51 protein-coding genes and 1 tRNA gene (1 of these 52 only partly in view) are annotated in these 57,671 nt (G+C 55.4%); 19 read left to right on the top strand and 33 right to left on the bottom strand.

Features of this window, described 5'->3' with window-relative positions; genetic code table 11:
- Positions 1-284 precede the first annotated feature (284 nt).
- On the top strand, positions 285-4,856 hold the full coding sequence (locus tag VPK24_RS01685) for a PAS domain S-box protein (protein ID WP_393010124.1): 4,572 nt from the start codon (positions 285-287) through the stop codon (positions 4,854-4,856).
- A gap of 227 nt (positions 4,857-5,083) precedes the next feature.
- On the opposite strand, the gene cysE is transcribed toward VPK24_RS01685, so the two are convergent.
- A complete protein-coding gene (cysE, locus tag VPK24_RS01680; protein ID WP_393010122.1) occupies positions 5,084-5,935 on the bottom strand; it encodes a serine O-acetyltransferase in 852 nt (283 codons plus the stop codon).
- Between the two features lie 670 nt (positions 5,936-6,605).
- Here cysE and VPK24_RS01675 point away from each other — a divergent pair.
- A complete protein-coding gene (locus VPK24_RS01675; RefSeq protein ID WP_393010120.1) occupies positions 6,606-8,597 on the top strand; it encodes a sensor histidine kinase in 1,992 nt (663 codons plus the stop codon).
- On the opposite strand, the gene adhE is transcribed toward VPK24_RS01675, so the two are convergent.
- The 4 genes from adhE to fabD all read right to left on the bottom strand — a co-directional run bounded on the left by adhE (position 8,594) and on the right by fabD (position 13,169).
- Complete coding sequence (gene adhE, locus VPK24_RS01670; protein WP_393010118.1) at positions 8,594-11,227, bottom strand: bifunctional acetaldehyde-CoA/alcohol dehydrogenase; 2,634 nt, start codon at positions 11,225-11,227, stop codon at positions 8,594-8,596. The genes VPK24_RS01675 and adhE overlap by 4 nt on opposite strands.
- A gap of 180 nt (positions 11,228-11,407) precedes the next feature.
- Positions 11,408-11,755 carry a hypothetical protein gene (locus tag VPK24_RS01665; protein WP_393010116.1) on the bottom strand — a complete coding sequence of 116 codons (348 nt, stop codon included), beginning with the start codon at positions 11,753-11,755 and terminating at the stop codon, positions 11,408-11,410.
- A 10-nt stretch (positions 11,756-11,765) separates the two neighbouring features.
- Positions 11,766-12,047 (bottom strand): hypothetical protein, encoded by a 282-nt coding sequence (locus tag VPK24_RS01660; RefSeq protein WP_393010114.1) that lies wholly within the window; start codon positions 12,045-12,047, stop codon positions 11,766-11,768.
- 243 nt (positions 12,048-12,290) lie between these two features.
- A complete protein-coding gene (fabD, locus tag VPK24_RS01655) occupies positions 12,291-13,169 on the bottom strand; it encodes an ACP S-malonyltransferase (RefSeq protein WP_393010112.1) in 879 nt (292 codons plus the stop codon).
- Positions 13,170-13,424: 255 nt separating this feature from the next.
- Between fabD and VPK24_RS01650 the strand changes: the two genes are divergently transcribed.
- From VPK24_RS01650 to VPK24_RS01635, 4 genes are all read left to right on the top strand, one after another.
- Positions 13,425-14,771 carry an efflux RND transporter periplasmic adaptor subunit gene (locus tag VPK24_RS01650; RefSeq protein WP_393010110.1) on the top strand — a complete coding sequence of 449 codons (1,347 nt, stop codon included), beginning with the start codon at positions 13,425-13,427 and terminating at the stop codon, positions 14,769-14,771.
- Positions 14,771-15,976 carry an ABC transporter permease gene (locus VPK24_RS01645; protein WP_393010108.1) on the top strand — a complete coding sequence of 402 codons (1,206 nt, stop codon included), beginning with the start codon at positions 14,771-14,773 and terminating at the stop codon, positions 15,974-15,976. Before VPK24_RS01650 ends, VPK24_RS01645 begins: the two co-directional genes overlap by 1 nt.
- A 386-nt stretch (positions 15,977-16,362) precedes the next feature.
- Positions 16,363-17,583 carry a sensor histidine kinase gene (locus VPK24_RS01640; RefSeq protein WP_393010106.1) on the top strand — a complete coding sequence of 407 codons (1,221 nt, stop codon included), beginning with the start codon at positions 16,363-16,365 and terminating at the stop codon, positions 17,581-17,583.
- 6 nt (positions 17,584-17,589) lie between these two features.
- Entirely contained in the window at positions 17,590-18,228 is a 639-nt protein-coding gene (locus tag VPK24_RS01635) for a response regulator (RefSeq protein ID WP_393010104.1), read from the top strand.
- Between the two features lie 57 nt (positions 18,229-18,285).
- Here VPK24_RS01635 and VPK24_RS01630 read toward each other — a convergent pair whose 3' ends face one another.
- The 4 genes from VPK24_RS01630 to psb29 form a co-directional block, all read right to left on the bottom strand.
- Positions 18,286-19,164: a class I SAM-dependent methyltransferase gene (locus VPK24_RS01630; RefSeq protein ID WP_393010102.1), complete on the bottom strand. Its 879-nt coding sequence runs from the start codon at positions 19,162-19,164 to the stop codon at positions 18,286-18,288.
- A gap of 104 nt (positions 19,165-19,268) precedes the next feature.
- Positions 19,269-19,922 (bottom strand): type I restriction endonuclease subunit R, encoded by a 654-nt coding sequence (locus VPK24_RS01625; RefSeq protein ID WP_393010100.1) that lies wholly within the window; start codon positions 19,920-19,922, stop codon positions 19,269-19,271.
- A gap of 12 nt (positions 19,923-19,934) precedes the next feature.
- On the bottom strand, positions 19,935-20,123 hold the full coding sequence (locus tag VPK24_RS01620; RefSeq protein WP_099531633.1) for a hypothetical protein: 189 nt from the start codon (positions 20,121-20,123) through the stop codon (positions 19,935-19,937).
- A gap of 187 nt (positions 20,124-20,310) precedes the next feature.
- The gene (gene psb29 / locus VPK24_RS01615; protein ID WP_393010098.1) at positions 20,311-21,057 is read right to left on the bottom strand and encodes a photosystem II biogenesis protein Psp29; all 747 of its coding nucleotides are present in this window, start codon (positions 21,055-21,057) and stop codon (positions 20,311-20,313) included.
- On the opposite strand from psb29, the gene VPK24_RS01610 reads away from it, so the two are divergent.
- Complete coding sequence (locus VPK24_RS01610; RefSeq protein ID WP_158234311.1) at positions 21,041-21,181, top strand: hypothetical protein; 141 nt, start codon at positions 21,041-21,043, stop codon at positions 21,179-21,181. The genes psb29 and VPK24_RS01610 overlap by 17 nt on opposite strands.
- 58 nt (positions 21,182-21,239) lie before the next feature.
- On the opposite strand, the gene VPK24_RS01605 is transcribed toward VPK24_RS01610, so the two are convergent.
- Positions 21,240-21,935: a hypothetical protein gene (locus tag VPK24_RS01605; protein ID WP_393010096.1), complete on the bottom strand. Its 696-nt coding sequence runs from the start codon at positions 21,933-21,935 to the stop codon at positions 21,240-21,242.
- 118 nt (positions 21,936-22,053) lie between these two features.
- Here VPK24_RS01605 and VPK24_RS01600 point away from each other — a divergent pair, with 118 nt between their 5' ends.
- Entirely contained in the window at positions 22,054-22,551 is a 498-nt protein-coding gene (locus VPK24_RS01600) for an HNH endonuclease (protein WP_099531636.1), read from the top strand.
- On the opposite strand, the gene sbcD is transcribed toward VPK24_RS01600, so the two are convergent.
- From sbcD to psbH, 5 genes are all read right to left on the bottom strand, one after another.
- Complete coding sequence (gene sbcD / locus VPK24_RS01595; RefSeq protein WP_393010094.1) at positions 22,548-24,005, bottom strand: exonuclease subunit SbcD; 1,458 nt, start codon at positions 24,003-24,005, stop codon at positions 22,548-22,550. The genes VPK24_RS01600 and sbcD overlap by 4 nt on opposite strands.
- A gap of 84 nt (positions 24,006-24,089) precedes the next feature.
- Positions 24,090-24,359, bottom strand: coding sequence for a DUF3146 family protein (locus VPK24_RS01590; protein ID WP_099531638.1), 270 nt, complete (start codon positions 24,357-24,359; stop codon positions 24,090-24,092).
- Positions 24,360-24,465: 106 nt separating this feature from the next.
- The gene (gene pth / locus VPK24_RS01585) at positions 24,466-25,167 is read right to left on the bottom strand and encodes an aminoacyl-tRNA hydrolase (protein WP_393010092.1); all 702 of its coding nucleotides are present in this window, start codon (positions 25,165-25,167) and stop codon (positions 24,466-24,468) included.
- A gap of 127 nt (positions 25,168-25,294) precedes the next feature.
- Positions 25,295-25,627: a TatA/E family twin arginine-targeting protein translocase gene (locus VPK24_RS01580; protein ID WP_393010090.1), complete on the bottom strand. Its 333-nt coding sequence runs from the start codon at positions 25,625-25,627 to the stop codon at positions 25,295-25,297.
- A gap of 490 nt (positions 25,628-26,117) precedes the next feature.
- The gene (gene psbH, locus VPK24_RS01575; RefSeq protein WP_099531676.1) at positions 26,118-26,321 is read right to left on the bottom strand and encodes a photosystem II reaction center phosphoprotein PsbH; all 204 of its coding nucleotides are present in this window, start codon (positions 26,319-26,321) and stop codon (positions 26,118-26,120) included.
- A 332-nt stretch (positions 26,322-26,653) separates the two neighbouring features.
- Between psbH and psbN the strand changes: the two genes are divergently transcribed.
- Complete coding sequence (gene psbN, locus VPK24_RS01570; RefSeq protein ID WP_099531641.1) at positions 26,654-26,794, top strand: photosystem II reaction center protein PsbN; 141 nt, start codon at positions 26,654-26,656, stop codon at positions 26,792-26,794.
- An 87-nt stretch (positions 26,795-26,881) separates the two neighbouring features.
- Here psbN and VPK24_RS01565 read toward each other — a convergent pair whose 3' ends face one another.
- Both VPK24_RS01565 and VPK24_RS01560 read right to left on the bottom strand, forming a co-directional pair.
- Positions 26,882-28,639 carry an alpha/beta hydrolase gene (locus tag VPK24_RS01565; RefSeq protein WP_393010088.1) on the bottom strand — a complete coding sequence of 586 codons (1,758 nt, stop codon included), beginning with the start codon at positions 28,637-28,639 and terminating at the stop codon, positions 26,882-26,884.
- 304 nt (positions 28,640-28,943) lie between these two features.
- On the bottom strand, positions 28,944-30,512 hold the full coding sequence (locus VPK24_RS01560) for a DASH family cryptochrome (protein WP_393010086.1): 1,569 nt from the start codon (positions 30,510-30,512) through the stop codon (positions 28,944-28,946).
- 152 nt (positions 30,513-30,664) lie between these two features.
- On the opposite strand from VPK24_RS01560, the gene VPK24_RS01555 reads away from it, so the two are divergent.
- Positions 30,665-31,261, top strand: a complete 597-nt coding sequence (locus VPK24_RS01555; protein WP_393010084.1) for a pyridoxamine 5'-phosphate oxidase family protein — start codon at positions 30,665-30,667, stop codon at positions 31,259-31,261.
- A 55-nt stretch (positions 31,262-31,316) separates the two neighbouring features.
- Here the strand turns inward: VPK24_RS01555 and VPK24_RS01550 are convergent, their stop codons facing one another.
- Positions 31,317-32,009, bottom strand: a complete 693-nt coding sequence (locus VPK24_RS01550) for an HAD-IA family hydrolase (RefSeq protein WP_190526854.1) — start codon at positions 32,007-32,009, stop codon at positions 31,317-31,319.
- Between the two features lie 152 nt (positions 32,010-32,161).
- Positions 32,162-32,506, bottom strand: a complete 345-nt coding sequence (locus VPK24_RS01545) for an ArsR/SmtB family transcription factor (protein ID WP_099531646.1) — start codon at positions 32,504-32,506, stop codon at positions 32,162-32,164.
- Between the two features lie 442 nt (positions 32,507-32,948).
- On the opposite strand from VPK24_RS01545, the gene VPK24_RS01540 reads away from it, so the two are divergent.
- From VPK24_RS01540 to VPK24_RS01530, 3 genes are all read left to right on the top strand, one after another.
- Positions 32,949-33,644 carry an MBL fold metallo-hydrolase gene (locus tag VPK24_RS01540; protein ID WP_393010082.1) on the top strand — a complete coding sequence of 232 codons (696 nt, stop codon included), beginning with the start codon at positions 32,949-32,951 and terminating at the stop codon, positions 33,642-33,644.
- 144 nt (positions 33,645-33,788) lie between these two features.
- Complete coding sequence (locus tag VPK24_RS01535) at positions 33,789-34,364, top strand: rhodanese-like domain-containing protein (RefSeq protein ID WP_393010080.1); 576 nt, start codon at positions 33,789-33,791, stop codon at positions 34,362-34,364.
- Positions 34,365-34,739: 375 nt separating this feature from the next.
- Positions 34,740-35,654 (top strand): sulfite exporter TauE/SafE family protein, encoded by a 915-nt coding sequence (locus tag VPK24_RS01530; protein ID WP_393010141.1) that lies wholly within the window; start codon positions 34,740-34,742, stop codon positions 35,652-35,654.
- A gap of 61 nt (positions 35,655-35,715) precedes the next feature.
- Here VPK24_RS01530 and VPK24_RS01525 read toward each other — a convergent pair whose 3' ends face one another.
- Positions 35,716-36,531: a HEAT repeat domain-containing protein gene (locus VPK24_RS01525; RefSeq protein ID WP_393010139.1), complete on the bottom strand. Its 816-nt coding sequence runs from the start codon at positions 36,529-36,531 to the stop codon at positions 35,716-35,718.
- 330 nt (positions 36,532-36,861) lie between these two features.
- Here VPK24_RS01525 and VPK24_RS01520 point away from each other — a divergent pair, with 330 nt between their 5' ends.
- Both VPK24_RS01520 and VPK24_RS01515 read left to right on the top strand, forming a co-directional pair.
- Positions 36,862-37,005 (top strand): chlorophyll a/b-binding protein, encoded by a 144-nt coding sequence (locus tag VPK24_RS01520; RefSeq protein WP_099531648.1) that lies wholly within the window; start codon positions 36,862-36,864, stop codon positions 37,003-37,005.
- 628 nt (positions 37,006-37,633) lie between these two features.
- Positions 37,634-38,692: an N-acetylmuramoyl-L-alanine amidase gene (locus VPK24_RS01515; RefSeq protein ID WP_242026216.1), complete on the top strand. Its 1,059-nt coding sequence runs from the start codon at positions 37,634-37,636 to the stop codon at positions 38,690-38,692.
- A 184-nt stretch (positions 38,693-38,876) separates the two neighbouring features.
- Here the strand turns inward: VPK24_RS01515 and VPK24_RS01510 are convergent.
- Positions 38,877-38,949, bottom strand: a tRNA-His gene (locus VPK24_RS01510).
- A 145-nt stretch (positions 38,950-39,094) separates the two neighbouring features.
- Between VPK24_RS01510 and VPK24_RS01505 the strand changes: the two genes are divergently transcribed.
- Positions 39,095-39,550 (top strand): DUF4359 domain-containing protein, encoded by a 456-nt coding sequence (locus VPK24_RS01505; RefSeq protein ID WP_393010078.1) that lies wholly within the window; start codon positions 39,095-39,097, stop codon positions 39,548-39,550.
- A 91-nt stretch (positions 39,551-39,641) separates the two neighbouring features.
- Here VPK24_RS01505 and cobS read toward each other — a convergent pair whose 3' ends face one another.
- On the bottom strand, positions 39,642-40,562 hold the full coding sequence (gene cobS / locus VPK24_RS01500) for an adenosylcobinamide-GDP ribazoletransferase (RefSeq protein ID WP_190526867.1): 921 nt from the start codon (positions 40,560-40,562) through the stop codon (positions 39,642-39,644).
- A gap of 542 nt (positions 40,563-41,104) precedes the next feature.
- Here cobS and VPK24_RS01495 point away from each other — a divergent pair.
- Positions 41,105-41,557: a hypothetical protein gene (locus tag VPK24_RS01495; RefSeq protein WP_099531653.1), complete on the top strand. Its 453-nt coding sequence runs from the start codon at positions 41,105-41,107 to the stop codon at positions 41,555-41,557.
- Between the two features lie 308 nt (positions 41,558-41,865).
- Here VPK24_RS01495 and rppA read toward each other — a convergent pair whose 3' ends face one another.
- The 8 genes from rppA to VPK24_RS01455 all read right to left on the bottom strand — a co-directional run bounded on the left by rppA (position 41,866) and on the right by VPK24_RS01455 (position 51,444).
- The gene (gene rppA / locus VPK24_RS01490; protein WP_393010075.1) at positions 41,866-42,636 is read right to left on the bottom strand and encodes a two-component system response regulator RppA; all 771 of its coding nucleotides are present in this window, start codon (positions 42,634-42,636) and stop codon (positions 41,866-41,868) included.
- 662 nt (positions 42,637-43,298) lie between these two features.
- Complete coding sequence (locus VPK24_RS01485) at positions 43,299-44,201, bottom strand: Tab2/Atab2 family RNA-binding protein (RefSeq protein ID WP_393010136.1); 903 nt, start codon at positions 44,199-44,201, stop codon at positions 43,299-43,301.
- A 223-nt stretch (positions 44,202-44,424) separates the two neighbouring features.
- Complete coding sequence (locus VPK24_RS01480; RefSeq protein ID WP_370567673.1) at positions 44,425-45,189, bottom strand: carbohydrate ABC transporter permease; 765 nt, start codon at positions 45,187-45,189, stop codon at positions 44,425-44,427.
- A 115-nt stretch (positions 45,190-45,304) separates the two neighbouring features.
- Entirely contained in the window at positions 45,305-46,156 is an 852-nt protein-coding gene (gene ccmA, locus VPK24_RS01475) for a heme ABC exporter ATP-binding protein CcmA (RefSeq protein ID WP_190355889.1), read from the bottom strand.
- 131 nt (positions 46,157-46,287) lie between these two features.
- Complete coding sequence (locus VPK24_RS01470) at positions 46,288-46,692, bottom strand: cupin domain-containing protein (protein ID WP_393010134.1); 405 nt, start codon at positions 46,690-46,692, stop codon at positions 46,288-46,290.
- 287 nt (positions 46,693-46,979) lie between these two features.
- Positions 46,980-48,503, bottom strand: coding sequence for a glycosyltransferase family 39 protein (locus VPK24_RS01465; protein WP_393010073.1), 1,524 nt, complete (start codon positions 48,501-48,503; stop codon positions 46,980-46,982).
- A 325-nt stretch (positions 48,504-48,828) separates the two neighbouring features.
- Entirely contained in the window at positions 48,829-50,505 is a 1,677-nt protein-coding gene (locus VPK24_RS01460; RefSeq protein WP_393010071.1) for a glycosyltransferase family 39 protein, read from the bottom strand.
- Positions 50,506-50,607: 102 nt separating this feature from the next.
- Positions 50,608-51,444: a hypothetical protein gene (locus VPK24_RS01455; protein WP_393010069.1), complete on the bottom strand. Its 837-nt coding sequence runs from the start codon at positions 51,442-51,444 to the stop codon at positions 50,608-50,610.
- Between the two features lie 492 nt (positions 51,445-51,936).
- Here VPK24_RS01455 and VPK24_RS01450 point away from each other — a divergent pair, with 492 nt between their 5' ends.
- Positions 51,937-54,348: a ribonuclease R family protein gene (locus VPK24_RS01450; RefSeq protein WP_393010067.1), complete on the top strand. Its 2,412-nt coding sequence runs from the start codon at positions 51,937-51,939 to the stop codon at positions 54,346-54,348.
- A 35-nt stretch (positions 54,349-54,383) separates the two neighbouring features.
- The gene (locus VPK24_RS01445; protein ID WP_393010065.1) at positions 54,384-55,283 is read left to right on the top strand and encodes a carbonic anhydrase; all 900 of its coding nucleotides are present in this window, start codon (positions 54,384-54,386) and stop codon (positions 55,281-55,283) included.
- A gap of 10 nt (positions 55,284-55,293) precedes the next feature.
- Here VPK24_RS01445 and VPK24_RS01440 read toward each other — a convergent pair whose 3' ends face one another.
- From VPK24_RS01440 to VPK24_RS01430, 3 genes are all read right to left on the bottom strand, one after another.
- Entirely contained in the window at positions 55,294-56,715 is a 1,422-nt protein-coding gene (locus VPK24_RS01440) for a PAS domain-containing sensor histidine kinase (RefSeq protein WP_393010063.1), read from the bottom strand.
- Between the two features lie 133 nt (positions 56,716-56,848).
- On the bottom strand, positions 56,849-57,451 hold the full coding sequence (locus VPK24_RS01435) for a cysteine hydrolase family protein (protein ID WP_393010061.1): 603 nt from the start codon (positions 57,449-57,451) through the stop codon (positions 56,849-56,851).
- 179 nt (positions 57,452-57,630) lie between these two features.
- Positions 57,631-57,671: the end of an AI-2E family transporter gene (locus VPK24_RS01430; protein ID WP_393010059.1), read on the bottom strand. 1,147 nt of this gene lie beyond the right edge of the window; 41 of the gene's 1,188 nt are visible here — the last part of the coding sequence; its start codon lies off the right edge, out of view — the gene reads right to left on this strand; its stop codon occupies positions 57,631-57,633.

The following is a 57,671-nucleotide window of genomic DNA, read 5'->3' as shown; positions in this document are numbered from 1 at the left end:
TGTTCAAGACGTGAGAAAATTCTGTTGACTGAAAAATTTAGTATCCTCGATCAACAGACCGCCCAGCTAGCCAGATCAGTCAATACTGAAGGATCAGTCAAGCACTCATGGGGCCAATTTCGATCATTTTGTGATGATCAAGTCATGGTTCTCAGTCATTATCCAAGCCTGATGTTCAAACCCTTTTAGGTATCTTGCAAATTGGCGTTCTGGGTTCTGGATCAACGCTCGGCCGATGGTGATTCAGTGTTTAAGGGAATGGATCCCCGCGTTCTTTACATCCAATGACCAACGTTGCTGCGGCTAATGCATCACCCTTTTTGGGCCAATTATTGGTCTTGGAACCTGATGAAACGGATCAGTTAAAATTTGCTCACTGTTTTCAGCGCTGGCCCTGGCTGGGTGAAGGGCATGTGGTGGCTTCCATACAAGCGGCGATCGCCCATTTGCGTCGGCAACCGGTGGAGATGGTGCTGCTAAATGGCTGTGCGATTCCCCCGATCGAGGCGGTCTTGGAACCGTCGGCAGGAGTTGAAAGCCGTCCCGCCAACAAGCCTGAGGACTTTTTTGATCGCAGCCACCAGCCCAGCGATCGCCCCGTAACCCCGATCGCACAGGATCAACCCGACCTCCTCGACCAAGCCGCGCCCAGCTTTCGGGAACTCTTGCAGCTCCTGGAAGCCCAGGCGGTTCTCTGGCTGGTGATGGTTCCAGCGGATGCCGCAGATTTGGCCCTGGCGCTGGTGCAACAGGGCGCGGCCGATTATGTGGTGAAAGATGCCGCCGGAGCCTATCTCAAACTATTGCCCATCACCTTGCAAAAAAGCTGGCAAACCTATCAGCAACAACGCCAATTACAGTGGCTAAATCATACGGTTCAAAGTTTGCCCGATGGTGTCTATGTGGCTGATTCCAGTGGTCAATTACTGTTTACGAATGATGCGCTGAAGGCCATTTGCGCGATCGAGCAGCAAAACCTGCAAGGGCAACCCATCACCACCCTGGGTCAGCCCGCTTTGACCCGCTGGGTGCAACAACAAGCCCCGATCGCTTCCGATCTTCAGCAACCCTATCACCGCCGGGATGTGGAATTAGCCATCCAACAGCCCGATCGGTCAGCCCTCAGCATGTTGCTCTCGGAAACGTTCATTGATGATGGTTGCCAGGCCATTCGGGTGGGCGTGCTGAAAAATGTACATTTCTTGAAGGAAGTGCAGTCTTCCATTCACAATGTTCAAAACAGCTTAAATAGCATTATTCAATCTCGAACGAACCAGCTTCAGGAGGCGATCGGGGAGCTACATCGCGAAAACCAAGAACGTATTAAATCAAAAATTTCCCTACGCCTTAGTCGTGATTTTATTAATCGTCAACAGGTTTTTTTACGATCCGTCATTGACAACAATCCCAATTTGATCTTCGTCAAAGATTGGGAGGGTCGGTATGTGCTCGCCAATCAAGCCATGGCGGACTATTACGGAACCACCGTTGATGAACTGCTGAATAAAACTGACGAAGAACTACTAGGGCCATCGGAAGCCACTGCTCGGTTCTTGAGCGAGAATCGCTTCGTGATTGAAAATCGCCAAGAACTCTTCTTGCCCGAGGAAATGGTGGTTCGCCGCAAAATTGCTCAACCAGGCTCGATCGCCTCAGTGGAACAGGACGATGCCCTCCTCGATGCTTCCCCAGAAACTGACTTAGGAACCAACGTCTTAGAAACTGTCTTGGAAATCACTTTACCGGGGGCTGCTGGTTCTTCTGGGGCAGATTCTTGCAACGGCCAAGTTGATGATCCATCTGAAACAAATTCAGATATTCAATGGCTGCAATGGCACAAGTCACCGATTTTTCTGCCCGCCAAGGGTGAATATGGCGTTTTGGGCGTAGGGGTTGATATTACGGCTCGTAAACAGGTGGAACTGGCCCTAGCAGAACAGGAAAAAAGTCTTTCGACCCTGGTGGCCAATTTGCCCGGCTATGTTTATCGGGTGGCTAATAATCCTGAATACACCGCGCTTTTTGTTAGCGATGGGGTAACGGCCATTACGGGCTATGAAACTCGTGAATATTTGGTCGATCGCACCACCAGTTGCGGTCAAGAAATTCATCCCGAAGATACCGATCGCGTTTGGCAAACCGTCCAGGCTGCCATCCAAAAACAGGAACCCTATGAATGCGAATATCGCATCCTTACCAAATCCGCGCAAGAAAAGTGGGTTTGGGAGCGGGGTAGCGGTGTTTATTCCGATGAAGGAAAATTGCTGTTTTTAGAGGGATTCGTCACGGATATCAGCGATCGCAAGGCCGCGGAACAGAACCTGCGCCAACTGAGCGATCGCCTGCAAGAGTCCCAGCGGATTGCCAAGCTCGGCAATTGGCAAATAGATTTACGAAGCAACAAGCTCTATTGGTCTGATCAAGTTTTTGAGATTTTTGAAGTGGATGCACAACAATTTGATGCATCCTATGAAGCCTTCATGGCCACCATCCATCCTGACGATCGGGAAATGGTCGATCAAGCCTATGAACGCCATTTAGCTGACCACGAACCCTATTCCATCACTCATCGGTTACTGTTGACAGATGGACGGATTAAATATGTTCATGAACAATGCGAAACAATCTATGCCGAGGATGGAAAGCCCCTTTATTCCCAAGGAACAGTGCAGGATATTACCGATCAACATTTGGCAGAAATGGCCCGAGAACAGGCCGAAAAAGCTTTGCATCAAGTAATTGAAGGCACAGCCACGGTGACTGGAGCACAGTTTTTCCCCAACTTGGTGCGGCATATTGCGGAAGCCCTGGATGTGGATTATGTGGTGGCCACGGAGTTACGGGGCGATCGATTACAAACCCTCGGTGTTTGGGTTGATGGTCAACTGGGCGATGATTTCGATTTGGACTTGGAAAACACACCCTGTTTCTACATTTTGGAGTATGGCGAACTCTATTGTGAAACTGACGGACAGTCCTGTTTTTTCATTTCCCGTTCCCTCTTTCCTGGAGCAGTGAATGGGCTGTTGGGCGTTGCCTTACAGGATGATCAAGGACGGGCGATCGGCAGTCTTTGCATCCTCGATCAACAACCCTTTTCTGAAGAAAAACGCCAACAAGCCATGGGCCTTTTGCGGGTGTTGGCCTCCCGGGCAGGGGCCGAACTTCAGCGCAAACAGGCCAACGATGCCTTGGAGCAACTGAACCAAGACTTGGAAGCGAGGGTATTGCAGCGCACCTTGGAACTGCAAGCTCAAGAAGCACAACTGAGGGATTTGTTCGACAATGCAACGGATTTAATTCAACGAATTGATCCCCAAGGGCAAATTTTATTGGTCAACCGGGTTTGGAAAGAAACCTTGGGCTATGGCGATGAAGATTTAAGCGATCTATCGATCTTTCAGGTTGTCCATCCTGCGGACTTAGAAGACTACCGCCAATATTTAGATCGCCTTTGCGCCGGGGAAGCTTCTTTAGACATTGAAACTCGCTTCCTCAGCAAAGATGGCCAGGAAATTTTGTTGGAAGGAAATGCCAATTGCGATTTTCAAGGGGGAAAACCGATCGCCATTCGCAGCATGTTTCGGAATGTGACTGAGGGCAAACAAACCCGCAAAGCGCTTCAGGAATCGCAGCAATTTTTGCAAACGGTTTTGAACACATTTCCGCTCTTTGTGTTTTGGAAAGATCGCAATTCGGTTTACCTGGGGTGCAACCAAAACTTTGCGGCGGCGGCGGGGCTGCCTTCACCGGAGGCGATCGTGGGCAAGACGGATTACGACTTGCCCTGGGGAGTCAGCGAAGCCGAGCTATACCGAGCAAACGATCGGGAAGTGATTGAGTCTGGTGTGGCCAAACTCCATTTCATCGAATCCCAAAAGCAATTGGATGGCTCCACAATCCAGGCTGAAACCAACAAGGTTCCGCTCCGGGATTCGTCAGGAACGGTGATTGGGGTTTTGGGCATCTATCAAGACATTACCGATCGCCAAGCGGCGGAATTACAGTTGCAGCGAACAAATCAACAACTGTTGCGAGCAACGCGCTTAAAAGATGAGTTCATGGCCAATATGAGCCACGAATTGCGCACACCGCTGAATGCCATTTTGGGGATGGCCGAAAGCCTGCAAGAGGAAATTTTTGGGCCAATTACACCCCAGCAAGACTATGCGCTCAGGACGATCGACCAAAGCGGCACACACCTGCTGGAACTCATTAACGACATTTTGGACATGGCCAAGATTGAGTCCGGCCAAATGGAGTTGGATTGGTCAATTACGGACTTGGTGCCCATGTGTCGATCGAGCCTGGTTTTCATTCAACAGCAGGCCACGAAAAAGCGGATTGAACTGAACCTCAACAGCCCGGAAGACTTGCCAAATCTTTGGGCCGATGAACGACGACTGCGCCAGGTGTTGATTAATTTGCTGAGCAATGCGGTGAAGTTCACGCCGGAAGGGGGCAAAATTACCCTTTCGATCGCCGTGACCAGCGAATCATTAACCACCGCCTCGGAATTAGTGCGATCGCGCTTTTCGTCCAAAATGCATCTCCACGGCCTGGTGAAACAGCCCCCAGCCCCCACCGCACCCGCCAACCAACCCACAACCTTCGTGCGCATTGCCGTAGCCGACACCGGGATTGGCATTGCCGCCGAAAATTTACCCAAGCTCTTTCAACCCTTCATCCAAGTGGACGGGGCCCTGAATCGCCAATATGACGGCACGGGATTGGGTTTGGCACTGGTGAAGCAAATTGTGGAACTGCACCAGGGCTGTGTGGATGTGGTCAGCGAAGTGGGAGTGGGCAGTTGCTTCACGATCGAACTTCCCCTGCTAACCCCGCCGCCCCACTAGATCTCCTAAGCAAGGCGCAAATCAGCAAGGCGCAAATCAGCAAGGCGCAAATCAGCAAGGCGCAAATCAGCAAGGCGCAAGACCACCAGCCAGACGGCATTCGGCCCCGGCGCGATGAACATCAGCCCAGTAACTAGCCCAGTCTTGTAGGTTGGGTTGAGGTACGAAACCCAACAACAGCAAGATTCCTGGTGATCTAGCCCAATGATTCAGACTGATGATCAGCCCTAAATCCCAGCCCCATCAAAGAACTCTTCCAAGGCCCGATCGCTCAACCGGCAGCGCTTTCCCGCCGGGTCATCACCACTCACAAGATTGAGTTGGCCCAGTTGGCGTTGGGCCGCCGTCACCTCCGCGGCCACCTTGGCAATCCGTTCCCAATCGCAAAGGGTCAAGTCTTCGCAAGGGCGCTCCGGCGCACCCACGGCCACCGGCACTTGGGCCCGTTCCGCTTCCATTTCCTCAATCCGCCGCTCCAGGGTTTCGATGCGATCGAGCAGGGCCCGAATCGCCTGGGCTTCCGAGTCCGGCAGCTTGCCATGCTCCAGTGGATCCACCCGCACACCCGATCGATAGACCACACGACCAGGCACACCCACCACCGTGCAATCGGCAGGCACATCCCGCAAAACCACGGAACCAGCCCCAATGCGCACGTTTTCGCCAATATTCAGGTTGCCGAGCACCTTGGCCCCAGCTCCCACCACCACGTTGTCACCCAAGGTGGGGTGGCGCTTGCCGCTTTCCTTGCCCGTGCCCCCCAAGGTCACGCCTTGGTAAATCAAGCAATAGTCGCCCACAATCGCCGTTTCACCAATCACAACGCCCATGCCGTGATCGATAAACACACCTTGCCCGATCGTTGCGCCCGGGTGAATTTCAATCCCGGTCAGTAGTCGTCCAATGTGGGAAATCAGCCGAGGCACAAAGGGTAATTGGTGCTGTTGCAGCCAATGGGCCAGCCGATGGAGCATCAACGCTTGCAACCCCGGATAGCAAAAAAGCACCTCTAGCCAATTGCGGGCGGCGGGGTCACGATCGAAGATGATGCGAAAGTCAGCAATGAGAGCGTTTAGCACGGTTGGGCGGCCTGAAAGCTTCAAGGTTGTATTGCATCGATTACAAAATCATTTTTAATCCTACTGCCTACCGACCGAGACGCGGGGGGGTGGGGCCACCGAACCCCAACCGAAGCGAAGCTTTTTCACTCAGTCCACAGACTCCACCCAGCGCCATGCCCCCCGAGAATCGAAAAGAGAGCCGGGTGATCAGGACGGGACATTTCGGTTGCGGTGGCAACAACCCACTCAAGGTCACCAGAGTTGCGGTTTTCAGGGTCGAAATTTGGTAAAATTTGCGACTTTTAAAACATTCAAATACGGACATTTGTATATCGATCAAGTCGTTGATCGCACTTGCTCAGAAAGTCAACTCACGGATTATCTTGTTGATTCCTGATTGCATTTCTTAATGCCATTTCAAGGGAGCACCTGATAAATTGGGATCGACTTTGACGGCTGCCTTGGCCTTTTAAAATGACACAAAAAAGATAGTGAATTCACGTTTCATCCCTCATGAATCGTTAAATTTATCCATCTTTCAGGGTTTGCATCAATCCATTGAGGTTACAAGCAAACATAATCAGCCCACGGCGTAGGGCTGTTGCGGTTGGAGCTGCCCTAAAATTCACAATCAATGAATTTTCCACTGCCCTCTCCTCACTCGACGGCAGCGATGTCCCACTCCACGATGAAGATCAAGATCAAGGGGCGATCGCGCTGGATCGGCTATTGGCAACAACGCATCAGCAATTGGCACTTCAGCCAAAAGATTGCGTTGGGCTATGTTTTGGCGATCGCCACGGGGGTCGTTGGCTCCTTGGCAGGCATCGCCCTGGCGGATCATTTCCAAGGGCGCGGGGTAGCTCAACTGCACGACGCAACCACACAAGTTCAATTACTCAGTGATTTACGCAGCAACTTGCAGGCAGCTCGCCTCGCCATTGATGAAGCGGGGGATGATGAAATTCCCGCAGCACAACGGCAACTGTTTCAGCAGGACGCGATCGCGGCCATCCAAGCAGCCCGCGACTTAGCCAACGAGCTAACCGCCTATCTCAAGCAAAATCCCCAATGGCTGGCCGATCGCCCCGATCGCCTGTTGCACCTGGCCAATCAAAGCGTGGCGGATCTTCAGGAATATGCCAATCAGCAAGTGCTGATGCAGCAGGCGAACGAGGCCAACCAATCGGCCGCCCAAAAGGAAGCCAAAGAGGCAGCGGAGGCCCTGGAGTGGAAAGCGCTGGCCGGGGCCGATCGCACCCTGGCCCGGCTGGTGACGACGGCCCATGGCCAAGCGGAACAGGCGGAAGTTTTGCTCGAAGAGGCCCAAGGTCTGGAAAAGGGCATTGTGATCCTGAGCCTGTTGCTGTCGGCGGCGGTGGCGGGGGTGATTGCAATGCGGGTCACGCGGGCGATCGTCAATCCCCTGGTGCGGGCGGCCACGGTGGCCCAAGGGGTGGCGGAAACCGGCGACTTCAGCCAACGGGTGGGCATCACCAGCCAAGACGAAGTGGGATCCTTGGCCCAAGCCCTCGATACGTTGATTGAGCGGGTGGCCGAGCGCAATCAGGAGTTGGCGGACGCGGCGGATTTGGCCAGTTCCCAAGCCCGCACCCTTTACAGAACTCTGATGGATTTGCGCCGCACCCAAGCGCAACTGATCCAAACAGAAAAAATGTCGCTCTTGGGGCAAGTGGTGGCAGGGGTAGCCCACGAAATCAATAACCCCACCAGTTTTATCTATGGCAACCTAATCCACGTCACGGAGGGCGTGAGCCATCTGCTGGAGTTGCTGACGCTGTATGAGGCGGGTCATGGCCCCCACAGTCCAGAGATTCGATCGCTCGTGGAACAGTTGGATTTGGAGTTTGTGCGGGAAGATTTGCCGCAACTGATGGCTTCCATGCGATCGGGCGCGGAACGCATCCGGGCGATCGTTCTGTCGTTGCGGTTGTTTGCCCGTTTAGATGAGGCGGAGGTGAAGGCGATCAACTTGCCCCAAAGCCTGGACAGCGTGCTCACCATTTTGGGGTCGCGCCTCTGTGCCCAAGCTCACCGCCCTGCCATTGTGGTGCAGTTGGACTACGGGCCTTTGCCCCCGATCGAGTGCTATGCGGGCCAGCTCAATCAGGTATTAATGCACATTTTGACGAACGCGATCGATGCGATCGATGAGGCCTTCCGCCAACGACCCGATCGGCCCCTGACCCTGAAGCTCGCCACTCGCACCCTTGACCCGGATTGGGTCAGTTTGGCGATCACCGACAGCGGCTTGGGCATTCCCGTCAGTGAGCAATCGCGGATTTTTGAGTTGTTTTACACAACCAAACCCGTGGGCAAAGGCTCGGGCATGGGTCTGGCGATCGCCCAGCAGGTGATTGTGGAAAAGCACGGCGGCACGATCGATTGTGAATCGGGCAATTGGGGAACGACGTTTACGCTGAAGTTACCGGTTCGACTCGCGATCGCCGATCCAGCCCAACCGCAAGCAACCCATGTGGCAGTGCTGGGGGATCGGCAACCCAATCAACCTGTCGAGGACTTTGCTGATCAGGGGACTGGTGATCAGAAGACTGATGGCCGCCAAGACATGAATCACCCCAAAACGGCCGAAGCGTTCGATCGGGACGATCAAGCCCCGATCGAACCACTCGCGAGCGACGGCTTAACCAGGCCCTAGGGAGTCGTCACCGGTTCCGGCGCTTCCGGAGCCGACAACAGCGGCGAATCTCCGTGATAGGCCCGCAACAACAGCGTTTTCAGCTCGCTGATCATCGGGTAACGGGGATTGGACACCGTGCATTGATCGTCAAAGGCGCGATCGGCCACATCGTCCAACTTCGCCAAAAACTCCGCCTCGCTAATTGACGTGGCTTCCCGAATCGATCCGGGAATTCCCACCTGCTGCTTCAGTGCCTCGATCGCCCCAATCAGCCGATCGATCTTCTCGTCCTCCGTCGTCCCCCCCAAATTCAAATAGTCCGCAATCCGGGCATAGCGCCACTTCGCATTCGGATACTTGTATTGCGGGAACGCCGCCTGCTTAAAGGGCGCATCCGTCGCGTTGTAGCGAATCACGTGGGAAATCAACAGCGCATTGGCTAGACCGTGGGGAATGTGGAACGCGCCGCCAATTTGGTGGGCGATCGAGTGGCAAATGCCCAAAAAGCCATTGGCAAAGGCCATCCCCGCCATCGTCGCCGCGTAGTGCATCTTTTCCCGCGCCTTCGGATCCGCCGCCCCATGCTCATAGGCCGAGGGCAGATATTTGAAAATCAGCCGAATTGCCTCCAGGGCCTCACCGTTCGTGAACTCCGAAGCCAACACCGACACGTAGGACTCCAGGGCGTGGGTCAAGGCATCAACGCCCCCAAAAGCCGTCAGGGACTTGGGCATATCCAGCACCAATTGCGGATCGCAAATGGCCATGGTCGGCGTGAGGGCGTAGTCCGCCAGGGGGTACTTGATCCCCGTGCGCTCGTCCGTCACCACCGCAAAGGGCGTGACCTCCGACCCCGTGCCCGAGGTGGTGGGAATCGCCACTAGGATTGCCTTCTGGCCCAAAGGCGGCAGCTCATACACCCGCTTGCGGATGTCCATGAACCGCATCGACAGCCCCTCAAACTCAATTTCGGGATGCTCGTACAGCAACCAGGCAATCTTGGCCGCGTCCATCGGGGAACCGCCCCCGATCGCGATGATCGTGTCCGGGTTGAACGATCGCATCTGTTCCAAAATCCGGTTCACCGTTCCCAGGCAAGGATCCGGCTCCACATCGTAAAAGGTGTCGTACTTCAGTCCAACATCATCCAGGACGCTTTCCAGACCCGCCGTGATCCCCAGGTTGTAAAGGGGTTTGTCGGTGATGATGAACGCCCGATCGCGCCCGGCCAACTCCCGCAGCGCCACCGGCAGCGAGCCGTATTTAAAGTAAATTTTTGGCGGAATCCGGAACCAGAGCATATTTTCCCGTCGTTCCGCCACGGTTTTGATGTTCAGCAGGTGGCGCGGCTCCACGTTCTCGCTGATCGAGTTGCCGCCCCAAGTGCCGCAACCGAGAGTGAGGGACGGATCCAGCCGGAAATTATAGATATCCCCGATCGCCCCTTGAGACGAGGGCGTGTTAATCAGCACCCGCGCCGTTTGCACCTGATCCTCAAATCGTTTGATCCGATCGCGGTTGTCTGGCGACGTGTAGAGCACCGCCGTGTGGCCCCGCCCGGCAAACATCACCAACGACTCACTCAGTTCCACCGCCTGGGCAAAATCCGCCGCCCGATACATGGCCAGCACCGGCGACAGCTTCTCGTAGGAGAACGGTTCCTCTGGCCCCACCACGCTCGCTTCCCCGACGATCAGGCGCGTGCCCGGCGGCAGTTGAATCTCCGCCATCGCCGCGATCTGTTCCACCGATTGGCCCACGATGTTCGGGTTCAACCGCCCATCAATTAGGATTTGCGCGCCCATGCGGACTTTCTCTTCGGGATCCAGGAAATAGGCTCCCCGATCGCGAAACTCCTGCTTCACCTGCTCGTAGACCGCATCCACCACCACCACCGATTGCTCGCTGGCGCAGATCATGCCGTTGTCAAAGGTTTTGCTGAGAATAATCGACGACACGGCCATTTTTAGGTGCGCCGTTTCGTCAATTAGGGCCGGCGTGTTCCCCGCGCCCACACCTAAGGAGGGATGACCGGACGAGTAGGCCGCCCGCACCATGCCCGGCCCGCCCGTGGCCAAAATCAGATTCACATCCGGGTGCTGCATCAACTGCTGCGACAGGGGCACGGTGGGCTGATCAATCCAGCCGATGATGTCCGGCGGGGCCCCGGCTTCCACGGCCGCTTGCAAAATCACCCGCGCCGCCTCGATCGTGCAGTCCTTGGCCCGGGGGTGGGGCGAAAAGATAATCGCATTGCGGGTTTTCAGGGCAATCAAGGCCTTAAAAATCGCCGTCGAAGTGGGATTCGTGGTGGGCACAATTCCCGCCAAAATCCCCACGGGTTCGGCAATTCGCTGAATGCCAAAGGCCTTGTCCTCTTCGATCACCCCGCAGGTTTTATCGGCTTTGTATTTGTTGTAGATGAATTCCGAGGCGAAGTGATTTTTGATCACTTTGTCCTCGATCGTTCCCATTCTCGTTTCGGTTACCGCCAGCTTGGCCAGGGGGATGCGGGCCGCGTTGGCCGCCAAGGCTGCTTTTTTGAAGATCAGATCCACCTGCTCTTGACTGAAGGTGGCATAGGTGCGCTGTGCGGCTTTGACCCGCGCAATTAGGGCTTCGAGTTCGCGATCGTTGGTAACGGTCATAACGCACCTCGCAGGAATGGCGTTCTGCCTTTACGCTAGGTTGATCCCCTTATTTTGGTTAGATTTGTTGACAAGTTTTTAGGTTTTGCTGGCCCGAGTTGCAACGAACCTTTACGAAGTCTCACGGAACGCTCGGCCGCCGATCGCTCAAAACCATCGTTCAGCTTGGTGACCATTCCCCTAGTCCAACAGGCCCGATCGCTCCAAAATCCATTGACTCCACAGGCTCGATCGCTCCAACACAACCTGACGGCGATCGGCATTTGGCCACAGCACCGGCCAATCGGCTAACCACTGAACAATCTGCCGCTGAATTGCCACCAGCTCGATCGGCACCGGTAAATCGGTCTCGTGGGCTGCCCATTCAATAAACCAACCACTTTCCCGCAGCAAACTAGAAATAAGCTGCCCATGATCAGGGTTTTTACCAAAGGATTTGACCCGCGCCAAATTTGCCGCAATGCCACCTAAACGCACCGCCAAACTATCACGCATATACCGCTCTCGTCGCCTTAGAAAATCATTCATGAATCTCAGCTTATGACTCGGGCTGTTCTAGACCCAGGCGATCGTAAGCATCCGCCAAACTCAAGCGCGATCGATCCGTCTTGCGCTCTTGCAACAGGGCCATCAGTTCTGGATTTTGAGTAATTTGCTGAACCTCCGTGGTCAAATCCTCGGCCGAATTTTGCAGTCGCTCAACGGAGGTCAACACAAATTCGCGACCATCGGACAGCTTCAAAAGCAGAACATCATCTTGAGCTTGGGCAAAGAGATTCAGAAGAAACTGAATAACATGGGTTAGATAAATTACTTTCATCAGTTGTAGAGCTTTTACAGTTTTTACCTAAAACGGTTAGTACGCCGTATTGCAGATGCTATGAAGCAATTATTAGGTGGACAGTGCCCACCCTACAGGCTGTTGTAGAACTTCTTTTAAATAAAGCGTTGATGATGAACTTTTTCACTGGATTAATACCCATTTTGATGGAATCGATCGCCAGTTGCCATTGATTGTTATGAATAACTAGCGATCACTCCATCACGTCACCAGCAAGCAGATTTAAGCGATGTCGGCGAGGGCGGCAATGTTGACCAGGGCGGTGTTGGGGCAGGCACGCTTCAGCAAACCCGTCAGCACCTTGCCCGGCCCCACCTCGATCGCCTCCGTGCAGGCCACCTGGTTCAACATCACCATCGTTTCCCGCCAGCGCACCGAACCGGTCATCTGCTTCGAGAGCCGTTCTTTCAAAGCCGCGCCGCTGGTTTCCGGGGTGGGGTCAGTGTTGGAGAGCACCCCGATCGCCGTGTCCGCAAAATCCGTGGCCGCCAAAATTTCGTTAAATTCCGCCGATGCTTCCGCCATGTAGGGCGAGTGGAACGCGCCGGACACGGCCAAGGGCACAGCCCGCTTGGCTTTGACGCTGCCCAGGATCGCATCCACCGCCTCGGGCGTTCCGGAAATTACCACTTGGGCATCGCTGTTGTCGTTGGCCAGCACCACACCCTCGGTAGCGGCGATCGCCTCGGTTAGGGCCGGACGGTTGAACCCAATCATGGCCGCCATTTTGCCGCCGGAAGCCGCTTGCATCAACTCCGCCCGCCGCTTCACCAACTTCAGACCCGTTTCAAAGCTGAAGGCCCCGGCCGCGTAGAGGGCCACGTATTCCCCCAGACTGTGACCTGCCACCCAATCAGGCATCTGACCGGCGGCTTTCAGCGCATCAACCAAGATCGCCTCGATCGCGTATAGGCAAGGCTGGGTGTATTGGGTTTGGGAGAGTTGCGCCTCGTCACCGTTGCAGACCTCCGCCACCGACCAACCCAAAATTTCATCCGCGATCGCCAACTTCGCTTGGGCGGCCGGCGAGTCGAGCAGGTCGGCAGTCATGCCAACGGCTTGGGAGCCTTGGCCCGGGAACATCCAGAGGGTTTTTGCCATTGTGTTTGCTGTGATTCACATCGGTATAGACAAGGTGCTTATACCAAGCGGCCGGCCCGTTGCGCTAGCGGGGAATTTCCGGCAATCCTCCCCTGACAGCAGCCGGTGGGAAATACGACAACCGGTGGGAAATACGGCAACCGGTGGGAAATCGTGACTCTAGTCATGGGCACTGATGACCGGCGGCAGTCGTCGCCGTGGGAGCGATTTTTTAGAGTGATGGGGTGGCATTTGATCCCGGTTTGGGCAACGTCGATGCAACCTGCAATTCGGTTCAAGCTTCAGCAATGGCGGCTATGGGCTGGGGGCCTCGGTGCTCTGGGCCTTTTGGGCGCGATCGCCCTGGTGATCCCTCACCCAGCACCTGCCCCCAAGGTGGATCTTACCCAGGACACGACCCTGGTTCGGCGGCAAGATTTGGTGGTGCAAGTCCAGGCCAATGGGGTGGTGCAGCCCCTGCGTAAGGTCAACTTGGCCCCCAAGGAGGCCGGCAAGGTGGCGGCCTTGTTTGTGCGCGAGGGCGATCGAGTGCGGCCCGGGCAAGTGGTGGCCCAAATGGACAGCGAGCAACTACAAGCGCAGGTCAAACAATCTCAAGCGGGCCTGGCGCGATCGCAGGCGGAACTGCAACTGAAATTAGCGGGAAATCGCCCTGAAGACATCACCAAGGCCCAAGCTGAGGTGCAACGGCAGCAAGCCCAGTTGCAAGAGGCCGAAGGAAAGTGGCAATTAGCCACCCAAAAACTGCAGCGCCGCCAACTTTTGGCCACCGAAGGCGTACTGAGTCAAGATGCCTTGGATGAGACTTTGACGGAAGCCCGCAACGCCCGCGCCACCGTTGAACAGGCTAAAGCCAGCTTGGCCACCGCCGAGCAGGAATTCCACAAGCAGCGCCAAGGGTTTCGCACCGAGGAAATTGCCCAAGCCCGCGCGCAGGTGGCTGAGGCGCGATCGCAACTGCAAGTCGTGCGAATCCAGCTACAAAACACGCTGATTCGATCGCCCTTTGAAGGAGTCATCACTCGCCGATTTGCCGATGTGGGGGATTTTGTGGCACCCACCACCACCGCATCCAGCAGTGACGGGGCCACCTCCGCCGCCATTGCCGAACTCTTCAGTGGTTTAGAAGTCGAAGCCAAAATTCCCGAAACCACCATCGGCCAAATTCGCCAGGGCCAAGCCGTCGAAATTCGTAGCGACAGCTATCCCGATCGCACGTTTCAGGGGCGGGTCAATCGCATTGCACCCCGGGCTGTGCCGGAGAACAACGTCACCACCTTTCGCATCAAAGTTTCCTTGCAAACGGGACTGGACATCTTAAAAGCCGGCATGAACGTCAAGTTAGGGTTTTTGGGCCAGCCGATTCGGAATGCGTTGGTGGTGCCGCTCGCGGCCCTTGTCACCCAAAAGGATGGCCGCAAGGGCGTATGGCGGGTGGTGCCGAACCAGGAAGCACGCTTCCAAACCGTGGAAATTGGCGCAGAAAGTGGCAGCCAAGCCCAGGTGCGATCGGGTCTGCAAGCGGGCGATCGCGTCCTGCTGAGTCCTCCGATCAACCAAGTAATTCCGGGTGTTGATAATCCCGAAGGAAGCGGCTTCTAATGAACCCTCTAGACACCTTCAACATGGCGATCGGCACCTTGGTCAGCCATCGAATGCGGAGCCTGCTGACCATGCTGGGCATCGTGATTGGTAATGCTTCGGTGGTGGCCACTGCGGGGCTGGGTCGGGGGGCCCAACATTTCACGGCCGCCCAGGTGGAATCCTTGGGTGCGAACTCCCTATACGTTTTTTTGAGTGAGCAACAAAGCAAGGAACTGACCGGTGAAGTGCCGCGCTTGCTGTTGTCCGAAGCTGACTTGATCGCCACCCAAGCGCCCGCTGTCCAATGGGTGTCACCGACGATTTCGAGTTCCTTGGTGATCGGCCATCGCAGTCGCACCGTGACGGCAACGGTGCAGGGAGTCACTCCCGCCTTTCTCAAGGTGCGGAATATTCGCATGGCCCAGGGGATTTTTTGGGACGAGGCCGCCCAACGTCAGGATCGCAAGGTGGCGGTGTTGGGCGGAGAGCTGGCCCGGAAACTGTTCGATCGCACCAACCCGATCGGCCAAGAAATTCAAATTAACAATCAGAGCTTTCAGATCATTGGCATCATCCAAAGAAAAGGTGCATTTCTCGGTGTGAATCCCGATGCCAATGCCTTTATTCCAATCACAACCATGGCCCATCAAGTCGTGGGACGACGAGTCCCCCAAGGCCTGCTGATCGATGAAATTGAGATCACCGCCCGCGACCAAGCCCAGATTCGATCGGCTGCTTTTCAAGTCACGAATCTATTGACGCGCTTACATGGCAAACAGGATTTCTTAGTGGTGGCGAATAAATCCATTCAGGACTTGTTGGGGCAAATTACTAGCGCGTTGGGAACAATGCTCACCTTGATTGCGGGGATTTCCTTGTTGGTGGGCGGCATTGGGATCATGAATATCATGCTGGTTTCCGTTGCCGAGCGCACCCAAGAAATTGGTCTCCGCAAGGCGATCGGCGCTCCACCCCAGGCCATCTTGCAGCAGTTTTTAATTGAAGCCACGATCTTGTCCGTGGCTGGTGGTGTCGTGGGCATTTCCCTGGGCGCGGGCGGCATGGCCCTGATCGGAACCTTGACTCCTTTCAAGCCCACCGTTCCTGTGCCGGTCGTGGTAGTAGTCACGGCTATTTCCGGTGCGATCGGTCTGGTTTTTGGGGTGGTTCCAGCTCGCCAAGCGGCCCAGCTCGACCCGATTACGGCCTTGAAAACGTCCTAGTAGCGCGCCAAGCTTATTTTGATTGGTCAAATCAAATGATTGTTACCGTCACCAGATCGTTAGGCAGCAAGGAGCTTAAGCCCCTTGTTACGACGACTGACTTCGCGACTTTGACCCAATAGACCTCTTGCATCAATCAAGAACCTCATCCAAAATCCCGCTCCCAGATCCCTGATTGACTGAAAAAACACTCAAACACTGGGTTGTTCCGTAGGTTGGGTTGAGCTTTGCGAAACCCAACTCGATCACTGCAAGCCTTGCTGCTGTTGGGTTTCGTACCTCAACCCAACCTACGAAATGATCGTTAATTAGCCTATCTTGATCAGAGGGTGTTAATTCGTGCAAGAAGTCTATTCTCCAGTGGGAATTGCCCGCTGCATTGCAGGATGAAAGCTCTACGCAGCTACTTTGGCTCCTCTTTTTTGAAATTACGGCCCATGATGCGCTATGCAGAATGGATCTTGCTCTTAATGTATGGCTTAGCCTATGGCATTGATTGGTATTTTTATAAATTGCCGACCTTGCCCGATTTATTCAGCAGAGTTTTGGTGTTTATTACAGTCTTTTGGCTGCTGAGTTGTTTTTTCCCCATCAAGCAACCTCATTGGGTACGTTACACCTATATTGGATTGGAAATATCACTGGTGCTAGGAGCGCAATTATTACTAGTCGATTTGCATTTGCTTTTATATTTAATTTTAATCAAAAGTTGTTTTTTGTTTAACCGAAAAGCCATTGTTTATCTCGTGACAGGATCAGGAATTAGTTACTTGCTCTGTGTCTGGTGGACGATTCCTATCATTGAAAAGTTGTTCATTGAAACCGCGCGATCGCAACAGTGGGAGGAGATTTATAAACCACAGGCGATTATTTTGTCGAGTTCGGTGGAATATATCAGCATCAGTGCGTTGGTGATGGTGATTGGTTTTTTGATTATGGCTGAGCGTCGCAGCCGCCAACGATCGGAAGCCCTAGCCCAAGCCATGGAAACCCTAGCGGCGGACTTGGAGCGATCGCGCATTGCTCGCGAAATTCACGACTCCTTGGGCCATGCACTGACTACCCTTCGCCTGCAACTCGAATTAGTGCAAGTGATGCAAGGGCGCGATCGCGATCAAGCGGCCACCGCCCTCAACCATGCCCAAACCCTAGCCAGTCAATGCTTAGAGGCCGTACACCAAGCGGTTCAAACCACCCGTGATCCCTCCTTTCAGCTCGATGGGGCTTTGCAGCGGTTAATCAATCAGATTCACAACACCCAGTCACTGGTCATTACCTCAAGACTGAACCTACCGGCGATCGATATCCAAACGAGCCATCAGGTTTATTGCATCATTCAAGAAGCGTTAACCAACGTCCAAAAACATGCGCGGGCTTCGAGGGTTGATTTGCTGGGCAACTACACAGCATCCACACTCACCTTGGACATTACGGATAATGGCCAAGGCTTTGATCTGGGCGCGGCCACAACTGGCTATGGATTGCGCGGCATGCGGGAACGAGTGCAGCTCCTGGGCGGACAGTTTGCGATCGCTAGCGCACCGGGAAAAGGCACCACCCTACGCATCACAATTCCCCGATCATTAGGATTAACCCCTGAGGATTGAGCCGCTATGATTCGGCTGCTATTGGTTGATGATCAAGATCTCTTTCGGCAGGGCTTGGCCACATTGCTGGCCCTAGAAACGGATCTAGAAATTGTGGGTCAAGCGGACAATGGCCAGAGGGCGATCGCCCTGGCCGAGCAGCAGCAACCCGACATTATTTTGATGGATATTGAAATGCCCATTTGTAATGGAATTCGGGCAACGCAGGAAATTCATCAGCGATTTCCTTGGATTCGAATTTTGGTGCTGACCACGTTCGATCGCGAGGATTATATTTGGCAATCACTCCAGGCAGGGGCCTTGGGCTACATCCTCAAAAACGCCCCCTCCAAACAAGTGGCCGATGCAATTCGCAGCGTCCACCGTGGCTATAGTCAACTGGGCCCCACAATCGCCCCTAAAGTTTTCGCGCATTTAGCCACCCATCCACCGATCGCCCCGACTGATCTAACCCAGCGTTTTAGCGATCGCGAATTGGCGGTGCTCAGGCTGCTGGGCGAGGGCAAAACCAATCAGGAAATCGCCCAGATTTTGTATCTAGCCCACGGCACTGTCAAAAACCACATCAGTCGCATTTTGAGTGAGCTACAGGTAGCCGATCGCACCCAAGCGGCCCTCTGGGCCCAACAGCACTACCGGCGCTAAATGCCTAGCCCCTTAACCCGCCGACTGAGCGGGCCACGATCCACTGCTCTTTGGCCTTTAGCGGGGGATTTCCGGCCAGGGCAGGGGGCGGCTGTCGTTGCTGAGGTCAGAGGACTTGAGGGCCACGGGGCGACCCTTAAAGGCGACGAAGGTGGCTCGATCGCCCGTCCCCGATCGCCGCAATTGCTCGAATTTTTCGACCAGCGGCGAGTGACACTCATAAATCGACGTGAAGCCACAGTGCTGCATCAGGTTAAACAGGGACGGGCGCGTTAACCAAAAGCTGTAGTCGTTGTCCAAAGAAGCCCAAAGAATTTTCAGGCGATCGTCCGTGGAAGCTTCCGGCGCATGCTCCACATAGCGGCAACCCGACAGTTCCAGCCCCGCATAGGTATGTTGGGTTTCGGCGGTGCGGCTGACGTGCGTATCCACGATCGCCAGCTTGGTGCAAACGGAGCCGATTTGCTCCATGAACCGAAACACGTCCGGCGCATCCAGGTGGTAATAAATCCCCAAGCACAGCACCACATCAAACTGGCCGTAGCGCTCCACGGATAGGTTCCGCACGTCGTCGCAGTAAAAGTCGATGTTGGACAGGCCGAGGGTGTCTTTGACGAAGCGGGCTTTGGCCAGGTTGGCTTCGCGTCCTTCAATGCCCACCACCTGTGCGCCCTGCATGGCCAACTCCAGGCCATACATCCCTTCCAAGCAGGCCAGATCAAGAATTCGCAATCCTTCCACAGACCCGCCGCACCAGTCCATGACGATTTGGGTCATGCGGCGCAATTTGGGTTCGGAGGGAGTGGGTTGAGGGGCGATCGTGTAGCACCCGTCAGCAAGGCGCATGTTGTGGTTCGTCCAGTCACCAAATTCCGCAATGACTTTGGCTTTGGCGGCTTCGAGGGCGGCGATCGCGTCGGAGCTGGTTACGGTCATGGACAAGACATAGCAACATCGCCCTCAGAATATCGGCATCGCGGCTAGGGGTTTGGTACGCATGTGCCAACTTGGGCAGTTGCCGGGTTCACGAAACCACAAAATTACGGCTGACAAACCGACTCAAGGTTAGTGGTCAAGGTTTTGAGGATGGCTAATACTCGATCAAGATCGCCCGATCGCGTCACCCAAAATTCATCGGACTCAGCATAGATCCATTGGTCTTGGCAGCGCTGTAGCTTCAAGAATCGATGATGGCCGCCATTGGTTAGTAATCCAAATACCGGGCGATCGGGCGTGGGATTGGCCAACATATAACCCAAGATTTGAGCAAGTCCATTTTCTAAGCTAAAGCTCATTCGTTTGGACTCAATCACCAAAATCCAAAGGCGATCTGGCACCACTAAAGTATCCATCCGGCCCCGATAGACAATTGCCCCTTCATCGGCGTTGACAAGCTCCAAGGCAACGGGTTCTTCAAACCGACTTTGAAACGGTGCATCAAACAAACCGGCCGCTTCGAGCAAGGGCGCAACCAGCATCACTTTGATGCCCTCTTCGATCAGCAAATCGTTTTCGAGGTAGTAGCGATAGCGTTGCCGCAGCCGCTGACAAAGATCGCGATCGGCGGGCTGGAGGGTATTGATCGCCCCTCGCCACTCGGGAAAAAAGGCGGCTTCTTCGGTGTAGGTTAGGCCGAACTGTTCCCGAAGCGATCGCAGGGTGAGTTTTTCAGCGAGGGTTGGGTTAGGAGTCATGGGGCCATTGTCCTAGGCGATCGGGCTGGGGGCGGCGTAGTGCCAGGTGTTTTCCTGTTGGATGGCGAGGCCGAACCATTCGAGGCGATCGAGGTTTTCGCGAATAGTTTGTCTGCGTTTGTCGGTGATTTTGCCTTTGAATTGGGCGGCGATTTGAATGTGACCGTTGCATTCTTCGGCGGCGCGATCGTCCGGGGTCATTGGGGAGTCGGGGCCTAAAACACCTATCGCTTATCTTACCGATCTGAACCGATCGCCTGGGTTGCCAACCGTCACTCGCAACCGATGCCATCAGACTGGCCCTTGAAAACCCGGAAGGGGCCCAGAAACCATGCGTGGTCTAGGCCCCTCCATTGGATGAACGGGAAGTTTGGCAATGCTGAGGAACTTAGCTGGGGTCGGCAGGCGAAGGCGCAGCATTCGACTCACTGGCGGCTTCGCTGGCCGCTTTGGCTTCGGCGGCGGCGGCTTTTTCCAGGGCCCGTTGTTCGCGCTTGCGGCGTTCGGCCTCCAGCATGTCTTCGTAGGTGATCCGAGCCTGGGCGATTTTCTCCAGGTTACCGCGATAGAGTTCCAGATCCTTTTGCAGCTTCTCGATCGGGAGGTTGAGGGTTGTCCCTAGGCGATCGATCCACGCTTTGATCTGCTCGGCATTGCCAGCCAAGTCAGAGGTGGTGGACTCCAGCAGGGTATATAGCCCAATCCCAAACAGGCGGCTGTATTTGAAGGGTTGACCATTGGCGAGCACGTCGGCGGCTTCGCGCAAGGCCCCACCACTACCCTCGGCCCGGTTGAGCGCGGCGGCCAGGTCGTCGGCACTGGCAACTTTTGCCGCTTCCAACAGGCGATCGGCCCGGTGGCGATAGTCATCCACATTGCCGCCCACGGACTGACAGAGGGCGTTGAAGATGGAACCCAAGTCCCGATCGGGTTGGTAGCCTGCCATGAAGCGATCGAACGCCGTCACCACCCCGAGGGCATAGATGGACTCGAAGCGGAAATCGACGCTGACGGAGAGCAGGTGCATTTCCACCATCAATTCCTCAACCACTCGTCGGTAGATCGCGTTGATCGGCCGTTGGTGGAGCGAATAGAAGGTGCGTTTGGTTTCTGAAACGGTGCGGATTTCGTTCACGGGAGGCGCGTTCTATGGCGATCGGCTTGTCTATTTTCGGGCCGGGCCGGGCCTTTGCCAACGGGCAACCCTTTCGCGATCCCCGATGGCCTGTTGTCGTAACGCTGAATTGCTTTTGGATTGATCCTGAACGGGCCTGGAATTTGCCCAAAATCCCTAGAGACGGCCCCTAGAGACGGCCCTTAAAGACGGTAGGTGAGCCAAGCCACCCGATCGGGTGTGGATTGGGTCAGGTCAGGCCGCGCCAGTCGCCAGGTTTGGCCGCGGGCTTGGCGTTGCAAGTAAACCGAAAAGGGCTGCGATCGGTGCTTTTGGGTCTTGGGTTGCGGTTGCCGGGAGGCGGGGGATCGATCGCCCTGTTTTTCTCGAACATGGCTCGAATTTTGGCTCCCCGCTTGGCTCCAATCGTAAGTACCGCTCAGTTGCCAGCCGGGTTTGTCGTTGATGGTCACGGCCTGTTGGGTTTGGATGCGCAGTCGATCGACTCGTAATCCTGGTTCCGCCGCCAAGTCATCCAGGGTGATCACCGGGCGATCGGCCAACATTTGTGGATCAAAGTGGCGACCGGTGGCCAGCGGAGAATCACCCAACTCTTGCAATAGATCGGTCTGGGTTTGCAGCAACTGCAACGCCACCGCCCGTTGCACCACGGCCGTTGGTGGCCCATCCCAGGGCAGCGTCCCGCAACCACCCAAAAGCAAACTCAAGACCAAACTTAAAACCAAACTGAAGCTCAAACTCAGAAATCCCGAGAGCAAGCCCCGTCCCCAAGGCGATCGCTCAGTGGTGGCGATCGGCCATCTTGGTTTGCGGGCCGCCGTTACGCGATCGGCGGTTTTTGTCCGGAATCCGCCGCCACAGAACGATGGGTAATCCATGGGATCAGCAAGCCACACCCCGAGTCAGTTGTGCTACTATCAGTCCCAATTGGCTCCGACGCTTCGCAAGCTTTGTTTGCAATTCTTAATAATTTGCAATTAATTGCGGTTTTGTCCGATGGGCAAAGTACTTGTGCTCAACGCTTCTTATGAGCCGCTCAATATTACCAGTTGGCGGCGGGCAGTCGTTTTATTGCTAAAAGGCAAGGCGGAGCAAGTCGAGCATAACGGCCGAGTGGTTTACCGCAACATTCCGTTGCCCACCGTGATCCGTTTGCGCCATTACATCAAGGTTCCCTACAAAGAGATTCCCTTAACGCGGAAAAACATATTGCACCGAGATAGCCACTCCTGTCAATACTGTGGCTACACGGGCGATGATTTGACGCTGGATCACGTTGTTCCCCGATCGCGCGGGGGCGGTGAACATTGGGAAAATATGGTCACGGCCTGCGTGCGCTGCAACATCCGCAAGGGCAATCGCACCCCCAAGGAAGCCAACATGCCTTTGCGCCAGCCGCCCCGCCGTCCCCACAGCAGTCTCTACTTTGAAGTGACGAAGCATGTGAAGAGCGGCGTACACCAGGAATGGCGCAAGTACGTGATTGGCCTCTAAAGCAGTCTGAGTTGACCCGATCGGTCAATGGCTGGAGACTGAACAGCTCGATCGGGGCCATTGGTGCTGGGTGAGGTCGGTTCGCCATCGTGAGCATCGGTGGCCAGCTCGGCGGTGGATGTTGCTGCTGGGTTTTGGCCCGGGCTGGATTCTGGATCTGGGAAATCTGGATTGGCAGTCTGGGCCGTGGCTGGCTCCGGCAGATTCACCACAATGGCCGGACTGGCATAGCCCAAGAGATCTCGGGCGGCCTCGATCATGTCGTCGGCCAGGTTTTTTAAGTCTGATCGCTCTCCCAAATAGGCCTCTAGGGCCAACAGCGGGTCCAGGGTGGTGGCATCCAAATTGGGCAGGCGAGGGCGTGCCAGTTGGCTAATCAACTCCGCTTGCAGGCTGTAGGTGTGGGCGGCAGCTAGTCGATCGCGCACGGCCGCCAACTCGATTTGGTGAAGCTGTTCTGCCCGCACGCGATAGACCAACCGGACGACAGCCCCTTCAATGGCCGCCGGGTCGATCGCCCCGAGCAGTTCCGCCAACGGATTGTCACAGTCAGCCAAATCCACCCGCAATGTCCGAAACGGTCGGGCCGGTAGGGGACAAAATTCCCATTGTGTTTGGCGTTGTCCCCGCTCTCCTGGCTCGATCGTTACTAATACATAGCCCTTTTCTTCATTTTCCTCGCTGAAATCCACCCGCTCAATGCTGCCGGGATAGACCACCGGGGGTTGATTGTTGGGGTTCAGGTTTTGGTGTTTGTGGACATGGCCCAGGGCCACATAGTCAAACTCGGGGCGCGTGATGGTGCTGAGGGGAATCGAAAAGCCTTTGCCCACGCCCAACATTCGCTCGGCTCCCAATTGTGCCCGATCGCTCATCAGGTGGGCCAACAAAATGGCGGGTTGGTCGGGATCGAGCTTCCGAATTTCACCTTCCAGGGCCGCCTGGAGCCGATCGAGCAGCAACGCCCCCACTTCCGCCAACGACAGGCCCTCCGTTTGCCGCTTGGTGAGCAGGGTTGATCGGGTTAACCAAGGCAAAGTCAGCACCTGCGCTGGCCCCTGGCTGGTTTCCAGTCGATGCAGCACCAGCGTGTCTCCCACCACAAAGCCCGGAACCCCCAGCGTGCGGTAAATGCAAAGGCTGGCTCCTCCGCGGCCTTGGGCATGTTGATCATGGTTTCCCACCAACAGCACCGTCGGAATTTGCGCATCAGCCAGCCGCCGAAACTGTTGTGCAAAGGCTTCTTGCACCATGGGCAGCGGCGTAGCATCGGGAAAGGCATCGCCCCCAAACAACACCAGATCCACCGGTTCCGAAATTGCCCGATCGATGCAACGCTCCAGGGCCGCCGTAAAGTCCAGCAGCCGAGTGTTTAAACCCGTTTGCGGATCAATGCGCCCATGGCTGAACCCGCTGCCCATGTGAATGTCCGACAGGTGCAGAATTTTGACCATGGTTCGTTGCTCCGTTGTTGAACAATCGCGGAAAGGAATTCTGCGGGCAAAATTTAGAAAATCCTGAAAATCCAGAGGCAGTGCTTAGAGCCGGGCCCGGATGGGGAAGGAATAATCGCCGCCCGCTTCTAGTTGGTAGTCGTGGGTTTCCAGAAATCGGGCCAGTGGTTCCCGAATCAGGGCCCGCCCCATGGACGGCTGAACCCGCAACCCGCCTTGGCGAAAGTGCCAAACAAATTCCCAGGTGAATTCCCCGGCGCTGACTTCGCCTTCTAGTTTGCCCTCATTCCAGGACTGGCGGGTAATGCGCACAAGGGCGATCGTTTGGGGCAACGGATTTTCTCGACGACTCACGGCACAGGCCGACAGTGCGGAATTAGTAGATGAACCGTGGACAGGCGGGCAGGATCAACAGGGTCAACAGAACCCACAGGATGAGGCTAGACCGCTGGATACTCGGCTAGGAAACCGGTTGCGGATCCTGCGGGGCCCGATCGGGCGTTTCCGGTGTTGCGGGCGCGGGGGCCGGTTTGGGCTGGGGTGGAGCCACATCGCGATTGTTATACAAGCTGGCGGCTTTGGCCACGCCATCTCGGAGCGATCGCTCGATCGTCTCCACGCTCAACCGCAACAGGGCTTGCACCGTGGGTTGTTCATCGGGCGCAAACTTGCCCAACACATGGGACACCGTTTCGCCGCTGACCACCCGGGGCCGCCCAATGCCCAACCGCAAACGCGGAAAATCCTGAGTTCCCAGATGGGCGATCGTGGATTTCATGCCATTGTGACCGCCGGCCGAGCCGGTTTCCCGCAGCCGCAACCGTCCCAAGGGCAGATCCATATCGTCGTAGATCGTGAGGACTGATTCCGGTGGCAGCTTATACCAATCGATCGCGGCGCGGATGGCCTGGCCCGATCGGTTCATATAGGTTAGGGGTTTCAGCAAATAAATCTTGCCAAAGGGCGATCGCCCCTCTCCCGCAAGGGCATTGAACCGGCGATTTTCGCTCAGGGAAATGCCCCACACCTTCGCCAGCTCATCAAGAACTTCAAAGCCAATGTTGTGGCGGGTGCGATCGTACTTGGGTTCTGGGTTGCCCAGCCCCACAATCAGCTTCGGAATTAGGGGTTCTGATGACGATGCGGATTGGCCTTTGGGCATGGCTTTGGAATCGACTTAAGCGCAGACGACTTCAAGGGTTAATCAACAGAACTCCAACCGGAAACACTTCAACCGGAAGCAATCCAGGCGGAAACACTCCGGCCGGAAGCAATCGAACCGGAAGCACTTAAACCGGATCGACCGAATCCACCGCATTGGTTTTGGTGACTGGGGCCGGCTCCGCTTCGGCGGGGGTGACTGGGGTGGCCGGCTCCGAACTGGTCAGGGCAGGTTGCGCAGGCGGCTCGATCGTGGCGGTCATGCTGGTGGAAGCGGGGGATTCGGCCCGATCCATTTCTCGCTTCAGTTCCGATTCAAATTCCCGCGAGGCTTCCTGGAAGGATTTCAGAGTCTTGCCCAGGCTGCGGCCAATTTCCGGCAACTTTTTCGGGCCAAAGACCAACAAAGCGACAACGCCAATCAAAAACAACTCTGCTGGGCCAATGCCAAAAATGTTCATGGGGCGATCCTTGCAATGGAAATGACCGGGGCGATCGCAAGCAAACGATCAAGCAACAACGCTGAAACAGAACCAATCAAACAGACCCAATCCACAAGCAGGAGCTAGCGAACGAGAACGAATAGCTGACTAGCCACTGGTCAACACCAATCATCGAACAGTAATTTGCAAATTTGCACGTTCAGATTATTCCATTCCAAGGCCCCGTCGCGTAGGCATCGGGTCGGTCTGACTCAGGAACAAGCCAAGATTGGGGCCCGTGGGATGGGAAATGTTGCCCATAAAAAAGCCCGGATACACCGGGGCTGTGGGACTGGGCGATCGACCAGTTGATGACTTAACTCTCAAAGATTTGTAGAATCCAACGCTCAGAACTCAGCAATTCTCTAGCCGTTAGCTCTTCAAACCAGTCGATCGGGCGGGCCACTCTTGGGGTGGAAATCTGCAATCTGTTGATGCAGACTCATCACCCCAATCAATTCACCCAAATCTATTGACCCAGCGACTTCCAATCGACATTAACGCCTTCAATCAAGATCGAGGTGTTGTACACCTGCAAGATGATCAGCAGGAACACAAAAAACAACCCCATGAAAACAGCCATCAGCGGGGTCGTCCCCCAGCCGGGAGCCACCTTACCGTATTCCGCATTTAACGGGCGCAAAATGTCGCCCAGGCGAGTCCGTTGAGCCATCTTATCCCTACCGTAGTGTTTCGCAACAATGGAGTCTTGCAGCCGTTGAAGCAACTGGGCGTTGCCGTTGATGTTGCTTTTTATTAAATAGTGCAGCAATTGCCGCACGAATGCAGCACGCCGCCAATGCTATTTGATTGGGTATTCTATCAAACGGCTGTGCCTGCTGTTTGGGGAGTTCCGTGGGGACGGGCTAGCGGTGGCCCGAGAACTAGGGCTAGCGGGCAGTGGGCGATCGGGTGGACTCCCTGAGAAGTTTGCGATTTTACTTAACTAATTGTTACAATTTGTGGAAAATGGGCCAGTGGCCCCGCCATCGAGACCCTTAAACCATGCTGGAAGACAACTCTGCTTTAACATTGGGAATTGCCCTCGGCACAATTCTGGTTGCCATCACGGGTTACTCGATTTATGTGGCTTTTGGCCCGCCATCTGAGAATCTGTCGGATCCCTTTGAAGATCACGAAGACTAGGCCCAGAGGATTGAGCCAGAGGATTGGGTTTGTTCGTCTCATTTCTCTGACGATCGCCCCAATTCACTCGCCACGGCTCCCATGTCTTCAGCGGGCCTGGATGGGCTGATCGGGCCGGTGGCGATTGGCAATCCATCGGGAATTTTTGGTTGGCTTGTGGGCAATGGGGCGCGGCAACTGCTCGATCGAGAGTTGACTCAGCAAATACAGCGGCAACTCTGGCTGAGAAACGGAATTGGCCCATTGGGGGGTGAGATGGTTCGCCATGGTGTGATCGTTCCCCAAATATCGCTTCAAAAACGCCGTGATGAAGGCTTTCGTGTAATCACGAGCCAAGTCCGGCCGGGGCCCCACCAAGCTAGCCGGGAGCTGCACGGTTTCATCGCCCGTGGCCCCCAGCGTTGAAAAGTGCGTGCCGCCTCGCAGCACCAAAAGATACTTATCTGCGATCGACATTTGGGCAAAGGGGCGCAACTGTTCCGACAAGGGCAGGGCGATCGGGTCGTTACTAGCCGATAAAATCGCTGTGGGCACTTGCAGTTGGGCAATCCCTTCGCGCCCAAACAGGCTGGAAGTAATTGGGCTAATGGCCACCACGGCCTTCACCCTGGCATCTTGCAGGGATAGATAGTCCGTGTCAGGCGTGGGGCGCACCACCAAAGCCCGACATTGCAACAGCAGCGACGTATTCCAAAACAAGTCGTCGGAGGCGCAGTCGGTTTTCAGCCGTTTGAAATTCAGCGGGGCCCCGGCGCTGGCCAGGGCGGTGTATCCGCCAAAGGACTGCCCCACTACGGCCGTGCGATCAAGGTCAATGACCCCGGTGAATCCCCCAGGGGCTTGGGGATTGGCTTGCAGTTCGTTGAGAATATCGCGTACATCGGCCGGCCGCGAAATGAACTCCCTGGGGTCGGCGGCTTCGCTGGCCTCGCCGTTAATCAGGGCTTGGATGTAGCGGCTGTCGCTGCCGGGGTGCTCCAGCAGGATGGCAATAAAACCATGGGAGGCCAAGTGTTCGCCCAGGTAACCATAGGTACGCCGATCGGATCCGAGACCGTGGGAAATGACCACCACGGGGCGATCGCCCGTCGCGGCCAAGGGCCAGTAAAGATCGGCCGCAAAGGGACGACGATCACGCGGCTGAATCACACGATTGGTTTTGGCGGTCGCATAGGGGCCCGATTGTCGCAACTCAAAGGGGGGCGGCGTAATGGGAGAGCCAGCTTGGGCCGCAAAGGCCGTTTCCACGGCGGCGGTGGCTTGGTCTTGGTGAATGGTGGTTTCCTCAATCTGTCGCCACAGGCTCAGGGCTTGGGCCAAGTCCACTCGCATACTGGGAGTGGGATAGTAGCGCAGCAAATTTAGGGGGGTTAGCCCTTCCGAGTCGGCGGCGGAACGGACGATCGCGGCACGCAGGGCCGGCACGCTTTGTAAATTGCGCCCGGTGCGGATCACTTGGGCCAAGCGCCGCAGGATAGTTTCCCCTTGGGGCGAATTGAAAAATTGCGACACGGCCAGCAAATTGATATCCAGGCGATCGGTCAGGGCCGATCGCACCTGAGCCAATTGATCGGGAGTCAGAAACCGGGTATAGAACTCCAGCTCATCGGAAATTTCGCCGGTCGCCACAAAGTCTTCCAGGGACTTCATTTCGATCGACAGGCCCAAGGCCCCAAAGGTCAGCTCAATCCGCTCAGCGGCCTGGGCCAAGGTGGGCGTGAAGCCACCGGCCAGCAGACTGGCCCCCAAGGCCACCAGCGATCGCCCCAACCGCCCTCGCAGTCCGAAACCGGAAGGACTGACCCGATTTAGCTGGGTTGCCGCCGTTGTCATCGATCGCACCATCACCCTCTTACCTCCAAATCTTGCCCAGAATTACTTGCCCAACGTTACTACCCCAGAACTACTTGTCCAGCCCGAGAATTACTCGCCCAACGTGACTACCCCAGAACATCTAATGAACCCCCTTTATGCCTCAAGAGAATGTTTGCAGGGTATCTTTTGGCACGAATCAAGGATCAACAATCCAAGCATCCATAATCGTGAAATAAGGAATCGTGGAATATCGTGGAATAAGGAGCTTAAGCATCTTGTTTGCCTCGATCGATGAGACCTGCAAGGTAGGAATTTTGGCTTTGGAAACAGCCTCCTAGGGTTGTCGAGGGCGATCGCGCCGGAAACCCCGATGAGTTGGCTTCGATCGAGCAGAAGTGCCCTTCCCGATCGCTCGGTTATAAAGGGCTTCATTCTCCGCCGCCGACTCAAACAAATCCACGATCGCCCCTGGATAATCACGGCCAATTTGTACACCGAACCGCTCCTGTTCCACGGGCAACAAAGTCCAGGGATGATGCACCTTGCTGGCAGGCAATTGGCGCAATTCCGGTAGCCAATGCTTAACGTATTCTCCTTGCGGATCGTAATCCTTAGCTTGCTTCAAAATATTGAAAAAGCGAAACCCTCTTGCATCATTCCCCACCCCAGCTGTGTAGTTCCAATTACCCCAATTGCTGCACACATCATAATCAATCAACCAAGATTCAAACCACTCGGCCCCCATTCGCCAATCAATTCCCAAATTCTTGGTTAAAAAGCTCGCCACATTTTGACGACCCCGATTCGACATGAACCCTGTGGCGCGGAGTTCTCGCATGTTGGCATCCACCAAGGGATAGCCCGTTTGCCCATTACACCAAGCGGCAAAGGCCGCCGCATCCCGTCGCCAAGGAATTGCAATTCCCTGCAAACCTGCTGCTCGAAAAACCCGATGGCGATGTTTAGCCACCATCCAGCGGAAATAGTCGCGCCACAGCAATTCAAAAATGAGCCAATAGGTGGATTCATTACGAATCACTTTCTGTTCATAGGCTTGCACTTCGGCCCAAATTTTCCGAGGCGAAAGACAGCCCAGCGCCAACCAAGGCGAAAATTTCGATGCATCATTGGGCTGCAACATGCCGTTGCGCGTTTGCTTATAAACCCGCAAGTGATCGCCATTCCAAATGTATGCCTGAAGCCGCTGGAAACCCGCCTGTTCACCGCCCGTAAACGAAATCAGCGCCAAGGGGCTGGGTTCCGGTTCCGCCAACCCCCAATCGGCCAGACGGGGCAGCTCACCGGGGTTCAGACCCGGCGGCACCGGTGGCAGGCGATCGGGCGGGGGCAAGGGGGGATCAATGGTCGATCGCGCTTCAACGGTTTTCCGAAATTCCGTAAACAGCTCTGGAATTTGACCAATTTCAAAGGGCAAATTATCCGGGTGATAGAGTGTGTGGCCCCAATAAACCTTGCTTTGAATGTTTCCCTGAACCGGTCTGGGCGCTTCTGGAGCTTTCAGGGCTGCTTCCAGGGCCAATTCAACCGCTTGTTCTTCGGTTCCCACCTCTTCGTGATAATAAATAGCCTGTGCTCCATGTTCTGCTGCCAAGGCCGGCAACACCACTTCTGGTAGCCCCGATCGCACAATTAAATCACTGCCCTTTGCTCTCAAGGCAGCTCGCAGATCTGCAACGGATTCCAGCAAAAATTGAGCGCGGAAGGGGCCCGTTTTGGGAAAACCAAAGGCAGTTTCCGCAAACTGTCGCGGGTCAAAGCAATAGACCGGAATCAACGCCTGATGATTTTCGGCAGCAGCCAAGAGCGGTTCATGATCATGGAGACGTAAATCAGTGCGAAACCAAACGATCGCGCAGCTAGCAGATGGAGAAGCAGCAGCCATTGAATCACCTAGGGATAACCTAAAATCGAGGGATGGGGGAAGGTGCTGGAGGATTCACACCGGCCTGCAAATTCCAAATGCTTAAATTCTAGAGAATTTCAGAGAACTTCAGAGAATTTTAGAAAACTCTAGAGAATTTTAGAGATAACGAAATGGCAAAATTTTACGAACAAATCACACCGGAACTGGCCGCTTTTATTGAGCAACAGAAGCTGTTTTTCACGGCATCCGCTCCCCAAGTGGGCCGGGTGAATGTGTCGCCCAAAGGAATGGACACCTTTCGCTGTTTTGAACCCAATTTGGTGGGCTATTTGGATGTGACCGGCAGCGGCAACGAAACCGCAGCCCACGTGACGGAAAACGGCCGGTTAACCCTCATGTTTTGCAGCTTTGTGGGTGCGCCGTTGATTTTGCGGCTGTATGGCCAGGGGCGCGTGATTCGGCCCCGGGATCCCGATTGGCAATCCTGGCTCGATCGATTCAAGGCTCTGCCCGGCACACGCCAAATCATGTTGCTGTCGGTGGAGTCGGTGCAAACCTCCTGTGGGTTTGGGGTTCCGTTGTTTGACTATCAGGGCGATCGCACCCAGTTGGTGGAATGGGCGGAGCGCAAAGGCCCCGACGGTCTGCAAGCCTATTGGCAAGCAAAGAACCAAACCAGTATCGATCGGCTCCCCACCTACCTGCTCAGTGATCAAGTGAGCGACGATGCAGCAAACGGTGATCCAGCAAGCGAAGCAAACAGTTGAACCGCAACGCGCCCGATCGATCGCCCCGCCCCTTGAGCAAACTGCTAGCAAACCGCTAGCAAACTGCCGCCGGAACCCGAGCGGGCAATCCCCAATCGGCCGGCTCAAAGGCCTGCAAGGAGGGCAAAATGGCATCGGCCTGGGCCACACTCGATCGTTCCAAGGCCGGATCCGGAATCGCAATCACCGACATTCCCGCCGCCCGGGCCGCCTCAATGCCCGCTGGCGCATCCTCAAACACCAAACAGTGGCGCGGGTCAGCTCCCAATCGTCGAGCCGCTTCCCGAAACAGATCCGGCGCGGGCTTGGCCTGACGGACTCCCGGATCATCACTCAGCACCGTGCAGTGAAACAGGCGAAACCAATCCCGGTGAGGCGCGGCCTTCCAACCAAAGGGGCCACGGCTGGAACTAGTGGCGATCGCCTGGGGAACGCCCGATCGGTGCAGGTGATAGGTCAACTCCACCGCGCCCGGCATCGGTTTAGCCACCGGTTGCCACTGGGCCACCAGCGATCGCCGCTGTTGCAACATTTCCTCGGGACTGATGGGCAATCCCAACCATTCCACCAAAATCGCCGATGACGTGTGGGCATCGCGCCCGGCGATGCGTCCCCGCACCGCTGGATCGTAAGCACAACCGTAGCGATCGGCGATCGCCCGGTTCACCGCTTCATTAATTGATTCCGTATCCAGCAACAAACCGTCGAGATCGTAGATAACGTGGGTGATGCGAGGGCGAGCTACCATGGCGAAATTTCGAGGGGCGCGATTTCGAGGGACTGTCTGAACGGTAGCAAAAATTGCACAATCCCCGGTGATTGCAACCCACTTTCTTGAAGAATCCATGGTGAGCTAATGGCGAGTTAAGGGCGAGTTGGTATAGCAATTCGATCGGCCGATTACTGCACCCGAAAACTGGCGATCACCTGTTGTTGCTGTTCCAAGCGATCGCTCAGTCGCCGCCAAATTAATTCACAAAGATCAAAAATCAGCGGATCCACAATTCGGTAATAGGCGCTGGTGCCTTGGGATTGTCGAGCAACCATGCCCGCCTGAGACAAAACTTTTAGATGCTTGGAAGTATTAGCCTGGGTCAGGCCCGTTGCTTCCACAATTTCCGCCACATTTCGGGGCCCCTCCCGCAAGCAGCACAGCACTCGCAATCGATTGCGTTCCGACAAAACCTTGAGATAGTCCGCAACGAATGCCAGTGCGTCTAACTCATGGTCAAGGGTATTAGCCATAGAACTCGATGTCCAAGCGAAGGGAAAAGGAGAGTTGCGGAGGGGTGCCATGGATGCAGAATCAGGGCTTGACCGAGGGCAGAAGCGAACAGGAAAGGAGAGATCTCGCCAGAATGTAAGGATTCTGATCCCCTTGCGAAGGCAACTCTACCCCATTGGATGGCTCAATTGTCCCTGAAGGAAAGTATTGGGCAAAATCAAGGCAATCGAGCATTTTGGTGGTAACCCGATTCCAGAGGAGCTGGGTGACGACTAGCCCCCCAGGCTAACGGGGCTGGTGAAAAATGGGGGCGATCGGGTGATAAATTTAAAATATGAGTATATAGTTATATTAATCCAGCAAGCATAAAAAACTCAAAACCACTCTCGGGTCACATTCCGCTGCTTGCTACTTAAATTTGCCTTCTAATTTGCCCAACACTTTTAACTTAGGAACTGCCCTATGTTGTTTCGGCAATTGTTCGATCGGGAAACGAGCACCTACAGTTACCTGATCGCCGATCGGGACAGTCGCCAAGCGGTCTTGGTGGACTCGGTTTTGGAACAGGTCGATCGAGACTACAAACTGATTCAGGAACTAGGTTTGACCCTGGTGGCTTGCCTAGAAACCCATGTTCACGCGGATCATGTGACCGGTGCCGGTCGGTTACGCGATTTGACCGATTGCCAAGGAATTGTTCCCATGGGGGCCAAGGTAGCCTGTGCCGATCGCGCATTGGACGATGACGAAGTGTTTTGGGTTGGCTCGGTGCCGATTCAAGCGATCGCCACCCTGGGCCACACAGACAGCCACTTAGCCTATTTGGTGAATCAAACCCATCTGCTGACGGGAGATTCCCTGCTCATTCGCGGCTGTGGTCGCACGGACTTCCAAAGCGGCAATGCCGAACAGCTCTATCGGGTGGTGACAGAAGTGCTGTTTGCGCTGCCCGATGAAACCTTGGTTTATCCAGGTCATGACTATCGTGGCTTTTCGGCTTCCACAATCGGGGAAGAAAAACGCTGCAATCCTCGGTTTGTGGGGCAAGATCGCGCAACCTTCGTGACCCTGATGCAAAATTTGGGGCTGCCGAATCCCCAAAAGATGGCGGAAGCCGTGCCCGCCAATCAACAATGTGGGCAACTGGTGACGGTCTGAACGCGCTGTTCACCTTGGGGGCCCTGAGTTTCCTCCCCTTTTCTCCCTGTTCCCAAAATCTTCCCAGGATTTAGATCGATGACCCCTGTTCAACCTGAAGTCAATTCCCCGTCTACTCAACCGCCCGCAACCCACCCTCCAACAATGGCGGTCGATGATTTTGTCCAGACAACTGAGCCGATGCCGATGGGGCCGGTGCGCCAACGGGTTTCCGTCACTGAGCTTCAGGCTTGGTTGACCGCCAATCGGGCGATCGTGGTGGATGTGCGCGAGCCGGGAGAATTTGCCGGGGAACGCATTCCCGGGGCGCTGTCGATGCCCATGAGCAAGTTGGATTTGCAGGCAGTGCCGGTTTCTCAGCCCGATCGCTGGGTGGTGCTCTATTGCCAAACGGGCAATCGATCGACAGAAGTGGCACATCAATTAGTGCAGGCGGGCCGCACTCCAGCGATCGACCTGATCGGCGGTCTTCAGGCTTGGAAGGCCGCGGGCTTGGAAGTTTTGGTCGATCGCCGGGCCCCCATCAGTTTGATGCGACAGGTGCAAATCGTGGCCGGTTCCTTGGTGTTCACGGGCACGGTGTTGGGTGCGTTGGTTTCCCCCTGGTTCTTGCTGTTGAGCGGGTTCGTGGGCGCTGGGCTGATGTTTGCGGGCATCACCAACACCTGCGCTTTGGCCATGCTGCTGGCGAAGTTGCCCTATAACCAGCGTTCTGCCTAGGCAACGAGCAGCGAAACTGCACGACAACAGGCTTTAGAAACAGGCTTCAGAAGGCCCTGCCAATTGCCAGGCGAAATGGATCAACTCCGATCGCCCATGCAATTGGCCGAATTTGCAGTGGCTTTCCAAGATTCTCAGTCGATCGATTAATCGCGATTGATTAGATCGCAATCAACCGATTAAAGATCACTTCTTAGAGGCTGTCTGAAAAGTATCTTGAGGCACTTGAAGAGCACCAATAGTCGCGGGGGCAAGGGGCTTAAGCCCCTTGTCTAAGTCGATCACTGGGGCAAGCAGAGTATCAATTCTGACTTTTTAAACATCCTCTTAAGGGTCAGTTCTATAGATGGTTCTGTGGATGGGTTTATGGATAGTTTGATCTGGGCGATCGGCCATGGCTTGGCGGTGGTGATTGGCATTGCCCTAGGGCTGTTGGGCGGGGGCGGCTCGGTGTTGGCCCTGCCAATTTTGACCTCGGTGATGGGCGTGCCGGTGAAGCCCGCGATCGCCATGACGTTGGCCATTGTGGGAGCCGTGAGCCTGTTGGGAGTCATTCCCCACTGGCGGGCGGGGCGAGTGCGCTGGCGGGTGGCGGCAATTTTTGGGCTGTCCACGGCGATCGGGGCCTTTGGAGGCGCTAAGTTGGCCACCCAACCTTGGATTACGCCCCCCATTCAAATGATGTTGTTTGTGGGAATGATGTTGTTGGCGGCGATCGCCACGATTCGTCGCAGCAACAAACCGGCCCCAGCAGATCCATCACCAGATTCGGCCCTGGCAGCCTATCCCCAGCCCGTTTGTCGCTATTGCTGGCTGTGGCTGCTGACGGAGGGCATCGGCGTGGGAATGCTGACCGGGCTGGTGGGCGTGGGGGGCGGTTTCGCGATCGTGCCAGCGTTGGTGCTGCTGGGCAATGTCCCGATGAAACAGGCGATCGGCACGTCCCTGGTGATTATTGCGGCTAACTCGATCGCGGGTTTGGCGGGCTACGCGGGCCATGTGGCGATCGATTGGCCCCTGACCGTTTCGTTCACGGGGGCGGCGGCCCTGGGAACGTTGCCCGGAGCCTATCTATCAAAATGGGTGCCCGCCGATCGCTTACAGCGCTGGTTTGGTTATTTTCTGCTGGCGATCGCCTCGCTGGTGTTCTTGCAAAATTACCGAACCCTGCTGGGGCCAAATCCCCAAACTCAGCAACCACCAACCCGCCCCCTGTCGCAACTGAATCGTTCCCATCACCCCCAACCGGCCAGCCGACAGACGTTCGCCCGATCGGCCCGCCTCCGGTAATGCAACCGCCCATTCATCGGCATTGGGGCGCGATCGCTCCGTCCAGTGCTGTTGACCGGCCCTACAACAACCCATCCATCAAAACCAAAATGCGGCGGCCCTCATCCGTCAGGGTTTGGCCGTCAGGGGTGGCGTTGGGATGTTCTGCCAACCCTTTGAGCGCAATCAATTTCAAGCTATTTTCCGCCTCCGTTTGGGCGATCGCCTCCGCCCCAGCCAAATAGCCGATCGCCCCCACATCCCCCATTAGGGCCCGCCGCAACTGTAAATCGGGCCCCCGCAGAGCGGCCACCAGTCGCTCGCCCCATTGGTCATCCCCCGTGAGCTGATACAGGGCCCGCACTGCCGCGTATTGCACTTTAGGCACGGAATGTTCCGTAAAGGGGTGAATCATGTCGATCGCCCCCTGAGCCTGCAAATTTCCCAAGGCTTCCAGAACCGCATCATAGGGCTGCACCAAGTGGGGCTGGCCCGGCGCGACCACGGCCGCCGCCACGCCTCCATCCAACAGGGCCAACAAACCGGGAACAGCGCGATCGTCCGCTAACTGCCCGAGGGATTGGGCCGCCGCCTCCCGCACGTAATAATCAGGCGAAGTGAGCGATCGAATCAGGGCCGGAACCGCCGAGCGATCGGCCAATTTTCCCAAAGCCCGTGCCGCGTTGCGCTGAAGCGGCAAGCCTCCCGCCTCAGTGCGATCGCCCTCGTAATCCAAGGCTTCAATCAGCGCCTCAATCACATCCGGCTGCGAAACCCGAAACCGCCCCACCCACCAAGCCGCGTAGTAACGCAAGCTGGCATCTTCACTACGCAAATTGGCGATCGCCTCTTCCAAGGTCAACGACTTTGCCGAAATTTCCCCATCCACAGCCACAATCCCCACCCAACTCAACAGCAGCGAAATCCAGCCCCCAAGGGACTACTTTCCGGGCAAATCTTTGGGAATGAATTCCCGCGAACCATTGTCCCACAAAGGATTGAGCAAACGTTGAGGCTCCATGGGACAAGGGCGATTCGGGAGAAATTACGGCAGGCCAGCGAAGTCATGGGGGAAGCAATAAGAGTTTTTACTCATGGATTCGTAACGAAACGTTGCAGTAAACAAAAAATTGCGTTAAATTTTCTGTAGAGCAACTTGACACCAGGACGCTCGCCCAACTCGACTTCTATCTATTCGCTCGAAACCCCTTTTTGGAGGTCTTCAACCATGACTGAGCAAAAGGCTAAATACGGCTTCACTGCCTTCGCCGAAACCTGGAACGGTCGTCTGGCAATGCTGGGCTTCGTGATCGGTATCGCTACGGAATTCATCACCGGCCAAGGCATCCTGTCGCAACTGGGCCTGCTGTAATTGGCTCGATCGAGTCTCAGCCTGGTTCCCTCGGCAAGATTCTTGGTTCAAGACCGCCGACGCACCACCGATATCATGATCTAGCCGCTTGGGCGATCGTCATCGATAGTCAACGGCAAGCGTCCGCAAACCTTTGATTGGGTTTGATTCAGCAATCAAAAACCGCACGGTTTCCACAAGCCGCTGCGGTTTTTGCCATTTCAGCCCTGAGCTGCCGATCTGGAATTTCTTTATAAGGTCTTGGGCATTTCTGGAGCCTTTATATTCTCAGTATGAGTTTTTGGTATTCATTGCTGTGGGTATTCAGCAAAGGTCTGAAAAGTATCTTTTGGCCAGGGCCAAGCATTAAGAGCCATGGGGCAAGGGGCTTAAGCCCCTTGTCTGTGACGATCGATGAGGCCGGCAGGGTAACAATCTTGGCTGCTCGGACATCCGCTTAGCTTTCAATATCAGTTTCGATCGCCTGGCCACAGTCCCTCGCAAAAGCAAGATGCTAAGATTGCGCCAAACTTCCAGGCTGCTGCTTGAAATTTGACCCTTTTGGCTGATTTTGGGCAGCTTGCTCGATCGCTCCGCCACCAACCCCAATTTTGTTTCCACATCAGCGATCGCTAGAGATCCCGTGATTATGCTGTCGAATCCGCGCAAGGTACTGCGTTACTGTTTGCTGGTGTTAGCGGCGGCACTCTTGATTGCGGTGGGTGCATCTACTTCCGATGGAGTTTTGCCGCCTGATGGCCGGGCCGAAGCGGCCCTGAAATACGCCAAGACCGCTGATCCAACTCAGCAAATTGGGTTACCCGGGTTTGCAATTTCTAATTATTTAGCCACGGGATCTCTGTCGCGGCGGGACTATGAAGATCGCCCGACCGATCGCCCCGTGGATACGATCGTGATTCACCACACGGCCCTGAGTGGGCGACGGCTCTCGATCGCCCAAGTGGCGCGATCGTGGCAAAACGACCCGGCTGAAGTCAGCGCCCATTTTATTGTGGGGATGCGCGGCGACATTTTGATGACTGTGCCACCCAGCAAAACGGCCTTTCATATCCTGAAGCAGGCAGCCTATCCCGATCCGCAAACCAACCGCCCGGTGAATTGGATCAATATGCGATCGATCGGGATTGAGTTTCACTACGACCCAGACAGCGAGCGCCCCAGTCGTGAGCAAATTGTGGCCGGTGGGCGCTTAATTGGGGCCCTGCTGAATGCCTATCCCGATTTGGACGTGGCGCGAATCGTTGGCCATGGGATCCAAAGCTTTTCGGAAGGAGGGCGCAGCCGGGCCCTAAGCGAGCCAACCTATCTGTTTTTGATGCCGAATGCCCAAGTTGCGCCCAATTTCTTGATTTTGCTGAACAGTGCGGCTGAAATTTCGCCCCGATTGGCCAGCGCGATCGAACAAGCAGGCGGCTTGAGACAACTGGCAACCCAACTTCAACAGCGGACGATCGCGGGGCAGCGCTTAACTTTTGAAATGGAAACCACCTGGAAACAGGATTCCAACATGCCCATTTCCCCGATCGGGCCCCAAACGGCGATCGCGGAAGCAACCCGACTGGCACGCGAGCTAACCGGAACCGCCAGCGAACCGCCCAAGCCCACGCCGGAACCGCCGCCCCTGCTGGATCTCACGCCGCGCTTGTTCCTGGATTCTGACTTTGAGCCGAATAGCCCAACCCAGTAGCCAGCCTCAACCTTGGGCAGACGAGCTTAGGGAAACAAACCGCTCAACAACAACTGATTCAAAGGCAATCAAAAAGGGGTACAGAGTGGAATGTACCCCTTTGTCTTCAATGTTTCCAAACCCTCAGAATCCGGTTTCTCGAGAATTTGAGAATTTGGGACATTGAATATTGAGTTTTGAAGAGGGCGAACGATGGGACTTGAACCCACGAATGGCGGAACCACAATCCGCTGCCTTAACCCCTTGGCTACGCTCGCCACTGTAGTGGGTTATTATAACAACTTTGTGCTGAAAAGCATACCCACTATAGACAAATTTCTTGGGAGCCTGATTTTGGCGGGGGCGATCGCACCGGCAACGGCCGCTCGATAGGATGGAGTCCAAGGGCCAAGATCATCCAGATTGACGGATCGAATTCAAAAACGGAATTCAGGATCGGCGGCCGTTGAATTGTTCTTTAAGGTGGCGGATGTGAAAGCGATTGTGGTGGTTAGCGGTGTGATTGTGACAATCGGGGCGGGTCTGGCCGTCACCAATCCCAACCCCGATCGCTATGCGGATTTTGCTGCGGACTACATCAGTCAAGAGGTGCAGGAGGGCACTTGCCAGGAAGCTCCCGGCTTTTTGCAGACGGCTTGCCAAGGAACCGTGGGCCAACTGCGTCCTGCCATTCGCCAGGTAGTTTTGCAAAACACCGATCGCCAGAATTTTTGGCTCTTCAGTCTGTACCGCACCGAGTTGAGCCTTCAGGAGTTAGTTCCTGCCCCCTTTGGCGACAAGCTCCCCAGCTACGAGGCTGAAAGCTTGGCGATCGGGACGCGTATTTTGCCCTATCGCACCGAAACCCGCAAACCTTGACCGCATCGATCATTGAAACTTTGAACCTATTGAAACTTTGAACCATTAGCCATTGGGCATCAGTCGCTGGATATCTATCAGCCATTGGGCATCAGCCATTGGGAGACTGTTGCAGTGTGGCCATCAAACACAGCAGCAGCGCTTCAGTCCACTCCACGATCGCCCCGTAGGTATCGCCCGTTTGGCCGCCCAATTGTCGGTTAAACCAAGCACCCGTCAGCAGGGCGATCGCCCCGCCTCCCAAGGCCAGCCCCACCGCTGGCAGCCAACTGCCCGGAAACAACACCCCATAAAGCGCACTGAAACTGAGGGCCAGCGCCCAACCGGGCAACAAATTCCAGGGCGATCGAATCGCATCCTTGTGCATTCGCCCCTTCCCCTTGGGTCGTAGGTAGGGATAAGACAAAATGGCCACCACCTGCCCCCAGCGGGCCCAGGCCGCCACCGCCGCAATCACCAGCCAGCGGGCCTGCGCCAAATCCGCCAGGGCCACCGTTTTTAACAACAAAATTGCGGCCGCAGCCATGGCCCCAAAGGCTCCGGTGGTGCTGTCGGCCATCACGGTCAAACGGCGTTGGGGATCTTGCACCGCCAGCCCGTCGGCCGTGTCGATCGCCCCATCGAGGTGCAACCCTCCCGTCAAAGCCAGCCAACCCAACACCGCGATCGCACTGCGCGTCAGGATTGGTACCCCAACCCAGCCCAACACGCCATCCCCCAAACCCACCAACAGACCCAAAAACGCCCCAATCAACGGCGCAAGGCGAGCAATGCCCCGAAAGTCCAAGGATCCTTGCCAGGGAACAGGCAACACCGTATAAAACGCCAACCCCGCCAGCAGGTGCAACCCTGCCGATCGCCAGGGTTGCCACCAAGGGTCACGGGGCGATCGGGGCGATCGGCGCGGTGAGGGTTTAGAGGAAGACTTGGGCGCAGGGTTAGGCGCAGGGTTAGGCACAGGGTTAGACGAAGAATTAGCTGCCGAGTTAGCCGATCGTCGGGGTTCCGTCATAGGGAGCAATCTCCATTCATTTCAACTCCGCTGCGGCTTTGGGAGCCAGCTTTGAGCAATCGACAGTCAAACTGGGGACGATGGGCCATTTCCCCTGCTCGTCCATCAGGTTACGCGCTCGGTGAGTGGTAAGGGCCCGTTGGTAGTTGTTACCCTGGAAATTACTGAGCGTTTTTGCTTCTTTCTCTCTCCGTAGAACTACGGTTCCATTTCGATTAAAACTATCGAAATAGATGAATCATCATTCCGATTTGGTTTGAGATTGGGTTTGAGCGGTTCCGATCGCTTTCGATGGGCTTTCGATCAGTGCAAAACGAATCATTCTTGGGCATCAATTTTGCTGCTGCTTCTCGCGGGGAAGCAATACGGAGATCGGCCCATCGATCGGTTCAATCATCCTGATTTTTTGCCAGTTGGCGATCGCTCTCGATCTGAGTTAATCTCAAGCCAACAACTTCAGTAATTTTCTCAGCGCACAAGTGAAGACCTTCCGATAAGATCGAGCAAGATATCTTTAGGCGTGCGCCTCAGCTTGGGTTGTCATGAACAAACGTCCATCTACAACGCAATTACCGGCTCCCTGCATTGTCGATCGTGGCATCATTGCCAACAAGCAGGATATGCAAAAACTGCTCGCTGGGCTGAATCGGGTGCGCTACACGCATATCCAGGACGGCACAACCACGAGCACTGGAGAAGGTCTCGTCCTTGATGTCTTTGCCGATGAGCATCAGGCAACGTTGGTTGCGAACCGAACGCTCTACCTGAATGTTTGTAGCTTTGATTATTTAGAAATTGGCCAAACAACGGATCTGGAACCCTATTTCTATTTAGTTCAAGACCGTAGACAACTACAGCTCTATCCCCTATCGAATCCGTTGCAAGAGCAGCGATCAACGGACTTTGACGATGCGGCCCTTGATGCCGTATTCGATCGAGTCTTGCTGCGAAACTTTGAAGCTGTCGATGACGATGAAGAGCGTTTTTATCTGTGAGGTTGATCCATCAAGAAGATCAGCCTTTCAGTAAACGCTTTTACACCGATTTTCGATTTTTTTCGAACTACGTCTTCATCATGTCTTCATAATTGATGAGCCTCCAACCCACTGACCGATTGAGTTAGTGCGTGAGTCCTGGCCTCGGAGCGTCAATCGCTTCACGACCAACGTCTCCGAGTTGAGCCGCTCAATTGTTGAATCAGAGCACCAATCCCAGGGACGAGGGGGGCTTGTGTCCCGGGCTTGGCGGCTTGCCCGCAAAACGGGCTGGTCATGAGCTGGCCGCAAAATGGGCTGGTTAGGTTTTAGGGGTCGCCGGTCATGAGGCCGAACCGATAACCCTTGCCATAGACACTGTGAATCACTGGGGGTTCGCCCACGGCTTCGATCTTGCGTCGCAGCAGGCGAATTTGGGCCGCCAGGGCGTTGCTGCTGGGGCGATCGCCCGTGGGCCACAAATGGCTATAGATCTGGTCATGGGTCAGCACTTGTCCCGGATGCCGCATCAGGTATTCCAATAGACAGGTTTCCTTGTCAGAGAGTTCAATTAGCCGATCGCCCCGATAGGCCAACTGGTTATCGCAATCGAGGCCAAGATCCTGCCACTGCAATCGGCCGGGGCGATCGGTTCCTGTTGGGGCTTCTGGGGCATCGTCCGGGGTGGTTCGGGGCCGTCGCAACAGGGCCCGCACCCGCGCCAGCAACTCCCGCAACTCAAAGGGTTTCACCAGGTAATCATCGGCTCCGGCATCCAACCCCGCCACCCGATCGTCGATCGTGTCCTTCGCCGTCAAAAACAACACCGGCACACCCTGACCCCTTTGGCGCAGGCGCTGGCAAATTTCTACCCCGCTGATTTCTGGCAACATCCAATCCAAAATCAGCAAATCGTAGGTGTTTTGGCTGGCCAGTTGATAGCCCGCTTGCCCATCACTGGCCACATCAACGCTGTAGCCCTCGCGGGTCAAAAGCCGACTGAGCGGATCGGCCAACGCTTGCTCATCGTCCACCAGCAAAATTGTGGCAATTTCCGCCTTCGGATCGCTGGTTGGGGGCATGGGGGTGATGTGTTCCATGGTTGTTGCCAGTTAATGCTTGCCAGTTGATACTTGCCGATTAATGCTTGCCAGTTGATACTTGCCGATTAATGCTTGCCAGTTGATACTTGCCAGTTGAAAATCACTGCCTGAAGAAGGCCAGTGGCCAACGCTTGCTAGGTTAATCAGCTTTGCCAGGTTGCTGCCTTCCTGAAAAACGTGCTAGCTTGAATGGCAATCAGGCCTAGTCCGCCATTTAACGTGAAACAGCGGGCATTCAGCTTTCGGGCAATGTCCAAGTTTTAGCAGTTGGCTCAAGGTGATTGAGGCCCTTTGAATAAAGCAGGAGGTGATGCCCATGGGTAGTAGCAGTAGTATGTCTCAGGGTTTTCAAGTTGGAGGATACTGGCTGTGTACCGGGCTGGTTGCCTAGGTAAGCCCTCCCTCTTCAAAAAGGGTCACGTCACTCGACGGGGCGGTTAAAGCTTTCGCAATACCCGGCAGTTGAGTTTCAAGTTGATAACCCGCTAGACCGCTCCTATCCGTTGTTTCGGGTAGGAGCGGATAGTTTTTGGGGGGGTTGAGCGTGTTTTGATTGAGGGCTGCGGGGCGATCGCGCTGGGTTGGATGCCCAGTTGCCTTGGATTCTTGCGCTGTTGAGGTTGAGCTTGAGATTTAGCTTGAGGTTTAGCGTTTGGGGTTTAGCTGTCGCGGCGATCGCGCATGAGCCAAAAGCCCGCAAAGCGCTCCTCATCGGGGTTAGTTTGCACCGCCAGAAAATGCACTCCTTGGGCCCCTTGCTTTTGGGCTTCAAAGGTTTGTCCCTCGGCTTTTTGGGCCGCATTGGGCAAGGTCGAGAGCACCCAAGCATCACCAATGCCGGTTTCCAAAATCACCCGATCGGGAAATTCCTCCCGATCGCTCGATAGGCTGGAAGGCTTCACCTGTTGTTCAATCCGCACAAAACCCATTTCCAAACCCGACATCCAAGCGGAGATGGCCATGGCCCGAGGCGAAAAAATCAGCAGCCCAGGAACAGGTGTGTCGGGCGCTAAATTGACCATGGACAAGGGAAACGCCTCGCCAAAGTCGATCGCCCATTCATGCAGCTCGCCAAAGGCCGACGCTTCCAGGGAAACAAAGGCCCACTTTTGCCCCAACAGCGCATCGGGCAAGGGCTGGGCGGCCGGTGGCGGCATGAACACGCCTGCCGTTTGGGCGGTGGCTTGGTAGCCCGGCTCTTGGGGATAGACCGTTTCGAGCCGATCGGCAATCCAATCCTTGATGGCGTGGGTGCGGTGGCTGAGGGCACAGGGCAACTCCGCATCCTGACAGGCTTTGACGATCATGTTCTTCATGGCCTGCCGGAAAAAACGAATCCGGCTGGGGGCCTGGCCTGCCTCGGCGATCGCCTCTTCGATCGCCTGCATCAGGGTCACGGAATTGACCTCGCTGTTGGAGCAATATTTGCTGTAGCGAAACAGGGATTGCCAATCGGCCCGCGAGTCAGTGGGACTCTCACAAATCAAGATTTCCCAAACCTTTTTTTGGTCTGCATCTAAAATCGGACGCGAGTAAAAATCCAGTTCCCAGATAACGGCCATTGCTAAAAAATTTGCCGGACGGCTAAGTTGAGGCTTGCGGTTGGTCAGCAACCGGGGCAGAAGCTGGGCGATCAGGCGATCGGCCCCATACCAAACCCCAGGACACCAAAATTCCAAACCGTCTCAACTGTACCGTTCCGTTGAAACGGGCGATCGCTCAAAAACGGGTGAAATCATCCCTTGCGGCATGGGCTGAACCCAAGGCAACAGCCCTAACCGTTGACTAACCCTTCACGCCACTGCCCGTCTCACTGGGCACAATGTAGTTTTGCATCACCAAAAAGAAAGCCAAAATTGGGGCGATCGAAATGACCGAACCCGCCGCAATCAAGCGCCAATCTAGGGAAAACGTGCCCGACAACCGCGCCACCCCCAGCGGCAATGTGTAGTAATTTGGGTCATCCAAAATCAGCAGCGGCCAGAGAAAATCGCTCCAAGCCCCAATAAACACAAAAATTGCCAGGGTAATCAGCGCCGGCCGCACCGATGGCAACATCACATGCCACCAAATTCCCAACTCAGAACAGCCATCAATTCGGGCCGCTTCTTCCAAATCCTTCGGCACGCCCATAAAGGCCTGGCGCATCAAAAAAATGCCAAAGGCCGAGGCGATCGCCGGGAAAATTAAGCCAATAAAACTATTTCGCAGCCCTAAATTCACCGCCAAAATATAGAGCGGAATCATCACAATTTGGAAGGGAATGGCAATGGTGGCCACGATCGCGCTAAAAATCCATTCCCGCCCCTTAAACGACAACCGCGCCAAAGGATAGGCCGCCAAGGAACAGATCAATAAGTTCAACGCCACGGTTAACCCCGCCACCAGGGTGCTGTTGAGCAAATATTGTGCAAAGGGGGCGCTCGTCCAGGCTTTGACAAAATTTTCCAAGGTCGGCGCGGCGGGAATCAGCCGAGGCGGAAAGGAAAAAATATCTTCCGTGGGCGACTTCAAAGATGTGCCCATCAGCCAGAGCAAGGGCAACAACATCACCAGGGCGATCGCCCCCAAAAGCACATATTGAGCCAGGGTTTTCCAGGGCGATGCTTTGGAACCAAAAGTCTGGGGAGTGGTTTGATCAATTTCCATGCGCGGTTGCCCCCAGTTAATCCAGTTGGCGGCCTGTCAGCTCCACAAAGATATCCTCTAGGTTCGATGGACGCACCATCAACCCGGTTTTTACCGCCTGGGAATCTAAGTATTGATTCGCTTCCAAAAGGGTGGGGAAGAATTTGTAATCCCAGCGATCGGCCGTTTGTTTCATGACCAATCCTTCCCCATGTTTGGTGCGCAAATCTTGCAGCGTTCCCAGCTCAATCAGTTGGCCCGCGTCCATGATGCCGATGCGATCGCACAGATACTCCACTTCGTCCATGTAGTGCGTCGTCAGCAGCATCGTCATGCCACCGCGATTGAGGTCGCGAATAATTTCCCACAGACGGCGGCGCGTTTGCGGATCCAACCCCACCGTTGGCTCATCTAAAAATAAAATTTCCGGCTCATGCAACAGGGCGCGGGCAATTTGCAACCGACGCTTCATCCCGCCCGACAGGGTTTTCACGAGACTATCGCGGCGATCGCCCAGTTCCACGTAGTCCAACCAGCGATCGATCCGCCCTTGGCGCTCTTTAGCGGGAATGTGGTGCAGCCGGCCGTGGAATTCCAAATTTTCCCAAACGGTTAAATCACCATCCACGCTGGTTTGTTGCAACACCACGCCAATTTGTTGCCGCACCTGCTGCATTTGGCGAGCCACATCAAACCCAGCCACCTGAATTTGTCCAGCCGTGGGGCGAGTGAGGGTGGTGATCATCCGAATGGTGGTGGACTTGCCCGCGCCGTTGGGGCCCAGCAGCCCAAACATTTCTCCCGCTTGAATCTCAAAGCTGAGATCGTTCACCACGGGGCGATCGCCATAGATTTTTTGTACGTTTTGCAGGGAAACCGCCGCGCCCATTGTTTTCTTGCCTGTGAATTGCCCAGCCTGTAACAGCTTTGTAACACTGGCTTCTACTGTACCTGTTTGGGTTGAACAACGGTTTCCGAATTCCACAGGCGGCGGCTCCCATTAACGCCAATTAACGCCAATTAATCCGTATCCTGATCCGCCGCCGGGTCATAGAGCACCACGTTTTCCTGTTCGTTGGGGTCATTGCGGGCCACCAACGCCTGGGCCGGTTCGCTGGTGCTGAGGTTGTGGGGCTGGTGGGGAACGCCAGCGGGAATGAAAATAAAGTCGCCCGCTTCATGGATGATCGATTGTTTGAGCCCTTTGCCATAGCGAGTTTCAACCCGTCCTTGGAGCAGATAAATCGCTGTTTCATAGTCCCGATGGAAGTGGGGTTCGGCTGCACCCCCGGGCGGAATAATCACCAGGTTCAGGGAAATGCCTCGGGATCCTGCGGTGGCTTCTGAAATGCCCACAAAGTAGGGCAATCGCTGGCGCGTGAGGGTTTCCGCGTCGGGGCGAACGGTCACAATTTCACCGTCAATGGCTTGATCAATGGTTCGCTCAATGGCTTGATCAATGGCTTGATCGACCGGTTCCGGTTGCGTGGGCTGAGCCACCGAATCGCGTTGATCGGGCCTAGGGGCCGATGGTGACGAATCGATCGAGGCGGTAACGGGCATCCCTGATTGATCCATAGTTCCGAAGCCGGCTCGGCCGGTTTGAACGGGTTGCATTTGAACGGGTTGCATTTGAACAGATTGAGCGAGACCAGCCCAGCAAATTCAGCGCAGCAATCAAAACGATTAAAGCGATCGACAGTGGCTAGTGGCTAAGTTGAGGGACGATCGGGCGCGGGGCGAGCAGGGGTTGAGGATTCCAAACGCCACAGATGCCACCAACTGGCCCCAAAGGGAACCAACCGCTGACCCCGCTGCTCGATCGCGTTGGGCAGTTTCTTGCCAGGAACAAGCACAAAGGTATTGGGGCGATCGGGCCAGTTCAAGTTTTGAATGCTGGGAGCTAACCAAAAAGTGATGTTACGAGCCTTCAGGCGATCGCTGGCATAACTCAAAGACAGGGCCGAGGAAGAATAGCCAGGAACCGCTGTCATCACGATTAACGGGCGATCGACCTCTTTCAAGGCCTTGGCAACTTCCACCCAACCCGGCCCCCCCTTGTTCCACCAGAATAATTGCCAGGAGCGGGCTTTTGCCGCATTCAAGTTAGCCACGACCAACAAAATCGCCAAGCTACTCGCAACAAGTTGAGGCATCCAACGCCAACGGCAGAGATAGAACCACAAAGGTTGGGGTTGGGGCCATTCCTGACCAGGCTTGGGAGGGATCCGATCGCAAAGCGTGGCAATCCAATCGGCTAAGGCCACTTGAACACCAATGATCAGCGGCAATTGATAGCGAATGATAGTCGCCATGGCGCGATCCATCACGATGGCTGGCAACCAAAGCAACAGGAAAAACGGGGCAATGGTACTAAAGACAAATCGCTTAACCATTGGTTCGCTCGATCGCCCACAATGCACCAGCGCCCCCACAGACAACACCAAGACCCCTAGTCGAATTGGATCCACAACCCTGGAAGTTGGGATCCAAATATTCGGCTGGTTATCCCACAGGGTGGCCGCGAACGCACGCATGGCCGACCAACGCTGCATCCCGGGTTGGTAGGTTTGATTCAACCACTCCAGAGATATCACAGCCCCCTCTCGCACTTGAAACAGTGTCCATAGCCAAGGGGACATGGCCAAAAGGGTTCCACTCACCGCGATCGCCCAAGGGATAACCCGTCGCCAATGCCGATCGCCCGATCGCCACCACCAAACCCCAACCCAAAGGCCATGGCCCAGCAACACCAACCCCCCAAGCAAGTGGCTGTACCAATTGAGGGTGAGGGTGATGCCATACAGCAACCAGTGAACTCCAGTGGACTTTTGCGCAGACTTTTGCGCAGACTTTTGCGCAGAATTACGCAGCGATCGGGCTAAAAATCCACTGGAAAGCACCACAAAAACCAGCCAAATGGCATATTCTCGCGCCTCTTGGGCATAGAGAATTTGTAGCGGTGACAGAGCCACCAACACCGTACCAATCCAAGGCAAACTAGGGCGATCGCTCAATTGGCGTAAGAGCCAAAACACACTGGGCAACAACGCAACTCCCATCAGAGCCGTCATCGTGCGGAGGCTGACAATGTTGTTCCCAAACCAGTGGGCCCAGCCTCGGGCTAGCAAGTAATAGAGGGGTGGGTGATGGGCATTGGCGGCAGCCAAAGACTGAACCGTATCCCAAGCCGTTTTGCCCGGTTTTGCAGCAAGACTGCGCCAGAGATCGGCCATGACCTGCTCGCGGCCTCCCCATTGTTGAAGGAGTTCAGGATCCGTCTGGTTCGCAATATGCCGCAGGGTCGAAAATTCGTCGTACCAAGGGAGGAACTGTCCTAGATTAGAAAATCGCAGCAAGCAACCAATGGTGATTAGTCCGATCGACCCCCAAACTAGCCAACGTGGTGCTCGTGCGTTTGGATCAGCCATGTTTTTGTCAATCTTTCGCCATTTTTCTGGTTATAGCCTATGAATCATGGGCCCAATTTGAGCCAGTTCGGTGCGAAAGATCTACACAAGAAATCCATGTTGTTCGCTCTAGAAAAGCGATCAGCGGTGGCTAAGTTGAGGGACGATCGGGCGCGGGGCGATCGGGCATGGCGGATTGCAATCGCCACAAATTCCACCAACTAGTTCCGAAGGGAATCAACCGCTGACCCCGCTGCTCGATCGCCTGGCGGAGATCGGGGGATGGACTAAACACAAAAGTGTTGGGGCGATCGGGCCAGTTCAAGCCTTGAAAACTGGGAGCCAGCCAAACAGTAACACCGCGAGATTTCAGGCGATCGCTGGCGTGGCTCAAGGCCAAAGCAGAAAGGGAATACCCAGGGATATCGGTCATCACCAACAGGGGGCGATCAATTTCTTTCAGGGCTTTGGCGATTTCGACAGAAACGGTTCCCCCCTTGCTCCACCAGGACAATTGCCAGGAGCGTGCTCTAGCGGCGTTTAGGTTAGCAACCACCAGCAAAATCGCCAATAGCGCCGCAAAACAGTGAGGCATCCAGCGCCAGCGGAATAAATAGAACGATAGGGGCTGGGGCCATTCTTGGACAGGCTTCGGGGTGATTTGCTCACAGGTCGTGACAATCCAGTTGGCCAACACCACTTGCATTCCCAAAAGCAAGGGGAACTGGTAGCGAATGATGGAAGCCATCGTTCGATCCATCACAATCGCAGGCAGCCAGACCAGCAAGAGGAACGGGGCCACTGCACCTAAAACAAACCCCTTGAGCAAGGGTTCTCCCGATCGCCAACATCCCACCAAGGCCACAATCATCCACAGGGTCACCATCAGGCAGGGAACATCGGTCGCCGTTGGGAAGGAAGCCCAAAGATTCGGTTGGTTATCCCACAGGGTGGCGGCAAAGGCCCGCAGGGCTGCCCAACGGTGAATTCCTGGGGGCCCCGCCTGACTGAGCCAGGCCAGGGAGGCGGCTGATTGGGTTTGGACTCGATAAAGCACCCAAATCCAAGGGGAAATGGCCAGCAGGGTTCCAATGGCGGCGATCGCCCAAGGGATTGCCCGTCGCCAGTTTCGATCGCCCGATCGCCACAGCCAAACCCCAACCCAAAGACCATGGCCCAACAGCACGAATCCCCCCAGCAAATGGCTATACCAGTTCAGGGTGAGGGTAATCCCATACAGCAGCCAGTGGGGCCAAGTGGAATGACGTAGCGATCGGGCTAAAAATCCGCTGGACAGCACAAAAAAAATCAGCCAGATCACGTATTCCCTTGCCTCCTGGGCATAGAGAATTTGCAAGGGAGACAGGGCCACCAACACCGTGCCCACCCAAGGCAGGCTGGGACGCTGGCTCAGTTGCCGCAGGAGCCAAAAAACACTGGCCAGCAGGATCACCCCCATGATCGCCGTGGCGGTGCGGAGGCTGACGATCGTGTTGCCAAACCAGTCGGCCCAGACGCGCACAAACAGGTAATACAGGGGCGGGTGATGGGCATCATGGGTGGCGAGGGATGTGACCATATCCCAGGTGGTCTTTTGGGGTTTTGTCGATAGGCTGTGCCATAGGTCGGCCAAAACCTGTTCGCGCCCCTGCCACAGTTGGGTGAGATCCAATTCCGATTGGACGGCGATGTGCTGCAATGTCGCCAGTTCGTCATACCAAGGCAGGAAATGGCCTAGACCGGAAAATCGCAGTAGGCAGCCAATGGTGATTAGCCCAATCGATCCCCAAACCAACCAACGTGGTGCTCGCATTGCTCGATCGGTCATGGTTTCTGGGTCATGGTTTCTGGGTCATGGCGTTGTCGATGTCTCGCCAGTTTTCTGGTTATAGCTCATGGCCCTTGGGCCCCAAGCCTTGCCAGCCGGGCGCTAAAAGTCCGGGTCGTCGGCTAGGGTTTGCAGGTGCTGCAAAAACTGCAACAGTTCCCGATCGGTCAGTTGGGCCCGGGTGCGCTTACCAAAGGCCATTTGTAAATATTCCACGCCCTGTTGCTTGTTCCAGCCCAAACGCTTCATCAGCACATCTGTTTGGGCGATCGCGTCGGATAAGTCCGTGGGAGCAGGCGCGGGCGCAGGGGCCGGTGCGGGCACGGGGGTAGGGGTGGGCGCAGGCGGGCTGGCGGCGCGGCGCGATCGCTTGGGGGCGGGAGCCGGGGCTGGCTCTGGTTCCGGTTCTGGGGGCCATTCTGGCTCCATGGTGGGCAAAGGGTCGCTCGCCCCATGCTCAACCTCGTAGAGATCGTCATAGCCGGGCGATGTGGATGCCAGGGCTGGATTCAGGGTTGGATTCAGGGTTGGATCCATGCCCGATCGACTGTCAAATCGATCGGGCGATCGATCATCAAATCGGTCATCAACCACATCAACCATCGGCGCGGCCAGGGGAGCCGGAATCGGGGTCGAGATTGGGGCTGCAATTGGGGTCACCACGGACAGGGCGGCCGGAAGTTGGTAAGTGGGGGTGCTGCTGATCAGTTGGGCCTGCCCCCGATCGGCCGGTTCCAAAAACAAACCCACCGCTTCCAAGGCCCGCAACCGGGCCCGATCTTCAGCTTCCTCCAGTTGCTCCGAAGCGCCAAACCCCGTGGCCAACACCGTGCCTTCCAGGGTGACGGCCGCCCGCACAATAAACTTTCCCTGATTCACTTCAATGATTTCGGATGTGAGGCTGCCGTTGGGATAACGGGCACGGAATTCGGCAAACATGGCACAAACCGATCTCGGTTAGGTGGGCGGGTTGAGCAAACGGGGGGATGGCGGCGATCGTGCGGCTAGGGTAACCTGCGTGTCAATGATTGACAAGGTGCACGCCACGCTCTAGCGTAGATGGGCCCGAGCGCAGCCGCTCCCTCCAGTGTGTTCTTGCATTGATTTGGTGTTTGGAGTGTCTTTGGACGAGGGTTCCCATCGACCACCCCCCTCCCAATGCCACAACGCTGCAACTTCGATCTTGCCGGTTCAAGATCTTGCAGCACCCAATGCGGAACCCTTCCGGCCCTAGCTCGAGTGACGCTTGTGGATTTCCCGCCCGATCGATGCGACGGGCCCCGACCAGCAACGCTCCAGAGGCATAGGGATCGTCGTCAGTACGGTTAATGTTCATGGCATTCAACAATGCTGTTCGCAGCACTGTGATGGCTGTCGCTCGCGCCTCATTCGCCCCATCCCATTCTCTGTGCCCGGAGGTTGACGCGCTTCATGGAATTTTCGATCGCTTCCCTACTCGCGAGCTTTACCTCAGAAAAGTCGCTCACGCCAAAGGTTCTTGAACAAAAGTTGGGCACTCGCGAAGGACGCGGCAATCGCCAGCTTCAGATTGCCCTGGACGCACTGGAAAAGTTGGGGATCTTGAATAAGGAGCGCGGTCGCTATCGCCGGTTGGAACAGGAGGGCATGTTTGAGGCCAAGCTGCGCTGCTCCAGTAAGGGATTTTGCTTTGCCATTCAGGATGACGACGACGCGGAAGATGTCTATGTGCGGGAATGTCACCTGAATAATGCCTGGAATGGCGATCGGGTGTTGGTGAAGGTGATCAAGGAGGGTGGCGGTCGCAGTCGGCGGCGCAGTCCTGAGGGCCATGTGGAGCTGGTGCTCGATCGGGCTAATTCGTCTCTGTTGGCCCGGGTGGAAAAGGGCGAGGACGGAATTTTTCGGGCGGCCCCTTTGGACGATCGATTGCTGTTCCGGGTGGAGCTGGACACCAGCGGGGTGGACTTGGACGCGATCGTCAACTACCTAGTCAGCGTGGAAATTGTCCGTTACCCGATCGGGCAGTTGCCCCCCTTGGGCCGCGTGATCAAGGTGTTGGGGGCCGATGCGGACGCGGCGGCTCCGGCCGACATTGTGGTCTGTAAGTATGGGCTACATGAAAGCTTCCCGGAGGAGGTCTTGGCGGCAGCGGCGGCGTTACCGGCTCCGGCGAACAGCTTGAAGGCGAGCGAAATTCAGGGACGGTTGGATTTGCGATCGCTGCTGACGGTGGCAACGGTGACCGCCACGGCCGGCGAGTTGCCCCCGGTGATGGATCGTGCCATTACCTTGGAAACCAACCCGGCGGGCCATATGCGGTTGGGGCTGCATGTGCCCGATGTGGCTCACTATGTGGACCCGGATTCACCGCTCGATCGCGAAGCCCGGCGGCGGGGTGTGGCGGCCGACTTGGGGGCCCAATGGTTGCCGCTGTTCCCGGCGGATCTTTACGCACGCCATGGTTCCTTGGGTCTAGGGTGCGATCGCCTGGCCACTTCCGTGCTGCTGACCTTTAATGATCAGGGTGAATTGCTGGAGTTTGAAATTCATCCCAGCGTGGTGCGGGCCGATGCCACCCTGACGGAAGCCCAGCTCGATGCGTTCTTGGACGGCAACCAGGCGGATCCGGAGTTGCCCCAAGCCCCCGCGATCGGGGATTTGTTGACCCAACTGAAAACCCTGGCGGCGGCCCTGCGGGGACAGCGGCTCAGCCGAGGCGGGTTTGACCTGAGCGGTTACCGAGGGCTGACCTCGTTCGATCGCGAGGATGTGCCCGGTGCGCCGATCGCCCCGATCGGAATTGCCCCCACGGCCCGTGTCCTGTTAGCGGAAGTGACGATCGCCGCCAATGCCGTGGTGGCCAGCCATCTGCAAGCCCTGCAAGTGCCCACGCTCTACCGAGTGCAAGCAGCCCCCAGTCCCGGGGATGTGCAGGAAACCCTGCGGTTGGCCGGCAACCTGGGCTTGGAGCTGACCCTGGAGCAGCCGGATCAAGTGACCCCCCGCGATGTGCAACAGTGGCTGCAACAGGCCACCGACGGCGACACCCGTAAAATCCTGAATCGTCTGTTGGTGGAAGCCCTGAAGCCAGCCGCCTACAGTCACGAACCCCGCTCCCACTTTGGCTTGGCCCTGCCGGTTTACACCACCCTCAATGCGCCCACTCGCCATTACGGAGACCTGTTGGTGCAACGGAGCTTGAACACCCTCTTTGCCAAGGGGCGCGATCGACGCACGGCCCGCAGCAAAGAAGGCGTGAATTTGCACCACAGTTCTTGCCATGGGGCGATCGGCTGGAACCTGTTGCCCACGGAAGATCAACAGGAGTTGGAAGCCTCGATCACCAGCGCGGCCTGGCTGCTGAGCGATCGGGAACGATTGATCCAAGAAGCCGCCGCCGACAGCCACGGCCTCCGCAAAACCGCCGCCATGCGGGCCCGAATTGGCGAAACCTTCAGCGGCCCGATCGTGGGCGTGCAGTCCTACGGCTTCTTTGTGGAACTAGAGGCCTTGGGCATTGAAGGGCTGGTGCATGTGTCCTCCCTCAAGGACGACTGGTACGAGTATCGATCGCGCCAGCAAATGTTGATTGGTCGCAAGAGCCGCCGCCAATACGCCCTCGGGGGCCGTGTGGAAGTGGAAGTGCGCGGCGTGGACTACTACCGCCAACAGATTGATTTGGTGGCCGTCAGTGGCGGGGCCGAGTCCAACTTTGATGCGCTGGTGGACGATGAGGACGAAGCCGATGATTCGGATCTGACCTTTGGCTACGGGGCTGAGGAGCCGGAAGAATCGGATCTTGTGGATCTCCACGAGCCGGACGATTTGGAAGCGCCCCTCGACGAGTTCGACGACGACTAGATCCGCTACCTATCCTAGAAGGAGCGATCGCCCCGGTGATCGCTCCTTTTGATTGGGAACTGCTTCCTGAACGTTGGTTCCTGAACATTGGGAATCAGGAACTAGAAATCGGGCCATTCAGAATTCAAGAGCAAGCCATGAAACGTCGTCAGTGGTTATGGCAAGGATCCCTCGCGCTGGGCGGGGCCCTTGGGGGTTGGGCGGGATTTGGCGATCGCCCCGTTCGGGCCGCCACCCGTTGGAGCTATGACGGCCCCACCGGCCCCAACCACTGGAGCGAGCTGGATCCTGCCTTTGCGACCTGTGGCCTCGGTCAGCGCCAATCCCCGATCGATCTGGCTGCCCAGAAACAGCTTGGGCCCGTGGATTTGCGGTTGGCTTACCAATCCGTACCCCTAACGGCTCGCAACACGGGGCGATCAATCTTTGTGGATTGCCCGCCCGGCACTTGCACCCTGCATCTGGGCGATCGACCCCATGACCTCTTGCAATTCCACTTTCACCACCCCAGCGAGCATCACCGCGCCGGCCGCACCTTTCCCGCAGAAGTGCATTTTGTTCATCGCGATCGGGCCGGATCCCTGTTGGTGTTGGGCCTTTGGTTAACGGCCGCGCCAACCCAGGCTGCCGCTTCCCAGCTCGATCGAGCCGCCCCCCAACTGTTGCAAGACTTATTAGCCCGCGCGCCGATCACCCTCGGAACCAGCTTCGATCGCACTTGGCAAGGAAACCCCGCCGACCTGTTGCCCCCCATCCCCCGATTGCTCTACCACTATCAAGGCTCCCTCACCACGCCCCCCTGTTCCGAAGGGGTGACTTGGCTGCTGTTTCCAGAACCCCAGGCGATCGCCCCCGCCCTGCTCACCGAGTTGCAAACCCGATTGGGAACCAACGCCCGCCCCCTCCAGGCCCAGCTTGCCACCCCCAAAGCCTAGGCCGAACGTTCTAGCGTTGGGAATTCGCCGACTCCTGCGCGGGCGAATCCGCCAAATTGGTTTGCTGAATTGGAATTTGGATCGTGAAAGTTGTGCCCTGGCCGTATTGCGATCGAAAGCTGAGTTTTCCTCGATGTTTTTCCGTAATAATTTGATAGCTGATGGCTAGTCCCATCCCAGTCCCTTTACCCACATCCTTGGTTGTGAAAAAAGGATTGAAAATCTTGCTCTGAATTAGTAACGGAATTCCGATGCCATTATCAGAAATTTCAATCGCAATCCATTGACTATCCACAACGAAGGTACTAATTTCAATTGTTCCAAAATAAGTGGAGCTACTAGGCATAATAATTTTAGAATCTACTTTTTTAACAGCCTCCCCGATCGCATCGATCGCATTTTCTAAAATACTCATTAATGCTTGATTTAAATATCGAGGATAGCATTCAATCAAAGGCAATTGTCCGTAATACTTGGAAATAGAAATTGATTGCAACTTGGCTTTCAGTTGATAGCTTAAGATTTTCAGAATTCCATCAATATCCTCATGCACACTGATGGTTTTTAGCTCGGATTCATCAATTCGTGAGAAATTTCGTAAATCCAAGACAATTTGCCGAATCCGATGAGTCCCCGTTCGCATTGAGTTGATAATTTTTTGAGAGTCCTCTTTCAAAAATTCTAAATCAATAGTTTCGGTGGGCAATGGAATCGTAGCAGCCGTCTCCAAGTCACGGGCTTGATAAGCCTCCAAGGATTGAATCAGCATTTGCAGATATTCTTCTAAATATTCCAAATTTCCGTGAATAAAGTTCACTGGATTATTAATTTCATGGGCAACTCCAGCCACAAGCTGTACCAAACCCGACATTTTTTCAGACTGCACTAGCTCGCATTGGGCCTGTTGAAGCCGCTCGATTGTGGCTTGTAACTTTTGATTAGCTACATTCAGAGCTTGCGTTCGTTGGGAAACCCGCTTTTCGAGTTCTGTGTTCATCCGTTGCAGCAATTGTTCAGCCTGGTGGCGATCGGTCACATCCGTTAAAGATCCTGAAAACTCACCATCTTCACCACGGGGCTGAATCGCAATTTTTAGCCAAACTGTTTGCTGAGTGTGGTCTCGAAAGTGAAGCTCCTGTCGCAAAGTGGCACAATGATCCAAGTCAGCCATCATCATTTGCCAGTCCGCTTGCTCAGTTTCATCCATAAACTGAGTCAAGGGTTTGCCTAAGCACAAATCAATCGGAAAGCCGAGAATCTTCGTCCAAGCTGGATTTAAAAAGGTAATTTGACCCAAATGATCAACCTTAAAAACAATTTCACTCAGGTTTTCCACTAAGGTTCGATAGCGGCGCTCTGATTCCGCGAGTCTTTCAATGAGTCGGTATTGAATTTGGGTGTTTAGCTCATCACTTTTACTAAAATCAGTCATTATTCTGTTTTACCTAAGAGGATGTCTGAAAAGCCCAAATGGATACTCTGCAAGCTCCAGTCACCGACGAACCTAGGATGCTTCAGCCCCTTCGCCAACTACTAGCCCTTAACTCGGTATTTCAAAACACTTTTCAGACATCCGCCAAAGACTTAAGAAAGCACTCAGCGGAAATTACATTGGCATACAGGGGAAACACATTTTCTAAGTAAAATTCCTGCTCAAATTGGGTTCTGGCGCAGGTGCAATCGGCCAAAACTGACACGCGATAGCCCTTTTCGTGGGCAGCCCGACCGGTGGAGTCAATGCAAACGGACGTGACCGCACCGGCAAGCACAATATGAGCGATCTGATGTTCTTGCAGCAGCTCATGCAACGAGGTGCCCGTGAAGGCATTTAAACCTCGCTTTCCGGGCACAACCCAAATTTGATCGTGAAAGGGCAGGAGGGCCTCAACCATTTCTGCACCTTTTTGCCCTGCTTGGAAGGCTCCCACATCACGGACGGTTTTCAGGATACCAACGGGATCCAGCAATTCTTCATAGGTGGGGGTGAAAAAAATTGGGGTCGCAATGGTGGGAACTCCATGGGCGATCGCCCCGCGCACCACTTGCACCGTACTGTCCAAGATGCGATCGACTGGGACAGCCTGGTCAATCACAGACCGCAGGATCCCATCGGCAGCAAAATAGTCGTTTTGGAACCCAATCAAGATCAGGGCCACTGCACAGGACATAACAAGCTTGGCTATGGGTCTTCTGTTCAGTTTTACGATCTCAATCTTGAGAGAGCAAGCAAATTCGCCTACCCGACTTATTCACGATTGATGCTATTGAATGGCACTCAAAATTATTGATTTAAAAGCAACTGAAATTGATGTTTTTGACATGAGAAATGATGAATTCATCAAAAGCATCAATCGCATTCCGTAACCGGGGAAGAAGCCGCCGCCGCAA

The organism is Limnothrix redekei LRLZ20PSL1 (genome assembly GCF_043235035.1).
GTDB lineage: Bacteria > Cyanobacteriota > Cyanobacteriia > CACIAM-69d > CACIAM-69d > CACIAM-69d.
Note: the sequence above shows the minus strand (reverse complement) of the source record. Positions and strands in the feature narration are given on the sequence as shown.

Bases quoted from the DNA above. Each gene is read 5' to 3' on its own strand.
- VPK24_RS01685 (WP_393010124.1), top strand. From the start codon at position 285: ATGACCAACGTTGCTGCGGCTAATGCATCACCCTTTTTGGGCCAATTA.
- VPK24_RS01675 (WP_393010120.1), top strand. From the start codon at position 6,606: ATGAAGATCAAGATCAAGGGGCGATCGCGCTGGATCGGCTATTGGCAA.
- adhE (WP_393010118.1), bottom strand. From the start codon at position 11,227: ATGACCGTTACCAACGATCGCGAACTCGAAGCCCTAATTGCGCGGGTC.
- VPK24_RS01665 (WP_393010116.1), bottom strand. From the start codon at position 11,755: ATGAATGATTTTCTAAGGCGACGAGAGCGGTATATGCGTGATAGTTTG.
- VPK24_RS01660 (WP_393010114.1), bottom strand. From the start codon at position 12,047: ATGAAAGTAATTTATCTAACCCATGTTATTCAGTTTCTTCTGAATCTC.
- fabD (WP_393010112.1), bottom strand. From the start codon at position 13,169: ATGGCAAAAACCCTCTGGATGTTCCCGGGCCAAGGCTCCCAAGCCGTT.
- VPK24_RS01650 (WP_393010110.1), top strand. From the start codon at position 13,425: ATGCAACCTGCAATTCGGTTCAAGCTTCAGCAATGGCGGCTATGGGCT.
- VPK24_RS01645 (WP_393010108.1), top strand. From the start codon at position 14,771: ATGAACCCTCTAGACACCTTCAACATGGCGATCGGCACCTTGGTCAGC.
- VPK24_RS01640 (WP_393010106.1), top strand. From the start codon at position 16,363: ATGAAAGCTCTACGCAGCTACTTTGGCTCCTCTTTTTTGAAATTACGG.
- VPK24_RS01635 (WP_393010104.1), top strand. From the start codon at position 17,590: ATGATTCGGCTGCTATTGGTTGATGATCAAGATCTCTTTCGGCAGGGC.
- VPK24_RS01630 (WP_393010102.1), bottom strand. From the start codon at position 19,164: ATGACCGTAACCAGCTCCGACGCGATCGCCGCCCTCGAAGCCGCCAAA.
- VPK24_RS01625 (WP_393010100.1), bottom strand. From the start codon at position 19,922: ATGACTCCTAACCCAACCCTCGCTGAAAAACTCACCCTGCGATCGCTT.
- VPK24_RS01620 (WP_099531633.1), bottom strand. From the start codon at position 20,123: ATGACCCCGGACGATCGCGCCGCCGAAGAATGCAACGGTCACATTCAA.
- VPK24_RS01605 (WP_393010096.1), bottom strand. From the start codon at position 21,935: ATGGATTACCCATCGTTCTGTGGCGGCGGATTCCGGACAAAAACCGCC.
- VPK24_RS01600 (WP_099531636.1), top strand. From the start codon at position 22,054: ATGGGCAAAGTACTTGTGCTCAACGCTTCTTATGAGCCGCTCAATATT.
- sbcD (WP_393010094.1), bottom strand. From the start codon at position 24,005: ATGGTCAAAATTCTGCACCTGTCGGACATTCACATGGGCAGCGGGTTC.
- pth (WP_393010092.1), bottom strand. From the start codon at position 25,167: ATGCCCAAAGGCCAATCCGCATCGTCATCAGAACCCCTAATTCCGAAG.
- VPK24_RS01580 (WP_393010090.1), bottom strand. From the start codon at position 25,627: ATGAACATTTTTGGCATTGGCCCAGCAGAGTTGTTTTTGATTGGCGTT.
- psbH (WP_099531676.1), bottom strand. From the start codon at position 26,321: ATGGCTCAACGGACTCGCCTGGGCGACATTTTGCGCCCGTTAAATGCG.
- psbN (WP_099531641.1), top strand. From the start codon at position 26,654: ATGCTGGAAGACAACTCTGCTTTAACATTGGGAATTGCCCTCGGCACA.
- VPK24_RS01565 (WP_393010088.1), bottom strand. From the start codon at position 28,639: ATGGTGCGATCGATGACAACGGCGGCAACCCAGCTAAATCGGGTCAGT.
- VPK24_RS01560 (WP_393010086.1), bottom strand. From the start codon at position 30,512: ATGGCTGCTGCTTCTCCATCTGCTAGCTGCGCGATCGTTTGGTTTCGC.
- VPK24_RS01555 (WP_393010084.1), top strand. From the start codon at position 30,665: ATGGCAAAATTTTACGAACAAATCACACCGGAACTGGCCGCTTTTATT.
- VPK24_RS01550 (WP_190526854.1), bottom strand. From the start codon at position 32,009: ATGGTAGCTCGCCCTCGCATCACCCACGTTATCTACGATCTCGACGGT.
- VPK24_RS01545 (WP_099531646.1), bottom strand. From the start codon at position 32,506: ATGGCTAATACCCTTGACCATGAGTTAGACGCACTGGCATTCGTTGCG.
- VPK24_RS01540 (WP_393010082.1), top strand. From the start codon at position 32,949: ATGTTGTTTCGGCAATTGTTCGATCGGGAAACGAGCACCTACAGTTAC.
- VPK24_RS01535 (WP_393010080.1), top strand. From the start codon at position 33,789: ATGGCGGTCGATGATTTTGTCCAGACAACTGAGCCGATGCCGATGGGG.
- VPK24_RS01520 (WP_099531648.1), top strand. From the start codon at position 36,862: ATGACTGAGCAAAAGGCTAAATACGGCTTCACTGCCTTCGCCGAAACC.
- VPK24_RS01515 (WP_242026216.1), top strand. From the start codon at position 37,634: ATGCTGTCGAATCCGCGCAAGGTACTGCGTTACTGTTTGCTGGTGTTA.
- cobS (WP_190526867.1), bottom strand. From the start codon at position 40,562: ATGACGGAACCCCGACGATCGGCTAACTCGGCAGCTAATTCTTCGTCT.
- VPK24_RS01495 (WP_099531653.1), top strand. From the start codon at position 41,105: ATGAACAAACGTCCATCTACAACGCAATTACCGGCTCCCTGCATTGTC.
- rppA (WP_393010075.1), bottom strand. From the start codon at position 42,636: ATGGAACACATCACCCCCATGCCCCCAACCAGCGATCCGAAGGCGGAA.
- VPK24_RS01485 (WP_393010136.1), bottom strand. From the start codon at position 44,201: ATGGCCGTTATCTGGGAACTGGATTTTTACTCGCGTCCGATTTTAGAT.
- VPK24_RS01480 (WP_370567673.1), bottom strand. From the start codon at position 45,189: ATGTTGTTGCCCTTGCTCTGGCTGATGGGCACATCTTTGAAGTCGCCC.
- ccmA (WP_190355889.1), bottom strand. From the start codon at position 46,156: ATGGGCGCGGCGGTTTCCCTGCAAAACGTACAAAAAATCTATGGCGAT.
- VPK24_RS01465 (WP_393010073.1), bottom strand. From the start codon at position 48,503: ATGGCCGATCTCTGGCGCAGTCTTGCTGCAAAACCGGGCAAAACGGCT.
- VPK24_RS01460 (WP_393010071.1), bottom strand. From the start codon at position 50,505: ATGACCGATCGAGCAATGCGAGCACCACGTTGGTTGGTTTGGGGATCG.
- VPK24_RS01455 (WP_393010069.1), bottom strand. From the start codon at position 51,444: ATGTTTGCCGAATTCCGTGCCCGTTATCCCAACGGCAGCCTCACATCC.
- VPK24_RS01450 (WP_393010067.1), top strand. From the start codon at position 51,937: ATGGAATTTTCGATCGCTTCCCTACTCGCGAGCTTTACCTCAGAAAAG.
- VPK24_RS01440 (WP_393010063.1), bottom strand. From the start codon at position 56,715: ATGACTGATTTTAGTAAAAGTGATGAGCTAAACACCCAAATTCAATAC.
- VPK24_RS01435 (WP_393010061.1), bottom strand. From the start codon at position 57,451: ATGTCCTGTGCAGTGGCCCTGATCTTGATTGGGTTCCAAAACGACTAT.